The sequence below is a fragment of the Streptomyces sp. NPDC053427 genome (assembly GCF_044544985.1).
Lineage (GTDB): Bacteria > Actinomycetota > Actinomycetes > Streptomycetales > Streptomycetaceae > Streptomyces.
In genome coordinates, this window is sequence record NZ_JBITYA010000001.1 from 861082 (window position 1) to 916221 (window position 55140).

55 protein-coding genes and 2 pseudogenes (1 of these 57 only partly in view) are annotated in these 55140 nt (G+C 69.8%); 27 read left to right on the top strand and 30 right to left on the bottom strand.

Annotation, left to right across the window (positions count from 1 at the left end):
• Positions 1-126: 126 nt before the first annotated feature.
• From ACIGWZ_RS03375 to ACIGWZ_RS03410, 8 genes are all read right to left on the bottom strand, one after another.
• The gene (locus ACIGWZ_RS03375; protein WP_400060290.1) at positions 127-348 is read right to left on the bottom strand and encodes a ferredoxin; all 222 of its coding nucleotides are present in this window, start codon (positions 346-348) and stop codon (positions 127-129) included.
• The gene (locus ACIGWZ_RS03380; protein ID WP_400060292.1) at positions 326-1591 is read right to left on the bottom strand and encodes a cytochrome P450; all 1266 of its coding nucleotides are present in this window, start codon (positions 1589-1591) and stop codon (positions 326-328) included. Before ACIGWZ_RS03380 ends, ACIGWZ_RS03375 begins: the two co-directional genes overlap by 23 nt.
• Positions 1592-1699: 108 nt before the next feature.
• The gene (locus ACIGWZ_RS03385; RefSeq protein ID WP_400060294.1) at positions 1700-2491 is read right to left on the bottom strand and encodes an ABC transporter permease; all 792 of its coding nucleotides are present in this window, start codon (positions 2489-2491) and stop codon (positions 1700-1702) included.
• On the bottom strand, positions 2488-3492 hold the full coding sequence (locus tag ACIGWZ_RS03390) for an ATP-binding cassette domain-containing protein (protein WP_400060296.1): 1005 nt from the start codon (positions 3490-3492) through the stop codon (positions 2488-2490). The genes ACIGWZ_RS03385 and ACIGWZ_RS03390 overlap by 4 nt, the downstream gene beginning before the upstream one ends.
• 57 nt (positions 3493-3549) lie before the next feature.
• Positions 3550-4386 (bottom strand): DUF4097 family beta strand repeat-containing protein, encoded by an 837-nt coding sequence (locus ACIGWZ_RS03395; RefSeq protein ID WP_400060298.1) that lies wholly within the window; start codon positions 4384-4386, stop codon positions 3550-3552.
• A gap of 91 nt (positions 4387-4477) precedes the next feature.
• Positions 4478-5014, bottom strand: coding sequence for a toxin-antitoxin system HicB family antitoxin (locus tag ACIGWZ_RS03400; RefSeq protein WP_400060300.1), 537 nt, complete (start codon positions 5012-5014; stop codon positions 4478-4480).
• Positions 5015-5232: 218 nt separating this feature from the next.
• Complete coding sequence (locus ACIGWZ_RS03405; RefSeq protein WP_400060302.1) at positions 5233-7068, bottom strand: glycoside hydrolase family 15 protein; 1836 nt, start codon at positions 7066-7068, stop codon at positions 5233-5235.
• A 105-nt stretch (positions 7069-7173) separates the two neighbouring features.
• Positions 7174-8571 (bottom strand): tetratricopeptide repeat protein, encoded by a 1398-nt coding sequence (locus tag ACIGWZ_RS03410; RefSeq protein ID WP_400060304.1) that lies wholly within the window; start codon positions 8569-8571, stop codon positions 7174-7176.
• A 327-nt stretch (positions 8572-8898) separates the two neighbouring features.
• Between ACIGWZ_RS03410 and tap the strand changes: the two genes are divergently transcribed.
• The 4 genes from tap to ACIGWZ_RS03430 all read left to right on the top strand — a co-directional run bounded on the left by tap (position 8899) and on the right by ACIGWZ_RS03430 (position 13475).
• Positions 8899-11070 (top strand): telomere-associated protein Tap, encoded by a 2172-nt coding sequence (tap, locus tag ACIGWZ_RS03415; protein ID WP_400060306.1) that lies wholly within the window; start codon positions 8899-8901, stop codon positions 11068-11070.
• Positions 11071-11073: 3 nt separating this feature from the next.
• The gene (gene tpg, locus ACIGWZ_RS03420) at positions 11074-11628 is read left to right on the top strand and encodes a telomere-protecting terminal protein Tpg (protein ID WP_400060308.1); all 555 of its coding nucleotides are present in this window, start codon (positions 11074-11076) and stop codon (positions 11626-11628) included.
• 156 nt (positions 11629-11784) lie between these two features.
• On the top strand, positions 11785-12450 hold the full coding sequence (locus tag ACIGWZ_RS03425) for a hypothetical protein (RefSeq protein ID WP_400060310.1): 666 nt from the start codon (positions 11785-11787) through the stop codon (positions 12448-12450).
• Between the two features lie 116 nt (positions 12451-12566).
• Positions 12567-13475, top strand: coding sequence for an aminoglycoside phosphotransferase family protein (locus ACIGWZ_RS03430; RefSeq protein WP_400060313.1), 909 nt, complete (start codon positions 12567-12569; stop codon positions 13473-13475).
• Positions 13476-13538: 63 nt separating this feature from the next.
• Here the strand turns inward: ACIGWZ_RS03430 and ACIGWZ_RS03435 are convergent, their stop codons facing one another.
• Both ACIGWZ_RS03435 and ACIGWZ_RS03440 read right to left on the bottom strand, forming a co-directional pair.
• A complete protein-coding gene (locus ACIGWZ_RS03435; RefSeq protein ID WP_400060315.1) occupies positions 13539-15857 on the bottom strand; it encodes a tetratricopeptide repeat protein in 2319 nt (772 codons plus the stop codon).
• Between the two features lie 199 nt (positions 15858-16056).
• Positions 16057-17145, bottom strand: coding sequence for a helix-turn-helix domain-containing protein (locus tag ACIGWZ_RS03440; protein WP_400060805.1), 1089 nt, complete (start codon positions 17143-17145; stop codon positions 16057-16059).
• 146 nt (positions 17146-17291) lie between these two features.
• Between ACIGWZ_RS03440 and ACIGWZ_RS03445 the strand changes: the two genes are divergently transcribed.
• The 4 genes from ACIGWZ_RS03445 to ACIGWZ_RS03460 all read left to right on the top strand — a co-directional run bounded on the left by ACIGWZ_RS03445 (position 17292) and on the right by ACIGWZ_RS03460 (position 20360).
• Positions 17292-17648 carry a hypothetical protein gene (locus ACIGWZ_RS03445; RefSeq protein WP_400060317.1) on the top strand — a complete coding sequence of 119 codons (357 nt, stop codon included), beginning with the start codon at positions 17292-17294 and terminating at the stop codon, positions 17646-17648.
• A gap of 513 nt (positions 17649-18161) precedes the next feature.
• Positions 18162-18671 (top strand): hypothetical protein, encoded by a 510-nt coding sequence (locus ACIGWZ_RS03450; RefSeq protein WP_400060318.1) that lies wholly within the window; start codon positions 18162-18164, stop codon positions 18669-18671.
• Between the two features lie 334 nt (positions 18672-19005).
• On the top strand, positions 19006-19902 hold the full coding sequence (locus tag ACIGWZ_RS03455; protein WP_400060320.1) for an RNA polymerase sigma-70 factor: 897 nt from the start codon (positions 19006-19008) through the stop codon (positions 19900-19902).
• Positions 19890-20360, top strand: a complete 471-nt coding sequence (locus tag ACIGWZ_RS03460; protein WP_400060322.1) for an SRPBCC family protein — start codon at positions 19890-19892, stop codon at positions 20358-20360. Before ACIGWZ_RS03455 ends, ACIGWZ_RS03460 begins: the two co-directional genes overlap by 13 nt.
• Before the next feature lie 106 nt (positions 20361-20466).
• Here ACIGWZ_RS03460 and ACIGWZ_RS03465 read toward each other — a convergent pair whose 3' ends face one another.
• The 3 genes from ACIGWZ_RS03465 to ACIGWZ_RS03475 form a co-directional block, all read right to left on the bottom strand.
• On the bottom strand, positions 20467-21267 hold the full coding sequence (locus ACIGWZ_RS03465; protein WP_400060324.1) for an alpha/beta fold hydrolase: 801 nt from the start codon (positions 21265-21267) through the stop codon (positions 20467-20469).
• 475 nt (positions 21268-21742) lie between these two features.
• Complete coding sequence (locus tag ACIGWZ_RS03470; RefSeq protein ID WP_400060326.1) at positions 21743-22201, bottom strand: hypothetical protein; 459 nt, start codon at positions 22199-22201, stop codon at positions 21743-21745.
• 156 nt (positions 22202-22357) lie between these two features.
• The gene (locus ACIGWZ_RS03475; protein WP_400060328.1) at positions 22358-22837 is read right to left on the bottom strand and encodes a MarR family winged helix-turn-helix transcriptional regulator; all 480 of its coding nucleotides are present in this window, start codon (positions 22835-22837) and stop codon (positions 22358-22360) included.
• Positions 22838-22950: 113 nt separating this feature from the next.
• Between ACIGWZ_RS03475 and ACIGWZ_RS03480 the strand changes: the two genes are divergently transcribed.
• The 5 genes from ACIGWZ_RS03480 to ACIGWZ_RS03500 all read left to right on the top strand — a co-directional run bounded on the left by ACIGWZ_RS03480 (position 22951) and on the right by ACIGWZ_RS03500 (position 27518).
• Positions 22951-23850, top strand: a complete 900-nt coding sequence (locus ACIGWZ_RS03480; protein WP_400060330.1) for an NmrA/HSCARG family protein — start codon at positions 22951-22953, stop codon at positions 23848-23850.
• 20 nt (positions 23851-23870) lie between these two features.
• On the top strand, positions 23871-24308 hold the full coding sequence (locus ACIGWZ_RS03485; protein ID WP_400060332.1) for a MarR family winged helix-turn-helix transcriptional regulator: 438 nt from the start codon (positions 23871-23873) through the stop codon (positions 24306-24308).
• Between the two features lie 90 nt (positions 24309-24398).
• The gene (locus ACIGWZ_RS03490) at positions 24399-24878 is read left to right on the top strand and encodes a hypothetical protein (RefSeq protein ID WP_400060334.1); all 480 of its coding nucleotides are present in this window, start codon (positions 24399-24401) and stop codon (positions 24876-24878) included.
• Between the two features lie 238 nt (positions 24879-25116).
• The gene (locus ACIGWZ_RS03495; protein ID WP_400060336.1) at positions 25117-26538 is read left to right on the top strand and encodes an alpha/beta hydrolase family protein; all 1422 of its coding nucleotides are present in this window, start codon (positions 25117-25119) and stop codon (positions 26536-26538) included.
• A gap of 119 nt (positions 26539-26657) precedes the next feature.
• The gene (locus tag ACIGWZ_RS03500) at positions 26658-27518 is read left to right on the top strand and encodes a class I SAM-dependent methyltransferase (protein ID WP_400060338.1); all 861 of its coding nucleotides are present in this window, start codon (positions 26658-26660) and stop codon (positions 27516-27518) included.
• Between the two features lie 127 nt (positions 27519-27645).
• On the opposite strand, the gene ACIGWZ_RS03505 is transcribed toward ACIGWZ_RS03500, so the two are convergent.
• Positions 27646-28212: a helix-turn-helix domain-containing protein gene (locus ACIGWZ_RS03505; protein WP_400060340.1), complete on the bottom strand. Its 567-nt coding sequence runs from the start codon at positions 28210-28212 to the stop codon at positions 27646-27648.
• Between the two features lie 108 nt (positions 28213-28320).
• Between ACIGWZ_RS03505 and def the strand changes: the two genes are divergently transcribed.
• Positions 28321-28992, top strand: a complete 672-nt coding sequence (gene def / locus ACIGWZ_RS03510; RefSeq protein WP_400060342.1) for a peptide deformylase — start codon at positions 28321-28323, stop codon at positions 28990-28992.
• Between the two features lie 138 nt (positions 28993-29130).
• Here the strand turns inward: def and ACIGWZ_RS03515 are convergent, their stop codons facing one another.
• Positions 29131-29754 (bottom strand): TetR/AcrR family transcriptional regulator, encoded by a 624-nt coding sequence (locus tag ACIGWZ_RS03515; protein WP_400060344.1) that lies wholly within the window; start codon positions 29752-29754, stop codon positions 29131-29133.
• Between the two features lie 96 nt (positions 29755-29850).
• On the opposite strand from ACIGWZ_RS03515, the gene ACIGWZ_RS03520 reads away from it, so the two are divergent.
• Positions 29851-30525: a hypothetical protein gene (locus tag ACIGWZ_RS03520; RefSeq protein ID WP_400060346.1), complete on the top strand. Its 675-nt coding sequence runs from the start codon at positions 29851-29853 to the stop codon at positions 30523-30525.
• 275 nt (positions 30526-30800) lie between these two features.
• Positions 30801-31361, top strand: a complete 561-nt coding sequence (locus ACIGWZ_RS03525) for a DinB family protein (RefSeq protein WP_400060348.1) — start codon at positions 30801-30803, stop codon at positions 31359-31361.
• A gap of 106 nt (positions 31362-31467) precedes the next feature.
• Here ACIGWZ_RS03525 and ACIGWZ_RS03530 read toward each other — a convergent pair whose 3' ends face one another.
• The 3 genes from ACIGWZ_RS03530 to ACIGWZ_RS03540 form a co-directional block, all read right to left on the bottom strand.
• Positions 31468-32910 carry an FAD-dependent oxidoreductase gene (locus ACIGWZ_RS03530; protein ID WP_400060350.1) on the bottom strand — a complete coding sequence of 481 codons (1443 nt, stop codon included), beginning with the start codon at positions 32908-32910 and terminating at the stop codon, positions 31468-31470.
• Between the two features lie 276 nt (positions 32911-33186).
• Positions 33187-34287: a PP2C family protein-serine/threonine phosphatase gene (locus ACIGWZ_RS03535; protein ID WP_400060352.1), complete on the bottom strand. Its 1101-nt coding sequence runs from the start codon at positions 34285-34287 to the stop codon at positions 33187-33189.
• Between the two features lie 617 nt (positions 34288-34904).
• On the bottom strand, positions 34905-35843 hold the full coding sequence (locus ACIGWZ_RS03540) for a hypothetical protein (protein WP_400060354.1): 939 nt from the start codon (positions 35841-35843) through the stop codon (positions 34905-34907).
• A 247-nt stretch (positions 35844-36090) separates the two neighbouring features.
• Here ACIGWZ_RS03540 and ACIGWZ_RS03545 point away from each other — a divergent pair, with 247 nt between their 5' ends.
• Positions 36091-36666 carry a hypothetical protein gene (locus tag ACIGWZ_RS03545; protein WP_400060356.1) on the top strand — a complete coding sequence of 192 codons (576 nt, stop codon included), beginning with the start codon at positions 36091-36093 and terminating at the stop codon, positions 36664-36666.
• A 256-nt stretch (positions 36667-36922) separates the two neighbouring features.
• Here ACIGWZ_RS03545 and ACIGWZ_RS03550 read toward each other — a convergent pair whose 3' ends face one another.
• Entirely contained in the window at positions 36923-37363 is a 441-nt protein-coding gene (locus ACIGWZ_RS03550; RefSeq protein ID WP_400060358.1) for a hypothetical protein, read from the bottom strand.
• Between the two features lie 276 nt (positions 37364-37639).
• Here ACIGWZ_RS03550 and ACIGWZ_RS03555 point away from each other — a divergent pair, with 276 nt between their 5' ends.
• The 3 genes from ACIGWZ_RS03555 (at position 37640) to ACIGWZ_RS03565 (ending at position 40536) form a co-directional block, all read left to right on the top strand.
• Complete coding sequence (locus tag ACIGWZ_RS03555; RefSeq protein ID WP_400060360.1) at positions 37640-38017, top strand: hypothetical protein; 378 nt, start codon at positions 37640-37642, stop codon at positions 38015-38017.
• Positions 38014-39462, top strand: coding sequence for a translation initiation factor 2 (locus ACIGWZ_RS03560; RefSeq protein WP_400060362.1), 1449 nt, complete (start codon positions 38014-38016; stop codon positions 39460-39462). The genes ACIGWZ_RS03555 and ACIGWZ_RS03560 overlap by 4 nt, the downstream gene beginning before the upstream one ends.
• Before the next feature lie 633 nt (positions 39463-40095).
• A complete protein-coding gene (locus ACIGWZ_RS03565) occupies positions 40096-40536 on the top strand; it encodes a VOC family protein (RefSeq protein ID WP_400060364.1) in 441 nt (146 codons plus the stop codon).
• A 78-nt stretch (positions 40537-40614) separates the two neighbouring features.
• On the opposite strand, the pseudogene ACIGWZ_RS03570 reads toward ACIGWZ_RS03565, so the two are convergent.
• From ACIGWZ_RS03570 to ACIGWZ_RS03580, 3 genes and pseudogenes are all read right to left on the bottom strand, one after another.
• A pseudogene (locus tag ACIGWZ_RS03570) lies at positions 40615-40769 on the bottom strand (IS5/IS1182 family transposase); the annotation flags it as partial.
• A gap of 169 nt (positions 40770-40938) precedes the next feature.
• Positions 40939-41583: a methyltransferase family protein gene (locus tag ACIGWZ_RS03575; RefSeq protein WP_400060366.1), complete on the bottom strand. Its 645-nt coding sequence runs from the start codon at positions 41581-41583 to the stop codon at positions 40939-40941.
• A 388-nt stretch (positions 41584-41971) separates the two neighbouring features.
• The gene (locus ACIGWZ_RS03580) at positions 41972-42436 is read right to left on the bottom strand and encodes a MarR family winged helix-turn-helix transcriptional regulator (protein WP_400060368.1); all 465 of its coding nucleotides are present in this window, start codon (positions 42434-42436) and stop codon (positions 41972-41974) included.
• Between the two features lie 97 nt (positions 42437-42533).
• Here ACIGWZ_RS03580 and ACIGWZ_RS03585 point away from each other — a divergent pair, with 97 nt between their 5' ends.
• Together ACIGWZ_RS03585 and ACIGWZ_RS03590 are read left to right on the top strand one after the other, a co-directional pair.
• Positions 42534-43424, top strand: a complete 891-nt coding sequence (locus ACIGWZ_RS03585; protein ID WP_400060370.1) for an SDR family NAD(P)-dependent oxidoreductase — start codon at positions 42534-42536, stop codon at positions 43422-43424.
• Positions 43425-43926: 502 nt separating this feature from the next.
• Positions 43927-44337: a RidA family protein gene (locus ACIGWZ_RS03590; RefSeq protein ID WP_400060372.1), complete on the top strand. Its 411-nt coding sequence runs from the start codon at positions 43927-43929 to the stop codon at positions 44335-44337.
• 122 nt (positions 44338-44459) lie between these two features.
• Here the strand turns inward: ACIGWZ_RS03590 and ACIGWZ_RS03595 are convergent, their stop codons facing one another.
• The 3 genes from ACIGWZ_RS03595 to ACIGWZ_RS03605 are packed head-to-tail and all read right to left on the bottom strand — an operon-like array spanning position 44460 to position 45983.
• The gene (locus ACIGWZ_RS03595) at positions 44460-45161 is read right to left on the bottom strand and encodes a hypothetical protein (RefSeq protein WP_400060374.1); all 702 of its coding nucleotides are present in this window, start codon (positions 45159-45161) and stop codon (positions 44460-44462) included.
• Between the two features lie 23 nt (positions 45162-45184).
• Positions 45185-45658 (bottom strand): TetR/AcrR family transcriptional regulator, encoded by a 474-nt coding sequence (locus tag ACIGWZ_RS03600; protein WP_400060376.1) that lies wholly within the window; start codon positions 45656-45658, stop codon positions 45185-45187.
• Complete coding sequence (locus ACIGWZ_RS03605) at positions 45597-45983, bottom strand: MarR family winged helix-turn-helix transcriptional regulator (RefSeq protein WP_400060378.1); 387 nt, start codon at positions 45981-45983, stop codon at positions 45597-45599. The genes ACIGWZ_RS03600 and ACIGWZ_RS03605 overlap by 62 nt, the downstream gene beginning before the upstream one ends.
• Before the next feature lie 86 nt (positions 45984-46069).
• Here ACIGWZ_RS03605 and ACIGWZ_RS03610 point away from each other — a divergent pair, with 86 nt between their 5' ends.
• Positions 46070-47545 carry an MFS transporter gene (locus ACIGWZ_RS03610; RefSeq protein ID WP_400060380.1) on the top strand — a complete coding sequence of 492 codons (1476 nt, stop codon included), beginning with the start codon at positions 46070-46072 and terminating at the stop codon, positions 47543-47545.
• A gap of 368 nt (positions 47546-47913) precedes the next feature.
• On the opposite strand, the gene ACIGWZ_RS03615 is transcribed toward ACIGWZ_RS03610, so the two are convergent.
• A complete protein-coding gene (locus ACIGWZ_RS03615; protein WP_400060807.1) occupies positions 47914-48366 on the bottom strand; it encodes a winged helix-turn-helix transcriptional regulator in 453 nt (150 codons plus the stop codon).
• 113 nt (positions 48367-48479) lie between these two features.
• Between ACIGWZ_RS03615 and ACIGWZ_RS03620 the strand changes: the two genes are divergently transcribed.
• On the top strand, positions 48480-49745 hold the full coding sequence (locus tag ACIGWZ_RS03620) for an MFS transporter (protein WP_400060809.1): 1266 nt from the start codon (positions 48480-48482) through the stop codon (positions 49743-49745).
• Positions 49746-50024: 279 nt separating this feature from the next.
• Here ACIGWZ_RS03620 and ACIGWZ_RS03625 read toward each other — a convergent pair whose 3' ends face one another.
• The 3 genes and pseudogenes from ACIGWZ_RS03625 to ACIGWZ_RS03635 all read right to left on the bottom strand — a co-directional run bounded on the left by ACIGWZ_RS03625 (position 50025) and on the right by ACIGWZ_RS03635 (position 53010).
• Positions 50025-50603, bottom strand: coding sequence for a hypothetical protein (locus ACIGWZ_RS03625; RefSeq protein WP_400060382.1), 579 nt, complete (start codon positions 50601-50603; stop codon positions 50025-50027).
• 946 nt (positions 50604-51549) lie between these two features.
• Positions 51550-51693, bottom strand: a pseudogene (locus ACIGWZ_RS03630) (HAD family hydrolase); the annotation flags it as partial.
• A gap of 105 nt (positions 51694-51798) precedes the next feature.
• Positions 51799-53010 (bottom strand): DUF6236 family protein, encoded by a 1212-nt coding sequence (locus ACIGWZ_RS03635; protein WP_400060384.1) that lies wholly within the window; start codon positions 53008-53010, stop codon positions 51799-51801.
• 360 nt (positions 53011-53370) lie between these two features.
• Between ACIGWZ_RS03635 and ACIGWZ_RS03640 the strand changes: the two genes are divergently transcribed.
• The 3 genes from ACIGWZ_RS03640 (at position 53371) to ACIGWZ_RS03650 (ending at position 54728) form a co-directional block, all read left to right on the top strand.
• Entirely contained in the window at positions 53371-53925 is a 555-nt protein-coding gene (locus ACIGWZ_RS03640) for a hypothetical protein (protein ID WP_400060386.1), read from the top strand.
• A 324-nt stretch (positions 53926-54249) separates the two neighbouring features.
• Positions 54250-54540 carry a hypothetical protein gene (locus ACIGWZ_RS03645; RefSeq protein ID WP_400060388.1) on the top strand — a complete coding sequence of 97 codons (291 nt, stop codon included), beginning with the start codon at positions 54250-54252 and terminating at the stop codon, positions 54538-54540.
• On the top strand, positions 54537-54728 hold the full coding sequence (locus tag ACIGWZ_RS03650; RefSeq protein WP_400060390.1) for a hypothetical protein: 192 nt from the start codon (positions 54537-54539) through the stop codon (positions 54726-54728). The genes ACIGWZ_RS03645 and ACIGWZ_RS03650 overlap by 4 nt, the downstream gene beginning before the upstream one ends.
• Before the next feature lie 186 nt (positions 54729-54914).
• Here ACIGWZ_RS03650 and ACIGWZ_RS03655 read toward each other — a convergent pair whose 3' ends face one another.
• Positions 54915-55140, bottom strand: partial view of a TetR/AcrR family transcriptional regulator gene (locus ACIGWZ_RS03655; protein ID WP_400060392.1) — the 3' portion only. It continues 410 nt past the right edge of the window; only the last 226 of its 636 coding nucleotides appear in the window; its start codon lies beyond the right edge, outside the window; the stop codon is at positions 54915-54917.

The window sequence follows — 55140 nt, forward strand, 5'->3', positions numbered from 1 at the left end:
CCGGTCAGGAAGCCGCTGTCGCCCGGACGCCGGTGTCCGACGCACGGCGGACAGCCGCCCGAGCAGCGGGCGGCTGTCCTGTGATGGCGTTCTGTTCACGTGTCGTGGCCGGGTCGGCCGGACCGGCTACGGTGCCGAGGAGCCGGCGTCTTCCCGCTCCACGAGGGAGATCGCCCCGGCGGGGCAGAGCCCGGCGGCCTCGCGGACGGCCGCACGGTGCTCGTGCGGCGGCCGGGGGAGCAGCAGCAGAACCCGGCCGTCCTCGGCGTCCTGGTCGAAGACCTCGGGAGCGGTCAGCGCGCACATCCCGGCGCCGCAGCAGCGCTCACGGTCGACGCGGAGTTCCATCGCTCGCCTCCTCGTCCCAGGTGACCGGCAGCCCGTGCACGCCGTAGATGCTCGACTGGGTGCGCAGCGGCACCTCCTCGGGCGGCACGGCCAGCCGCAGCGTCGGGAACCGGGTGAGGAGCGCCGGCAGGGCGACGCGCATCTCGACGCGGGCCAGTTGCTGGCCCAGGCACTGGTGCACGCCGTGGCCGAAGCCCAGATGCCCGGTGGCCTTGCGGTGCACGTCGAGGACGTCGGGGTGGGGGAACCGCTCCGGGTCGCGGTTGGCGGCCTGGAACGAGAGGACGACCGACTCGCCGGCCTTGATCAGATGGCCGTCCAGCTCGACGTCTTCCAGTGCCGCCCGGATCCCGGTGTCGGCGATGGTCAGATAGCGCATCAGCTCATCGACGGCCTGGTCGGCGAGGCCGGGATCGTCGCGCAGCGCGGCGAGCTGTTCCGGGTTGCTCAGCAGCGCGAAGGTGCCGAGCGCGAGCATGTTGGCGGTGGTGTCGAGTCCGGCGCCCAGCAGGAAGGTCCCGATGCCGGCGAGCTCCTCGTCGGTGAGATCGCTGCTGGTCAGGTCGCTGAGCAGATCGTCGGTGGGCTCGGCCCGCTTCGCCAGTACGAGCGCGTGGAGGATCTCCTGGATCGCGGTGTAGGCGGCCATCTGGTCCTCCAGACCGACGCTCCGGTCGGTCACCGTGAACGTATGACGCTGGAAGACCTCCCGGTCGTCGGCGGGCACACCCAGCAGCTCGCAGATCATCAGCGCGGGAACGGGCTGTGCGTACGCCTCCACCAGGTCCAGCGGGCCTCCTCGGCGCTCCATAGCGTCGAGGTACTCGGCGCTGATCTGCTCGACGCGTGCGGTCAGTTCGCGCATCCGGCGGACCGTGAACTTGCCCATGAGCAGCCGCCGGTAGCGGGTGTGCTCGGGCGCATCGATCCCGCTCATGTCGCCGACCGGCGCGGGAGGCAGCTGAGCGGGCGCCCCCTCCATCGGGAGGTGCATCAGCTCGTACCGGGAACTGAAGCGGGAGTCGGCCAATATCGCGCGGACCACGGAGTGACCGGTGGCCAGCCAGCCGATGTGCCCGTCGGGGTAGGTCATCCGGCGCAGCGGCTGCTCCTCGCGCAGCCGTGCCAGCTCGGCGGGCGGGTCGAAGGGACAGCCCTCGGGGCGGGTGACCGGCAGCTCGGAGAGCGGTGCCGCCTCCTGGGCCTCGTGTCCGGGGGCGGGTGTCAGCGGTTCGTTGTGCATGGTGTCCTCCGGTGTGAAGTGACGTGCGTGAACGGTGACGTGCGTGGCGGTGCTGCGGGTGAAAGATGCGGCGCGGGACGGGGCGGAGCGGCTTGTGCGGCGGGCGGCTCAGCGCTTGGTGCCGCGGGCGAAGGCCGTACGGGCCCACAGGTAGCCGGCCAGCGTGAGGCCGAGGCACCAGCCGACCGCGATGAGCCCGCTGTTGCCGATCTCCGTGCCCATCAGCAGGCCGCGCAGCGTCTCGATGACGGGCGTGAAGGGCTGGTACTCGGCGAACCAGCGCAGCCCGGTGGGCATCGACTCCGGCGGGACGATCGCGCTGCCGAGGAAGGGCAGAAACGTCAGCGGCATGGGCATGTTGCTGGCCGTCTCGACGTTCTTGGCCACCAGCCCCATCGCGGCCGCCACCCAGGTGAGCGCCAGGACGAGCAGGGCGAGCACGCCGACGACGGCGATCCACTCCACGGGGGTGGCGCTGGGCCGGAAGCCCATCAGGAGCGCGACGCCGGTGACGAGGGCGATGCTGAACAGCGTCTGGATGACGCTGCCGAGGACATGCCCGGTCAGGAACGAGGCGCGGGAGATCGACATGGTGCGGAACCGGTTGACGATGCCTTCGGTCATATCGGAACAGACGCTGACGGCCACGGCCAGCGCCCCGGAGGTCGCGGCCATCAGGATGATGCCGGGCGCGACATAGTCGATGTAGTTGCCGCCGCCCGTGGACGTGCCGCCGATGCCGCTGCCCAGGGCGCCGCCGAAGACGTAGTTGAACAGCAGCAGCATCATGACGGGCATGGCGACGACCGAGACCGTCATGGACGGGTAGCGCAGCGCATGCTTGAGGTTGCGCCGCAGCATCGTCATCGAGTCTCTGGCGGCGTAGGACAGGGTGGTCATCGGGCGTTCTCCTTGGGGAGGCCGGCCGCAGCGCCGGTCCGGGTCTGGCCGGTGAGGGTGAGGAAGACGTCGTCGAGATCGGGGGTGTGCACCGTGAGGCCTTCGGCCTTGACCGACGCGCGGTCGAGACCGTCGAGGACGGCGCGCAGGGCGGGGATGCCTCCGTCGCTGGGGAGGTGCAGGGTGAGGGAGTCGGTGTCGTACGAGGTGGAACCGAAGAGGGCGGCAGCCGATTCGAGTCCGTCCGTGTCGGCGAACCGGAGGCGGATGTGGCCGCCGGGGATCAGGCGCTTGAGCTCTTCCGCGGTGCCCTCGGCGACCAGCTTGCCGTGGTCCAACACGGCGATCCGGTCCGCGAGTTGGTCGGCCTCTTCCAGGTACTGCGTGGTCAGGAAGATGGTCGTGCCGTCCTCGGCGACGAGGCTTCGGATGATCTCCCACATGGTGCGGCGGCTGCGCGGGTCGAGGCCGGTGGTCGGCTCGTCGAGGAAGATGATGCGCGGCTTGCCGACCAGGGTCATCGCGAGGTCGAGCTTGCGCCGCATACCGCCCGAGAAGGTGGCGACCGGCTTCTTGGCCGCCTCGGTCAGTTCGAAGCGGCGCAGCAGCTCGGCGGAGCGCCGCCTGCCTTCGCGGCGGGCCAGATGGAGCAGATCCGCCATCAGGAGCAGGTTCTCCTCGGCGGTGAGCAGGTTGTCCAACGCCGCGAACTGGCCGGTCACGCCGATCGCGGCGCGTACGGCATCGGGCTGCCGGGCCAGATCGTGGCCCGCGACGTACGCCTCGCCGGCGTCGGCGTCCGCGGGGATGAGCGTGGACAGGATCTGCACGGTGGTGGTCTTGCCGGCACCATTGGGCCCGAGCAGCGCGAAGACCGTCCCCGCGGGGATGTGCAGGTCGATGCCGTCGAGCACCAGCTTGTCACCGTAGGACTTCCGCAGCCCGGTGGCGGATATCGCCGACGCGGGGGCGGTGGTGGACGAGGGGTTCAGGGCAGCCATGTCTCGTTGTCTCTTTTCTGTTGTGGAGGGTCACGGCGCCGCTGTGCGCCGCGGCGGTCAGGACCGGCGGATCACGATGTCGCCGAGCCCGGTGCGGGCGCGCACCTCGACCGTCTCGTCGGACTGCGCGGGGCCTTCGGAGGCGCCGAGGGAGTTGCGTACGTTGCCGAGGCGGGTGTTCACGTCGAGCCAGGCGGCGGTGGCCTCGCGGATGCCGACCTCGAGGTTTCCGGCGGCGCTCTGGAGCGTGACCCGGCCGCGCGCCACTTCGCCGATCCGGATGCCGCCGTTGGCGGACTTGGCTTCGACTCCGGCGTGCGCGACGCCGACGGAGATCGGGCCGTTGGACGAACTCGCCCGCAGCTCGCCCGCGACCTCGGCGATCGTGGTCTCGCCGTTGACGTTTCCGACCGACGCCGCGCCCGCGAGCTTCCCGATGTCGACGCGGCCCGCGCCGACGACCTCGGCGTTCCCCTTCGCGTGGTCCAGGAGGATGTCGCCGTGGCTGGTCTTGAGGGAAACGGTGTCCGCCTCGTCGACCTGGATGTCGCCCACCGAGGTCTTGATCCGGCAGTCCCCGAGCGGCCCTTCGCAGACGAAATTGCCCAGCGGCGAGCTGCCCCGGACGTCCGAGCCGGCCGGCAGCTCGATGCTCACCTCGAGCGCCCCCGGCGTGCCGAACAGGGAGCGCTTCCTGGGTCCCTTGACCAGCAACTTGCCGTTGGAGTACGTGACCTGGGTCTGCTGCACGGTCCGTACGTCCGCCTCCTCGGTACTGCTCCTCGGCAGTACCTCGACGACGGTCTGCGTGCGCTTGCCGGCGGTGATCCGGACGGTTCCGATGTCGAACTCCAGGGTGGCGGAGATCGGATCGGGTGTGTCGAATTCAGGCATGGCTGTCTCGTCCTCTTGGCGTAGATGGTGACGTAGGTGTGGATTCCCGCTGGTCGGGCGGGTGGTGAGAAGGGTGTGCGGCGGTCCGTCGCTAGCGGACCCAGCCCGTGAAGCTCTGCCCGCCACGTCGGCTGCTGCGGCCGGTGGGGCGACCGCGGTCGCCCGGTTCCACGGCGGCGGCGAGGGCCCGTACCAGCCAGGCGTTGACCGAGAGGCCTTCCTGGGCCGCGGCCTCCTCGGCCCGGGTCTTGAGGTGGGCGGGCAGCCGGAGGTTGATGCGCGCCGTGCCGCCCTCGTCGCCCTCCGACGCCACCGGCGGCAGGGGCGGCAGGGGGGCCGGGGGTCCGCTCGGGGCGCTCTCGCGCTCCTCGTGCGCCTCGGGCCCCGCCGGCGGCACCACCACGAACTCGGGGTCGAGCCCCCGCAGCCTTACGTCGACCGAGCCCGGCGCCAGCTCACGGGTGATCTCGTCCATGGCGGCCGACAGCGCGTTCAGCAGGGTGAGCCGGGCGGCCGACTCGAGCGGTGCGGTGAGCCGATCGGCCAGGGCGCGGGCTTCGTCTCCGCCCGCGTCCGCGGCGACCGCGAGCTCGTGGCGGAGGTTGTCGACGTAGGGGGTCAGGTCCATGGCTACATAGTGGCACCACTATGGCGCCATGGCAAGCCTAGATGGCGCATGCGTGGTGCCAAGTGAGCTGCTGATTGTCGGCCGCAGGGCTGTGAGCTGCGGTGATGTGGGATTCGCGCCCCGTCGTGCCGACGTGGCACCACTACGGCACCCCGTGGCGCCACCCCGGTGCCGAAGGGTGCCGCCCCAGGGGGCACGGCACCGGCGCGATACGGCTTTCACCCCAGGGCCCGGTCGAGGTTGAATGCGGCGCTGATGAGTCCGAGATGGGTGAACGCCTGGGGGAAGTTGCCTATTTGCTCGCCGGTGCGGCCGATCTCTTCGGCGTAGAGCCCGAGGTGATTGGCGTAGGTGAGCATCTTCTCGAAGGCGAGGCGGGCCTCGTCGATGCGGCCGGCCCGGGAAAGGGCCTCGACGTACCAGAAGGAGCAGATGGAGAACGTGCCGTCTTCTCCGCGCAGTCCGTCGGGGCTGAGTTGCGGGTCGTAGCGGTGGACCAGTGAGTCGGACACCAGCTCCTCGCCCAGCGCTTCCAGAGTGGAGAGCCATTTCGGGTCGGTGGGGGAGATGAATTTGGCCAGCGGCATCATCAGCACCGAGGCGTCCAGGACATCGTCGCCCTCGTGCTGGACGAAAGCCTTCCGTTCGGCGGACCAGCCGCGTTCCATGATCCGGCGGTAGATGGCGTCGCGGGCCTGCGCCCAGCGGACCGTGTCCGCCGGCAGACCGCGGTGGTTCGCGACCCGAATCGCCCGTTCGATCGCCACCCAGCACATCAGCTGCGAGTAGAGGAAGTGCTGGATCTTCCCCCGGGTCTCCCATATCCCTTCGTCGGGCTGGTCCCAATTGACGCACACCCAGTCGACCAGCTCCCCGACGGTGTCCCAATGCTCGCTGGAGAGCGGCTCGCCCAATTTGTCGTAGAGATAGAGGGAGTCGATCAGTGCACCGTAGATATCGAGCTGGAGCTGATTGACGGCGTCGTTGCCGATCCGGACCGGCGCGGAACCGAGATGCCCTTCAAGATGGGTCAGTTCTTCCTCCGGCAGTTCGCTGCGGCCGTCGATGCCGTACATGATCTGCAGCGGGCCTTCCCTGCCGGGGCTCCGGCAGAGGTGCGCGGACAGGAACTGCACAAAGGACTTGGCCTCGTCCGTGAAACCGAGGCGGAGAAGGGCGTAGAGACAAAAGGCGGCGTCTCGCACCCACACATAGCGGTAGTCCCAGTTGCGTTCGCCGCCGATCTGTTCGGGGAGGCTGGTCGTGGGAGCCGCCACGATGGCGCCGGTCGGTGCGTAGGTGAGGAGTTTGAGGGTGAGCGCGGAGCGGTGCACCATCTCCCGCCAACGTCCCCGGTAGCGCGAGCGCGACAGCCAGTTGCGCCAGTACCGCACCGTGGCACCGAACAGTTCTTCCGCCTCCAGCACCGCGCAGGAGCGCGGCCGGATGCCGTCGCCGATCCGGTCCAGCGCGAAGACGGCGGCTTCGCCCTCGGCCAGGGTGAACGAGGCCCGGGCGTCCGTGCCGTCGGTTTCGAGCGGGACGCTGGAGGTCAGCGCGAGGGAGAGGTCGGGGGAGCGGAAGAGGGCCTGCCCGGGCTGGGTGCTGACCGTGTGGGTGTGCCGGCCGTAGTCGAAGCGGGGGGCCACGCGGGCGCTGAACGGCAGCGAACCGCGTACGCACAACACCCGCCGGATCAGCCGGTGCCGGTCCGCCTCACGCGAGTCGTCGACGATCGGCATGAAGTCCTGCACCTCGCCCACGCCGTTGTCGGCGAAGAAACGGGTGATCAGGATATTGGTGTCGGGGAAGTAGAACTGCTTGGTGCGGGCGGGCACGTCCGGGGCCAGCTCGAAGGCGCCGCCGCGGTCGGCGTCGAGGAGGGCCGCGAAGACGCTGGGGGCGTCGAAGCGGGTGCAGCAGTACCAGTCGATGGTGCCGTTCGTGCCGACCAGAGCGGCCGTCCGCATGTCCCCGATCAGCCCGTGCTCGGCGATGGGGGTGTAGCGGGGGGCGTCCGCCTTACGGGGGCGGACGCTTTCGCAGGCGGTCATGTGACCTCCCCGGCGTGGGGGCAGAGCGCTGGATTCAGCGTACCTCCGGGGGCGGGATGGCGACGGGTGACGGATGGGGCGCGGGGGTGCCCGAGGGGTGGCGTGTCAGGGAGATGCCGGTGCGACGACGCGTTCGCGCGCGCATGCGGCGTGCGGAGGGTTGCCGAGGTGCTCTTCGAGGCGGGCCTGCGCCGACCGGTTGTAGGGGCAGAGCGGACGGAGCTGGATGCGTTCGCTCAGCAGTGTCCGCGCGAGGTCGGTGTGGCCGGCGCGGAGGGCCGCCTCGACCAGGGTGCGCTGGACGGCGTCCCGCTGGGCGTGGCTGCCGCCGAAGGTGTGGAGGCGATGGCGCACCGGCAGCAGCAGATCCATGGCCCGGCCCCACTCCTGCCGCCCGTACGCGATCAGCGCGCGGCAGACCGGCAGGCCGATGTCCGTGGTCATGGCGCGATTGGTCACGGTGGGTGCCGCCCCGGCCACCCACTGCTGACGGTCGTGCACCAGTTGCTCGGCCTGGGCGAGGCGGCCCGCCCCCACGTACGCCATGACGGCATGCACATCGTTGAAGGCGTAGTGGGCGCCGTCATCGCGGCTCTCCCAGGCGTCGGCGAGCCGCGCCCACCGTGTGCTCTGGTCGTCCTGCGCCAGGTGGAGCCGCCACAGCAGGGCGGCGGCGTCCAGCAGCTGCATCGCCACACCCGGTGCGGCGTCGTGGTGGATGGCGCGGTCGTAGATTTCCAGGACGCGGGCGGTGTCGCCCCGCTCCAGGGCGTACAGGGCGTAATGCCACCAGGTGTGGACGGTGAGCAGGGTGCCCGCTGCCCAGTTGTCGGTCCGGGCGTCGAGGAAACGGATCCCGTCCGTGAAGCGGTCCCGCATCTCGTAGGTGTGCGCCGCGGCATGGATTCCCCACACATCGTGCGGGTGCCGGGCGAGCGCTGCCAGCGCGGCATCCTCGGCGCGTTCGTAGTGCCCGCTCTCCTCCAGGCCGAACGCGTACATGCTCAGCAGCGGACCGTGGTGGCGGTCGTCCTTGTTCCAGGCGCCCAGTGCGCCGCCGACGCGGTCGCGCAGGCGCGGGGCGTTGCCGGTGAGGAAGTCGATCTGATGTCCGGCGAAGAGCGCCAGCGCATCGCGGGGGTAGGCGACGGTGAGATCCTCCAGGAGGCGGCCGGCGCCGTGGATGTCCCCGTCGAGCCAGGCGGTTACGGCGGCAAGATGCATCCGCTCGCGTCGCGTCAGGTCGTCCTCGTGACGCCCGGAGCGGAAGCGAACGAACACCTCCCGTGCGGCGGCCGCGTCCTTCTCCTCGGTTCCCAGCACGCCCAAGTACGCGCCGAAGGCCTGCCCCATGGCCGAGTTCGGCGACGAGGCGAGCGCCGCCCGCACGCTCTGGACGACCTCCGGCCGGAAGAACAGCAGGTCGTCCAGGGCCTGTTCGTAGTGAGCGGCGGCCTCGGCGCCGGTGTCGCTCATGCGGTGCCCGTGACGGTCCGCTGTCATGGTTGCTCCCGGGAGGGTGAGGGCGGGCGGGGGCGACGAGCGAGGGGCGTGCCATGGCCCCGGGCCGCAGCCGCCGCCCACCGCTCTTCTGCCGTTCCATCGTGGCCGGTGGAGGGCGCCGAGGAAAGGGCGACTCGGGGCGTTCCGGCCGGAATCCCTCCCGCCTTGTGGGGAAAGTGGTTGCGCCGGACAGGACCGGTCCCGCGACAACGAGCCGACCGTGATCGCACCCGGTGGCGTCGGCCACCATTTGGTACGCAAAAAGTACGTTCATGGAACGTCCAAGGTCAGGTTCGCTGATAGGTTGGCGCTCTCAGGAGGTGTGTCATGTCCGACCGGATCGACGCGATCAACGCCCTGATCGCGAGCCAGTCCGTGCTGCCGCCGCCCGGCGAGCGCGAACGTCTGCGCAAGGCTCATGGGCTGACGCTGGAGCAGACCGCCGAGGCGGTGGGCATTCGCAAGGCCACGCTGGTGAGTTGGGAGAAGGGGCGGACGGAGCCGCGTCCGCCGCAGCGTGACGCCTACGCGCACCTCCTGGCCGAACTGGCCAAGTTCTACCCCCCCGACGGCACCCCCGCCGCCGCCCCTGATCCGGTCGTCCCGGCGCCCGCTCCGGCTGCCCCGCAGGCGAAGCCGGCCGCCGCCACGAGGCCGTCGCCTCCGACGCCTCCGACGCCCCCGTCGCCTTCAAGGCCCGCGTCGCCTCCGCCCCCTGCATCGCCCCCGTCGCCTCCGCCGAGCCGTCCGGCCGCGAAGAGGCCCGCGCCGCGGCGCGCCCCGCAGTCCGCCCCCGTCGATCCCCGGTTCATGAACGGCCCCTTGGCCGTCGTCGATGTCGCTGCCGATGACGAGGGGGATGCCGATGCCGTGAACGGGCCGGCGACGGCCTATTGCGTGGGCGGTGTGGTGCTGGAGTGCCCGGCGACGACCCTGCCGGCGCTGGTGGAGTGGACGCTCAAGGAATCCGGGATCGGCGGCCCCCGGCTGCACCGCAACGGCAAGGACTCCGATCCGCTCATCGTGCTCACCGAGGCCGCGGCCGAGCGGTTCGGACTGCCGGCGAAGCTGGAGGGCCCGGAGGCCCGCCGGTCGCTGCGGCTTCCGGAGGACCACCGTGTCGTCAAGCAACTGACCCGCGCCAAATGGAAGTTGACGCGGCGTGGCTTCGGCCCGTGGGCGCGTGTCTACCGGCCGGCCGCGGCAGGGCGACGCCAGTGCGTGCAGCTCGCGATCCTGTCCTGGGACGCGCTCGACTCTCGCGCCTGGGGCAACGCCGCCGAGCTGCCGCCCTGGGAACTCGCCCGCGTCCTGGGCATCTACGCCGACCGCGTCCTGACCCCGCGCGGCTCCACGGCCGTCTGCGGTCTCGAGCTGATGACCGCGCTGCGGCCGCCGACCCGGGCCGTGAAGGAAGCGGCGACCGGCGCGTACGTCTCCGGCCCGAATCCGGGTGCACTGACCCGGCCCGTGGACCCGGCGCCGCCGGAGGCCCCGCCCGAGCACCCCGTGGCCCAAGGCTGGGACGGCGGGTTCCTGGACGAGGAGGCCTACCAGTGGGTGCGTGACCCGCAGCTGCTGACCGATGAGGAGTGTCTGCTGCCGTGGGCGGTCGGCATCGACATCAACACCGCCTTCCTTGCGGCCGTGGCCCGTCTGCCCGTCGGCCTGGGCGAGCCGGTGCACGTACGGGCGCCCGGGTTCGACCAGAAGATCCCCGGCAGCTGGCTGGTGGACCTCTCCCACATCGCGCTGGATCCCCGCCTGCCGTCCCCGTTCACACCGTCCGGCGAGCGCCCCACAGGCCCGGCCTGGTACGCCACTCCCACCGTCGCCTACGCCACCCAACTCGGCCACGACGTCGCGCCGATCGAGGCGTATCTGCGCGATGAGACCGGTCCGTACCTGGACCCGTGGCACGACCGCCTCAAGGACGCCTACGTGGCGACCATGGCCGACCTGGGTGTCCCGGTCGCCAAGGACCTGGACGAGAGGGCCTTCCTCACCGCGATGGAGCACCTCAAGAGCACCGACCCCGGGCTGGCGTGCGTCCTGTCCGCCGTCAAGTCGACGGTCAAGGGCGGCATCGGCAAACTCCGTGAACGCCCGCAGGGCCGCGGCTACCGCGACGGCGAACGCTGGCCGGCCCTGGAGCGCCCGACCTGGCGGCCGGACATCCGGGCGGCGGTCATCGCCAAGGCGCGCGTGAACATGCACCGCAAGATGCTCAAGCTCGCCGAACTCACGGGCCGGTACCCGCTCGGGGTGCTGTCGGACTGCGTCGTCTACGCATCGGCCGGTCCCACTCCGCTGGACGTTCTGCCGCGCACCGAAGGCGGCAGGCCCAACGGAACGTTCCGCCTCGGCGCCACCCCCGGCCTGGCCAAGCACGAGGGCACGCAGGAGATGCCATGGGTGGTGGACCTGATGGAGCGGGGTTTCAACCCCGCCCGCCACATCAAGGGCGACGGTCACGACGCCGTCCAGGAAGGCGAGTGACCGGTGAACGACATCGATGACGCCCTCGAACGCGCCGACCACGAGGTGTTCACCCGCGAGCCGCCCAAATCCACCCAGAAACGCGTCGAGTTCCTGCTGGACAAGCTGAAGACGACCCGGGCCGTGGCGGACCTCCTCTCGGTCAGCCAGCGTTCCGTCGAGCGCTACCTCAAGGGCCAGCGCAAGAAGCCGCCGCAGGCGATCGCCGACCGTATCGATGCCGAGGTCCGCCGCCGATGGCAGCCCCGCGTCCGGCTGCGCCGCCGCCGGCAGGCCGCCACCCGCACCGGGATCACCGTCGAGACCCGCGCCCGCTTCGGCTATACGGCCCCCATCGGCACGACCGACGACCCGCGGCTGCGGCGGCTGACCGTACATCTCCCGCCGCAGTACGCCGACCGCCTCTTCCAGGCCCAGCGGCAGGGCGTCGGCGACCGGCAGCTCCGCGAAATCGTCGCCGAGGGGCTGCAGGAGGTGTATTTCAAGGACGGCGGACGCCGGGCGCAGAACCTGGACGTGGAATTCAGCGACATCGACTATTTCGATGTCTCTTTCTGACGTCTTCCCGAAACCGGGCTTCGCCGCCGGCCGTCCGCCGGTCCGTTGGGCCGAAGCACGAGGGTTGTCACCTGAGCAGGCCCGTCGTCACCGATGCCTGCCCGGGTGGTTGAGCCATGCGCGCGGAGTGTCAGTGGCGTCGGCTTGGATGTCCTCATGACTGTTCATGACGTTGCCCGCTCGCTTCCCGGCATCCCAGTCCTTCGGGACCTCTGCCGGTCGCTGGCCATGGTCGAGGCGGTGCTCGATCCGGAGGGGGAGCGGTACCACTCCTTCAGCGCGACGTGGTCGGAGACGGAGGAGATCGCGTCGATGCGCAACGGCTCCGGCGACGAGTTCGACATCGTCTTCTCCACGGCGGGTGCGTATGTCCGGGGGTTCGACCACGAGTCGCCGATGAGTCCCTATGTCAACGACGGTCCCTGGCCGGGTGTCGTGGACGCGGTTCCCGAGGTGTTCCGGCAGCACGTCCTGGAGCCGGCTCTCACGGACGAGGGCATCCCCAGCGTGACCGTTTGCCTGTGGCGGGAGGCCGGGAGCGATCGGTGGACGGCGGGCGAGATCGAATTCCCCGAGGGACCTCAGGATCCGGACGGTGCCGACTGGCTGTTCGCGTTGCTGACCACCCCCACGCCGGAGGCGTTCAAGGAGTTCGCCGAGGACTACTACGAGATGCCGGTGGACATCGACGCCGTGCGCCGTGTGTACGACCTCCGCCCACTCGACCGGGAGACGGTCCGGGCTCTGAACGGCACCGCGTCCCTGAAGGCCGTCGCAGATGCGGCCGTAGTGATCGGCTATCCCACCGATTTCTCCGCCTGACGCAGCCCTATGGCCTCGAGCCCTGTCCGACCCGTGCTCCGCCGCTCGTGCGCCGAGCGGCGACCGCATCGGGAAAATCAGTGGCGGCGGCGGAGCGCGGGCAGAAGGCTCGCACCGTGAAACTTCATGAGAACGAGATCCGCGTGGATGAGGCGGTCGTCCGGTCGCTGCTGCGGGAGCAGCGACCGGAATGGTCCGCCCTCCCCGTCTCGCCGGCCGGTGCGGGCACGGACAACACGATGTACCGGCTCGGCGAACGGCTGCTGATGCGGCTGCCGCGCACCCCGGACAATGCCCAGGCCCTGCGGAAGGAGCAGACGTGGCTGCCGCGGCTGGCGCCCGCTCTTCCCTGTCGCATCCCGGAGCCGGTACACGCCGGTACCCCGAGTTCCGCCTTTCCGCTCGCCTGGTCGGTGTACCGCTGGATCGACGGCGAAGAAGCCGGCGGGGGATCGGTCACCGATTGGCCCGCCTTCGGGGCTGACTTGGCGGCGATCGTGCAGCGGCTGCACGCGACTCCCCTCATGGGAGCCGCCCGGCAGGGCGAACTCAGCTGGTACCGCGGAGGCGACCTGCACGCTTGTGACCGGTGGGTCAGCGGATGCTTCGACGACTGCCGGACGCTCCAGGGACTCGACCTCGACCTCGCACACCTACGACACCTGTGGCAGAGCGCGCTCGCGCTGCCCGAGCCGTCCGGCCGGCAGGTGTGGCTGCACGGAGACCTCAAGCCCACCAACCTTCTGGTCGAGCGGGGAAAGCTGCACGCGGTCATCGACTTCGGAGCCCTCTCGGTCGGCCTTCCCGACGCCGAGCACGCGCCCCTGTGGGACTTTCCCCCCGAGGCCCGCCAGGCGTACTGGGACGCCATGAGCCTCGGCGACATGACGTGGCTGCGTGCCCGGGCGTGGGCCATCGCCGTCGGAGTCAGCGGGCTGTCGTACTACTGGGCTACCTATCCCGCCTTCGTCGCCGAATGTCTGACGCGCCTCCGCGCGATTCTGGAGGATGCCGGCGAGCGGTGAACGGCGCCGGGCGAGGACCGGAGAGGTTGCGCGGGACGTCGGGCGCCGGATGCGGGGGACGGTTCAGGGCGCGGCGGTCTCCCGCGCCTCGGCACACAGCACCGTGATGCGGTGTTCGGGACCGAGAGTGCGCAGCGCATCGGCGTGGGCGCCCTCCGCGAGGCGGGCTGCCTCCTGGGTGTCGCCGTCGAGCGCCAGCATCCGGGCCAGGTCCGCGATCGCCTCGATGGTGAAGGGGTGCTCGTCGCCCAGCTCCGCCCGACGCGTGTCGAGTGCCCGGCGGATCGAGGCGATCGCCGTCTCCTGGTCACCGCATTCCCAGGACGTCAGCGCGACGTTGTGCCGGGCCGACGCGGTACGCGGATGATCGGGTCCGTAGTAGGCGATATGAGCCTGGAGGGCCTCGTGGGACGCCTGCCGGACCTGGTCCCAGCTGAGCGCGCGGACCTCGTCCTCCACCGTGGCGTCGGGGGCCTGCGCGGCCACCAGAGCCGCCCGCATCGTGGCCGCCGTCATCAGGGCGGAACGCACGGCGACGTCTTCGCTTCCCTTCCCGTGAAGGTGCGGCAGCAGATCCGTCAGCTCCCGGCCGAGGCGGAGCGCGACCCCGAAGTGCCCCAGCAAGGAATGGTGATCCAGCTCCAGCCAGAGCGTGTCGGCGGTCTCGGCATGGGCCGGCCCCAGAACGCGTCGCGTGATCTCACGGGCGTCACGGGCCAGCCGGATGGCCTCCGCGTATCGCCCGAGCCTGCCGTAGACCGCCGACAGGCGCATGGAGGCGTCGGCCAGGAGCAGCGGCGCCTCGTCCGCCGACGCCGTCGCGGCGTCCAACGCTCCTGTGAGCAGGGGCACCGCCCCCGACAGGTCTCCGCTCAGGTCGGTGATCTTCCCCAGAGCGATCGCGTCGGCGACGGCGACGACATCCCTGCGGGCCCCCTGCGCGGCACCGGCCTTCACAATGCCCGCGGCGAAGCCCAGCGCATCGGCCCAGCGGCCCGCCGCGTCGTGTACGTCCCTCAGGCGGCGCGCCGCATCCAGCACTCCGCCGGCGCCGTACTCCAGCAGCGCGAGGAGATGCGGTTCCACCAGCCGCGCCATGCCGGTGTCGCCGTTCTCGGGCACGGCCCTGTCCACGAGCTTGGCGGCCGCCTCGTAGAGCTGCGCGCGCCGCTCGGGCGGCACTCCCGCCGCGACCGTCTCCAACAGCAGACCATGCGCGGTCACGCACCGTACGGGCCGACCGCCCGCGCCGCCGGGCACCTCGATCAGATCCACCAGCGATGCCGACAGCAGCCCGCGCAGCCCCGCTTCGATCCGCTCCGCCGCAACCGCCGGCACGCCCACGGCCAGCACCGCGGAGGGCGCGAGCAGGCCCACGGGCACCGGCGCATGCCCCCAGCACGCCAACAACCGCAGCACGCCCAGGGCTTCGGGAAGACCGCGCTGCGCCAGCGCATCCAGCGACAGCTGCCAGGTGCGGCTGAGCCTCTCCCGCGCGCCGCTCTCCAGCCCCGCACCGCGATCGAGCAGGCCGACGGGGTCCTTGCCCAGCTGCACCAGGTACTCCTCGACGGTCCAGCTTTCGAGCAGCTGCTGCGCCAGAAACCCGCCGGCCAGGGTCAGAGCCAGCGGATGACACCCCAGCCGCTGCGCCAGCCGCAAGGTCGCTTCCGGCTGGTGGTCTCCGGGAGCCAGGTCGTGGAGCAGCTGCGCCGCCTCCATCTCCGGCAGCTCGGCCACCCGGTGCATCCGGGCCCGCACGGCGCTCCAGGCCGGGTCATCGGCCTGACGGGACGTCACCAGCACCGTTCCTTGCGCCGAGGCGCGCAGCCAGCCGTCCCGCAGCGGCCGCGGGTCGTCCGCGTTGTCCAGTACCAGGAGCCACGGCTCCGCAGACGCGTCCAGCCGCTGCCACGCCAGGTCGGCTGCGGCCCGCCGCCCCTCCTGCGCGGCCCGGACCTCCTCCGGTGCCGCTCCCCGGTCCGCCGCCACGGCAAGCATGCCCGCGCGGAGCTGCGACTCGGTGGAGGCGTCCACCCACAGCGCCGCCCCCGAGGGAGCCGCCTGGTCGAACAACCACCGTGCCACCGCGGTCTTTCCGCAGCCTCCGAAGCCGTGCAGCACATGCACCGCGCCACCGACGCCCAGCGAGGCCGCGAGTTCCTCGCGCAGCTCCTCCCTGTCACGCAGCGCCGTACGCAGCGGTGCCGACAGCGGCACCCGCACCGAGGCGGGCCCGGCCGGCACCGCCGTCGACGCGCCGTGGTGGTGGTGTTCGGTGATCTGGATGTCCCGCTCGGACTGGAAGATCCGGCCCTGCCCGTAGGCCGCGGCCAGCGGCGCACCGTCCTCGCTCACGACCCCGCCGTCCCGTCGATCCACGGAGCGATTCCAGCGCTTCCCACCGGGCAGACACCGGCCTGCCCGGGGCGCGTTGTCCCCGTATCGCCCGCCGATGTCGCGATCCGCCCACCCACGACCGTCCCCCTCCAGTCAACATCACCGACAGCGTCACCCTAGGGCAACAGGCCACCCGGGAGCACTGGTTGACCAGCCCACTTGGGGCTCGTCCGGGCTCCGGTCACGGCATCCGGCCGGTCGGCGCGGGCGGTCTCGTCCAGGAGTCGGGCCCTTGAGCGGCGACCGCCGACCGCGTCAGGGCGCGGTATGCGCTGGGGGACATCCCCACCACACCGCGGAAGGCGCGGCTGAAGTCGGCGGGCCGGGGAAATCCCCACCGCGCGGCGATGGCGTGGACGGTGAGGTGCTGGAGGCCGGGGTCGGCCAGATCGCGTCGGCACCGGTCCACGCGCCGGCCTTTGATATAGGCACCGACGGAGGTGTTGTGCTGCTGGAAGAGCCGGTGCAGCGACCGCAGCGACAGCCCGTGGGCCGACGCGACCGCGGCGGGCCCCAGGTCCGGGGCGCGCAGATGCCGGTCGATGAACGAGGTGATGCGCAGGAACAGGACCTGCTGCGGCGACTGCAGCGGCGCGGTTGCCTCCTCGTCGAGGTGGTGGGCCAGCACGGCCGTGGCCAGATCGAGTGCCGTATTCCCCAGACGCGCCAAGTCGCCCGGGGTGTAGGCCACATGCTCCTCGGCCAAGGTGGCCATGAACTGCGCGAAGAGACGGCCGACCCCCTCCGTCCCCGAAAGCGGCACCGCCAGCAGCCGGGCCACCTTCGCCTCCGGCAGCGGCAGCAGCCGCTTGGGGAACTGCAACAGCAACGACTCGGATCCCGACCGGCAACCGGCGTCCACGACAGCGTCGAAAGGGCGTGAGCTGTCGTAGAGGACCAGCTCACCCGGCCCGAGACGGGCGCAGTTCCTGACCTGCTCGATCGCCTGGCTCCCACTGCGGACAAGGGCGATCTGGTACTGCTCGGGATCCGACTGCCGGATCATGGCAGGCGTCCGCCGCGACACCAACGGCCCGTAGGACATCGCCGTGACCTGGGGAAGCCCCAAAGACATGGCCCGCAGCCGCGCGCCGAAGGTGGCCGGATCCACAAGCTTGAGCTTCGTGGTCACCAGTGCCAGCGCGGTCGTCTCCCTCCACGCCGCGGCACGCTCATCGGCAGGTAACCAAGCACTGTCGAACACCGTCTCCACAACAACCCCCGTACGCGGTGAGACTGCCGCCCCGGCCTCCCACCGCGCCACACGCACCCATACGGCGCTGTACGCCAACAACGTGGCGCTCACCGCTAACGACGCGCGGAGGCGGAGACAGCAGCATGTGAGTATCCACGGCGGCCGGACAAGACCACCCGGTCGTCATCGTGGCGCAACACCTGACCAAAGGGGGAAGATTCATGAAATCCGCCAACAGCCGGAAGAGCCCGCTGCTGCGCAGGAGCCTGGCGACCGCGGCCGTGACGACGGCCCTGCTCGGCATCGGCCTGACGGGCCTCGCCGCAACGGCCGAAGCCGCACCGCGGCCATCGGCTCACACCCAGCTCGCGGCAGGCCACGCCACCACCAGCACCGCCACCGTCGCCAGGACGGGGTGGAGCTTCTACCGCGCCTACTGGACCAAGTCCGCCTGCGTGTCGGAGGGCAAGAGGGGCAAGGCCAAGGGCTGGTGGTCCGCCTACAGCTGCAACAGGGAACAGGGCAATGACGGCAAGATGAAGTGGTTCCTCTACGTCTACAACCGGGTGGGTGGGTGACCGGCGGCCCCGAGAACCGTCGGACCTGAACCTCCCATGGCGGCCCGTCACTTCAGGTGGCGGGCCGCCGCAGCACGGCCCCCGAGCCGAACGCACTGCCCCTCACCTGGCCGGCACGCTCGCTCGGCTCCGTCACGTTGCCCGCTCACGTAGTTCGCTGACGTGGTGCGGCCGGACGAGTTCGGCGGCCTCGTTCCGGTCACGCGCTCCGCAGGGAAGGCAGTTCGGGCCGGTGGCTGCCCGGAGTGAGACCTGCCATGGCACGCACGACCCGGCGCAGCGGATGCGCGTCGCGCTCCCGGGCACCCCGCAGCCAGCCGGGACCCGCGGACAGCGCGTCCGGAAGCGCGCAGGCAGCTGTCGGTCTTCGAACGGAATCTTTCTGCGGCAACGCATACTTCCCCCACAGGCGCGGCCGCGACGCCGCTCAGTCGCCACGGCACGTCCCACGGGCGCGCCCGCGAGCCCCGTACGCCATGGGGGCTCGCCCCGTACGACGGAAGGATCCACCCCGTGCCCGCACTGATACACCGGACCAGCAGCACCGTCCACGTGGACGCCACCACCGTCGACCTGTGCGGGGAGGACCTGGTCGTGGAGTTCGAGCCGCATTGGACCGGCAACGGCCTGGCCGAGGCCGACCCCGACGGCGACGGAGCCCGCATCCTGACCGGCCAGGAGATCGGCCACATCCGTGTCAGCGCCCAACTGTGGGACGGACAGCCACCACTGTCCGACGACATCGACGCCTGGCAGGACATCGCCGAAATCTCCGCCGCCTGGCGCTCGGCGTTCATCGACTTCGGCACCACCGCCATCGACGAAGACCCGGCGCAGCGGATCCCCCTCCCCGGCCCGGGGCACTACCGGCTGCGCGTGCACGGCCGCCACCGCGACGACGGCGACCCACGCGACGGCCGCGATCCGTTGGAGGAGTACCTGGTCCAGATCTGGCCCGCACCCCCGGCCGAGGACCGTGTCATCAAGACGAGCAGCGCCACCGCCGCCCGATGGAGCCGTTAGCGCGAGCGCCGAACGCCGAAGCGCCGCCCGCTTCCCAGGCCTGCACCTCTCCGCCGGCCTCCGCCCGGTCCAGCGCCTACGAGCGCTCTCCGCGCGCATCGGCTGCACACCGGCGCACCTGGCACTCGCCCGGCTGTCGGCCCAGTCCGGCACCGTGATCCCCGTCCCGGGCGTGCGCCGCCGTACACGCCTCGACGGCGAACCCGCTTTGTGAAGCGAATCACAGCGAGGGGCTGTCACGGTTTGCCGGTGCGGGGTGTCTCGATGGGCAACCGAGGAGAGGAGCCGGGTGTGATGCCGAGGTGCCGACGGGTGCACGTGGTGGGGGTGGGCCGTGGTTGAGGACGCCTTCACCGAGCACCGTCCGCTGCTGTTCACCATCGCCTACGAAATACTGGGCAGCGCCGCCGACGCCGAGGACGTGCTGCAGGAGAGCTACCTGCGGTGGAGCGCGGTCGATCCGGTCACGGTCGAGCATCCGCGCGCCTACCTGGTCCGTATGGTGACCCGGCAGGCCCTCAACCACCTGCGCGCGGTCAAAGCACGGCGCGAGGATTACGTCGGCTCATGGCTGCCCGAGCCGATCCGCACCGCACCCGAGGTGAGCGAGGACGTGATCCTCGCCGAGTCGGTGTCGATGGCCATGATGCTCGTCCTGGAGACGCTGAACCCGACGGAACGCGCGGTGTTCGTGCTGCACGACGTGTTCGGCTACACCCACGGCGAGATCGCCGCCTCGGTCGGCAGGACCGAGGTCACCGTCCGGCAGATCGCCCACCGCGCCCGCCGGCACGTCCATGCGCGGCGTCGCCGGTTCGAGCCCGACTCCGATGCCGGCCGGGAGATCGTCCAGCGGTTCCTGCACGCGGCGGCGACCGGCGAAGTCCAGGCGCTGATGGACCTGTTGGCGCCGGATGTCGTGCAGATCTCCGACGGTGGCGGCAAAGTGGTCGCCGCCCGCCGCCCGATCATCGGCCGCGCCGACGTGGCCCGGTTCGTCCTCGGCGTGATCCGCACCAGCAGCGCGACGACCCGCGTCGAGCCCGCCACCTACAACGGCATGCCCGCCGCCCGGTTCGTCACCGACGGCGAACTCGACTGGCTGGTCGCGTTCGAGATCCACGACGGACGGATCACCGGCCTCTACGGCATCCGCAACCCGGACAAGCTGCACCGCGCCGATGCGGTGCGTCCACTCGACAGAGGAGATCACCAGCCGTGGAAACCATGACCGTTGAACGCGTCATCGCCGCTCCGATCGCCGACGTGTTCGCCTGGCTCACCACGACCACCAACTACACGCGCTCGCCCCTGGTGGTGCGCTGCCGCCTGGCCCGGCACGGCGAGACCGCGCCCTACGGTGTCGGTGCCGTACGCAACCATCTCTGGCTGATCGGCTGGTTCCGGGAGCGCATCACCCTCTACGACCCGCCGTACGCCACCGAGTACGTCGTCGACCGCAGCCTGCCGCCGTCCCGGCACGAACTCGGCCGTATGACGTTCACCGCGGTCGACGGCGGCACCCAGGTGCGCTGGATCACCCGCGCCGAGATCCCCGTCCCGCTGGTCGGTGCCGTCCTCACCCGGCGCCTCGCGCGGCCGATCATCACCCGCACCTTCCGCAACATCCTCGACGCTGCCGACGCGGCGCTGACCCAACACCCCAAGGCGTGTCCGACGGGTCGGTGACGGCTCGCGGCACGTCCTCGGCCTGCGGGGCGGCGTGACGCATCCGATGCAGCGGAGCCTCGAACGGCCGCTGCCGGAGCCGCAGTCGTCACATCCGCCCCGCGGCTCAGCCCTCGAGGATCGCGCGCAGCGCCACGGCGAAGGCCGCCGCATGCGACAGGAAACCCACGTGTCCGCCCGGGAACTCCACGATTCCGGTGCCGACATGCTCCGCCAGAGCCTCCGTCGTACGGTGCAGGAGCGACTTCGGTCCCTCGCCGCCGATCACCAGACGGAAACGCGCCCTGCGCAACGCGTCGACGTCCGGCCTGAAGCGGACGAACGTGCGCAGCTCGTACGCCAGGCACGTCTCCATATTGGCGCGGATGCGTGCCAGCATCCCCTGGATCGGAGCGGGCAGGCTCTCGGCCGGTTCCGGCGGCCCGTCCACGCCGATCGCTTCGCTGAACTCCCGCAACGCGAGGGCGGCACCCTCGCGCTCGTACAGCTCGTACACCTCCTGGAACAGGGCATGCCAACGATCCGCATCGGGCAGCAGATCGATCACGAACGGCTCGTGCGCCACCAGCGCCCGCACCTGGCCGGGGTGCCGGGCCAGGAGGTCCATGCCGACCATGCCGCCGTAACTGGTGCCGAAGACGTACGCCGGCTCATCGGCGGCGACCGCGTTCAGCAGCAGGTGGGCGTCATGGCCGTGGTTCGCGATCCACTGCTCCTCGGGCGGGCCGGTGAGGCGGCTGCGGGAGTTGCCGCGCGGGTCGTAGGTGATGACGGTGTAGTGCTCGGCCAGCAGACCGGCCAGCGGTCCGAACACGGCCGCGTCACCGTCGCCACCGTTGATGAGCAGAAGCGGCGGGCCCGATCCGCGCACCTCGTAGTAGATCTCGGCACCGGGAACGGTCAACATATCGGTCAACATATCCGTCTTCATAAGACCTTGAGAGTGCACCGGTGACCGGGCGCCGGGCAATGGCGCCAGGCAGCGGTCGGCCGGTTCCCGCGTGCGCTTCGGCCGACGGGGCACGGCGGCGGCGAGTTCCGGTCCGGCTCCCGCATCCCGCCCCCCGGTATGTGCCGCCTGCTCGCCCAGCGGCTCGTACGAGGACACGAACCGGTCCTTCCCCTTGCCCATGCGCACCCGGCCTTCCCCAACGGCGCAACGCCGCTCCGGGCACGATGCCCGAAGCGGCGTCCACGCTGGACCACGTGTGACCGCGCCAAGTCCCGCTCGGTGCCGGGGAGTTGGCCTTCACAGGAGAGATCGTCCCCAAGGCCGTCCCCGCCCCGATCCGAGCCGGCGAGAGGCGGGTGGTGACACCTACGGCTCGACCGCGCAGGGTCGTGCCACCGCGCGCGCGTACGCACACGCCGCGAACGAGCAACTACGGCCGGACTCCCCACGGCGGCATCGTCTGCCCCGAGGTGGGATCGTCCGCCGGCCGGATCTGCGTCGACCCCCTGGCGAATTCATGGCAGAACTCCACCGGCTCCTCGAAGGTGACCGTTGTCAAGGCCTCCGCTCCCGGCATCGGTACGGCGGGGCCGATGCCGTACCGATGCCGTGTGACCTCATCCACCCGCTCAGGCGGTTTGCTCGAGGAGAACAACGAGGGGCCGACGTCCTGGCCGGGCGTGCCCTGCACCATCCACTGCGCATGCAGTTCCACGACCCCCGCTTCCGGGCACCGCCAGGTAAAGCGCGTGACCCACATCGCGCCGACGTCGAGCAATACGCTCCATCCCCGTCCGTCACCGAGAAACCCGAGTTCGGAGAGTTCCATGACGCCGTAGGAGAACGGGAGGCTGCTCCAGTGGCCTACCAGCAGGTCATCGCATTCCATATGTCATCGCATTCCCCACGTAGATCTTCGGGCGCCCGCGGCGTCTTTCTCGACCGCGTTCGATGAGGCGGACCGGATAGCGCGTAACCGGCTCGCGGCGTATCCGGATCCCGGCGTAACAGGTCGACCCCCGGCGGGAGACGGGATGTCCGGTCCTCAGTCCGGCTTCGGCCGGGATCGCAGGTGCCGCATCTGGGCGTGGCTGAGGTCGTGCGCCCGTCGCATGTGGCGGGTGATCACTTCGAGCTCGTCCTCGGTGTGCCCTTCGAGCAGCGTCTGCCAGGCTTCGCCGAGCTCGTCCCATACCGCGGTGACGCGGGCGATGCGCTCCGGTACCGGGGTGACCAGCACCCGGCGACGGTCCTGCTGGTCGGGTGCACGCCTGACGTAGCCCCCTCGTTCGAGACGGTCCACCAGCCGGGTGGCCGAGCCTGTGGTCAGGCCCGTCATGTCGGCGATCTGCTTGACCGTCAGCGGCCCGGGCTCGGCGGTCAGCAGACTCAGGCACTGCACGTCGGTCGGGTGCAGCCCGAGGTGATCGGCCACGGCCTGGTTGAACAGGACATACGCCGCCAGGTAGCGGCGGGACTCCGTCGACAACTCCTCGTACAGCCGGGCCCGACGCGAATCTGTCATCTGGGTCCCACCTCAGAATCCTCAAAATGCTGCGCGGCGCAGCAATATTCCTTGTACTCTTCTGCGTGACGCAGTCAATGCGTCACGCAGCTATCTTACTCCTTGGGGGAATCATGCTCACCATCGCCGTCACCGGGGCCACCGGCGCCCAGGGCGGAGCCACCGCCCGCGCCCTGCTGTCTGCCGGCCACCAGGTGCGCGCGCTCACGCGCCACCCGGACTCGCCCGCGGCCCACACCCTGCGCAGCCTCGGAGCCGAACTGCGCCACGCCGACTTCGACGACCGCGCCTCCCTCGACGCCGCCCTCGCCGGAGCGGACTCCCTGTTCGCGGTCACCACCCCGTTCGGCGCCGACACCGCCACGGAAACCCGGCAGGGCAAGGCCCTCGTCGACGCCGCGGCTGCCGCCCGCCTCGGGCACCTCGTGCTCACCTCCGCCGCTCACGCCGACCGCGGCACCGGCGTTCCGCACTACGAGAGCAAGCACCTGGTCGAACAGCACCTGCGCGCGGCCGGGGTGCCCTGGACCGTGATCGCCCCCGCGGCATTCATGGACAACTACGCCAGCGGCTGGACCCTCGACGGGCTGCGCGACGGGACCTTCGCTTGGCCCATGCCTGCCGACCGGCCGCTCACTCTCATCCCCGCCGCCGACATCGGCGCCTTCGCCGCGCTGGTCTTCCAGCGCCGCGACGAGTTCACCGGCCGCCGCATCGACATCGCCTCCGACGAGCGCACCCCCGGTCAGATGGCGGAGATCCTCGCGGCGGCCATCGGTCGCCCGATCGCTCATCAGGAGGTGTCCCTGGCCCACGTCCGGACCCGTTCGGCCGACCTGGCAGCCATGTTCGCGTACTTCACCGCTGACGGCCTCGACGTCGACGTCGCCCAGCTGCGTCGTGACTACCCCGAAGTCGGCTGGCACAGCTTCACGGACTGGGCGGCCGACCAGAACTGGCCCGCACTCCTGTCCCCTCTGTCCATCGAGTCCCCTGTGTCCGTCGAGCAGTGACAACCCCAAGGAGCATCGTCGTGAAGCCCATCGGCTACTGGCTCAACCGCACCGACAAAGCCCTCACCGGCCACATGGACGACATGCTGGAGGGGTTCGGCCTCACCCGGATCGCCTGGCAGGTTCTCAACGTCCTCCACGACACCCCCGAGACCACCGACGCCGAAGTCCTCTCGACCCTCTCCGCCAACGCCGACGCACCCACGCTGACCGCTGCCCTCGACACGGTGCTCGCCGATGGCTGGGCAACCCGTCCCGCACCGGACAGGCTCGCCGTCACTCGCGACGGCCGTGAGCGCCTGGCCGACGTCGCCGAGCGCGTCGACGCCTTCCGCGCGCTGGCCACGACCGGTATCTCCCCGGACGAGTACCACACCGCCGTCCGCGTCCTGGAACGCATGACCCACAACATCGAAACCTCGACGCGTGCCTACCGCGACGCTGCGCCCTCGCGGTAAGCGACCTTCAGAACGGCGGCGGCCGCCGTACAACCTTCCGTTCCGGCGGGTGGTCTCCCGTCCAGCCCTGAGATCGCCCCCGGAGGAACCATGCGCCGTACTGCCGCTGCTGTCGTCATCACCGCCGTCTGCCTCGCGCTCGCGGCCTGCACCGCGGAGTCCTCCGGCCCCGAAGCCTCCGCACGGCGCACCTTCTCCCCGACGCCCGCCCCCTCCGCACCCGGCACGGCAGCCCCGCTCGGCCCCGACGCGCGATTCACCCTCGGCAGCGGCAGCGGCAGCGGCCATGGCAACGCGCCCGTTCCCCCTCTCGCGGGCCAAGGGCTGCGGGCTGCCCGGGACGAAGCGCGAGCCGCCGGCTTCCGGTCGATCCGCACGTACGACATGCGAGACCGTGGCCGCACACCGTCTTCCGACCGGAACTGGAAGGTCTGCACGCAGATGCCCGGGGCGTTCGGGCGGACCAGCACCGACACCACGATCCTTCTCGGTGTCGCGAAGCGCGAAGAAGGCTGCTTCGGCGACGACCAGCAGAAGGGCGACGACCAGCAGAAGGGCGCCAACCACTAGACGGGCGCCGACCAGTAGAAGGGCCCCCGTCGTCCATGGCACGCCACCCGGCCCCTGCCCCGATGACTCTGCCGACCACCCCACGCAGTGATCTACAGCCGGGCCGTCACCGTCCCGCTCTCCCTGCCGGTTGACCGGATCGCGCGACGCGGCCGGCGACCGGGCCCCGGGCCGTTCGGGGGAACCGCCTGTGTGGTGCGGGAAAGCCTGGGTGGCACGGCTCCTACGGTCGGCTGATATGACGCACGTAGCGCAGGACGCATCCCACCCGACCCGCCGCACCGCGCTCACCGGGCTCGTCGGTGGAGCCGGGCTCATGCTGGCGGCCGGCTGCACGGCCTCGGGCACCACCACCGCACAAGGCCCCGCCCCTCGTCCTTCGGACTCGGCCACCGGCTCCACGGGCGCCGCCACACCCGGCGCGACACCCGGCGTGATGACGCTCTTCAAGGACCCGTCGTTCAACTTCAGCGGCCTGTGGGCCCTCGGCGCCGCCGGATTCAGCGGCAGCGAGGTGGGCGAGGTGCTCACCGCCGTGAACACGATCAACAAGGCCGGCCTGTCCGCGCAGACGTACGTCGAGACGTTCAGGAAGCTCGGCGACCAGCTGCTGGAAGCGCCCGAGGACAGCAGGCCCGACCGGCAGACCAGGCGCTTTCGCGCGCTGCGGGCCGCCCAGTACTACGCCCAGGCGCTGTTCTTCGTCCTCGGCTCCGACAGCCCCGACAGTGAGGAGCAGCTCTACCGGGCGGGGCGCGGCGCCTGGGACACGTTCTGCAAGCTCTGCGACCCGGCACCGGTGACGACGAGCGTCCCGTACGGGACGACCCCGCTGCCGGTGTGGCTCTTCCGCCCGGACGACTCCGGTGAGCGGCGCCCCACCGTGATCCTCACGAACGGCAGCGACGGACAGAACGTCGACATGTGGGCCTACGGCGTCTCGGCCGCATTGGAGCGCGGCTGGAACGCCCTCGTGTACGACGGGCCGGGCCAGGGGCAGTTGCTCTTCGTGAACCGCGTGGTCTTCACACCGCGCTGGGAAACGGTGGTCACGCCGCTCGTCGACTGGCTGGTCGCCCGTCCCGACGTGGACGCCGACCGCATCGCCCTGACCGGCCTGAGCATGGCGGGCGACCTGGCCCCCCGGGCCGCAGCCTTCGAGAAGCGGATCGCCGCGCTGGTGGCGATGCCGGGATGCCTGGAGCCCTGGCTGGGCTTCCCGTCGGAGATCCGAAAGGTCCTCACCCCGGACAAGGCGGAAACCAACACCATCTGGAACAAGAAGGTCGTCCCGGAGCTCCCCGCGGCCGCCGCCGCGACCATGAAGAAGCGCTTCGAGCCCTTCTCCGTCCCCGCGATGCTCGCCGCCCGCGAGGGCAAGGTCTTCACCGACTTCTACACCCCCGCCAAGCGCATCGAGGCACTGACCATCACGGACATCGTGGACCGCATCACCATGCCCACCCTGGTCCTCGACTACGAGTACGAGCAGTTCTATCCCGGACAGCCGCGCCGGATGTTCGACAAGCTGACCTCACCCAAGGACTACGTGAAGCTCACCGCGGCCACCGGCGCGCAGCTGCACTGCTCCCCGATGGCGCCCCAACAACACTCCGACGTCGTCTTCGACTGGCTGCAGGAAACACTGCCGAGGCACTGACCGCCGCCCGCCCGGCGTGCCGGCCTCCGACCGGTCTCCAACCAGCCGCCGACCGGACAGGCGCCGCGCCTTTCGCGCTGGGGACGGTGTTGCGAAAGGCACCGCCGTAGATTTGGTGAATGACGACGACTGCAGCGCAGGAAGCATTCCTGCAGGACTTCCACGCCGAGCATCCGGCGGTGACCTCAGAGGCGTTCGGTGGTGGCCGCGCTCCGGACGGCCGGTCCAGTTATGAGATCTTGTGCGGCCGGGTGCAGGGAAGCAGGCGCGTGCTGGACCTCGGTTGTGGTGACGGCCTGCTGCTGGAATATCTGGCCCGGAGCGACGGGAGACAGCTCGCGGGGGTGGACCTGTCTCCGCAGTCACTGGCGCTGGCGCGACGTCGACCGGCGCTGGCGGGGGTGCGACTCGAGGAGGGCCGCGCTCAGGAACTTCCCTTCCCCGACGACAGCTTCGACGCCTGCGTTTCCCACCTGGCGCTGATGCTGATGGGCGAGATCGAACACGTCGTGGCGGAGGTTGCCCGAGTGCTGTCTCCCGGAGGGGTGCTGGCATACGTGGTGGGAGGCGGGGCGGTCGGCGGCGAGGCGTACGAGCGTTTCCTCGGACTACTGCGCCGCACCGTTGAGGAGATGCCCGCCTCGCGGCGCATTCCGCCACTGGGGGACAGCAGGACACGTAGCCGCGACGGGCTCGACGAAATCCTTGTACCGGCAGGCTTCGGCGCGGCGGACTGGGAGACGATTCCCATCGATCTGAGTGGTCCGGTGGAGCAGGTATGGGCCGCCCTTTCGGGACTGTACGACCTCGGCCCGCTCGATCGGACCACCGTGGAGCGCTTGCGTAAGGCCTTCTTTGCCGAGGTGAGGGAGATGACGACGCCGGACGGGCGGGTTCCGTGCGCCTACAAGATCCGCGTCGCGACGGCACGCATGCGTGAGAGGGCCGCACAGGCCTCACCACCGGTTGGTGCGGCCTGAGCATGAGCGCCTTCTCGCCTCCCGTCCTTATCTGCTGACGCCGACTCATGAAGGGAGACGACCTCCTCGGCTGGATACGGTGCCGACCAACTCATCGGGGGGCGGAACCGTACGAGTGCCGACAGGCTCACCGGCCGAGGAGGGGGAACAGCCGCGTGACCGCAGCCACGGGGACGGTGCCCGCGGGACGGAGGGCGGGGCGTTGGTCCCGTTCGCGGTAATCGGTCAGTAGGCGGCGGATGGACTCGGCGAGTTCGGCCATTTCCGATGGAGTGAGGTGGACGACGGCGCTGAACGACTCGTCGTGCTGCCATGCGCTCGGCGCCTGTTCCCGTTGGGCCAGCCACTGTTGATAGCTCTCGTCCTCCAGCCCACGTGCAAGCGTGGCGAACTCGTCCGGCGTTTCCCGTTCCGACCGGTGGTCGGCCGGCGTCCAGCGGAGCCGCCACGGCCGTGCCCGGCCGCCGTTGTGTGGCGCCTCTTCGATGAGGCCGTGCCGGGCGAGTTGGCGCAGATGGAAGGAGCAGAGGCCGGAGCTGTGGCCGAGGCGGGCGGCGGCCTGGGTGGAGGTGACGGTGCCGACCTCGGCGAGCAGGTCCAGCAAGGCGATGCGCACGGGATGGTCGGGGAGGGGCTGCCGGGCGCGAGGCGGCAGTGGGTCCGTGGACGAGGCTGGACGGTTTTCATCGCTCATTTTGCAAAGGGTGCTACTTTGCAAAGCATTCGGTCAAGCCCGGCTGCGGACCGGCCGGGGTCTTCTGCCCCGGCCGTCCGAGGCATGCGCGAAAGGCGTTGATATTCCATGACGGTTCGGTTCGATGACACCTCGCAGGACCGGCGGGTGCGCGTGCTGGGCGAACCCGTCGATTCCTACCCGCGGCTCGCGCCGGAGGTCGAACGGGGTTCGGTGCGCCGCATCACCGTCGTCGGGGAGGAGATTCTTCGGCGCCGGTGCCAGGAGGTCACGCAGTTCGGTACGCCGGAGCTGTCGCAGTTGGTCGACGACATGTTTGCGACGAACCAGGTGGCCGAGGGCGCGGGGCTTGCCGCCAACCAGGTCGACGTGGACCTGCAGTTGTTCGTGTGGGACCTCACGGACGAGTGGGGGGTGCGTCACGTCGGGCACATCGCCAACCCCGTCCTGGAGGAGGTGTCGACCGAGCGGCGCAGGCTGGTCGAAGAGCCCGAAGGGTGTCTGTCGGTTCCGGGCCCTTACCGGGTGGTGCCCCGCCTCGACCGTGCCGTCGTACGGGGCCGCGACAAGAACGGCGAGCCGCTGGTGATCGAGGGCAGGGGGTACTTCGCCCGGTGCCTGCAGCACGAGACGGACCATCTTCACGGACACCTGTACCTGGACCGGCTCGCCCAGCGGGAACGGAAGACGGCCCTCCGCGAGATGGCGGCGTCCAAGGACGAGATTTTCGTCCGGCGCGCGGCCCGGGCCGAGCAGCTGGCCAAGAAGCTGGCCAAGTAACGCCGTTCCCTGCTGGTCGACACCCGCGTCGACCTCATCGCTCGCACGCGTGCCGATCCGCCGGGGCCGGTGCTCATCACGTCGTCATGCCGGGCATGCCCGGTCACCCCTGCCACGGCGGTACCGCGGGGTGGTTCGCTACTCGGTGAGGGTGGTGAAGGCTGCGCACAGCAGTCGGATGCTTCGCTGGAACTTCTCGTCCTGGCTCAGCCGGGGCATCCGCTCGATGACCAGCGGGAAGCGCGCGCGAAGGTCGGCATGGACCTCGGCGGTGACAGCCGGGGCCGGGGAGCTGCTGCGTTCCTGGAGTACGAAGCCTGTGATGTGGCTGAGCAGGGTGTCGGCCGCGATTCCGCAGTGGGCATCGGGCACACCGGCGTTGAGGAGGGTCTGAAGAAGGCGCTCCATCAGGGACAGTGCGCCGGGACTCAGCATTCCGGGGCTGTCGGCCAGCAGCATCGCGCCACCTGAGTGCTGCTGGATACTGCGGCGCAGCGCCTCGGCCTGGGCTTCCACCTCGTCCTGCCAGGTCGCTTCGGGCGGTAGCGCGGCCAGGGCGGCGGTGCCGGCATCGTAGGCCTGACGGCAGACGCGGTCGGCCATCAGCCCGAGCAACTCATCCTTGCCGCGCACGTGGTAGTAGAGGCTGCCCGCGTGCACGCCGAGCCGTTCGGCCACCTGACGCATGGACAGGCCGTGGAATCCGACCTCGGCGAAGGCGGCCATGCCTGCATCGACGATGCGCTCCTTGGTGAGCTTCATGCTGTCCACCGTACACGGGATTCAAACACCGTTTGAAATCTGTGCTAGCCTCACCTTCATCAGTTTTGAACACCGTTGGAAAAAAGGGGGGCGGGCATGGGGGGACTACTGTTCTTCGCGACCACGGCCGCGCTGATGGTCATGATGATCAACTGTGGGTTCGGCGTGGTCGGGCGCGACTCGCTGCGCGAGCGCCGGGTGCCGTGGGCGGCGGTCGGCCTCACCGCCCTGGCGGTGGCCGGCGTGGTGCTCCAGCTCTGCTGGTCGGGCGCGATGGACGCGCTCGACGGCGATCCCGCGAAGGCGGGCTGGTGGCGGGAGTTCACCTCGGTATTCATGCAGAACGGCGGGATCTCCGGCGCCGCCTGGAACCTGGGCACCCTCGCCGTCGTGGCCGCACTTGCGCAGTGGTTCTGGGGCGGCCCGCTGACGGTCGGCTTCTTCCTCGCCGGCATCGTCCTGCCGGGGCGGATCGACGCCCTGCTCGGGTTCGGCGACGGCCCCAGCACCGACCCCCGCAACTTCGCGGGCAGCTCCGGTGCCACCTACTTCCTCGGCGCGACCCTCGCCCTCGCCCTGCTGACCCGCGCCCTCGTCCCGAAGCAGCGGCTCCTCGCGGTCGCCGTTCCGGTGCTCGGGCTACTGATGTGGGTCCTCCAGGACAACGGCCATGGGCTGGTTGCCGTGTACGGATTCGCTCTCGGCGCTCTGGCTTGGGCCGTACGCCGCTGCCTGACGCGTCCGGGCCCGGAGACCAGCCCGGCGCCGTAGCCGCACCGCGGCCACGGCGGAGGTGGACGAGGGCGGGCACGGTTTCACGCCGGTCATCGTAGGTGGCACCCGAGTACTCCGACGCGACCTGAACGCCAAGCTCCGCACGTTCATCGACAGCTGGAACGCCCGCGCCCACCCGTACGTCTGGTCGGTGCTCGGTGGTCGTACTGGTCCAAGACTGCCGATCGGATCCTCAAGAACGCCAACTTTCATGACCACTTCGGACGCGGGGCACTAGCGAGCGCGGGCCCTCACCGAGGAAAATGGAACGCATGAGTGAGCAACCCGCACGATGGACCCGGGCAACCATCTACCCCGACATGTGGGCTGACCCGGACGACGACCCTCGCGACAACGAAGGAGTCAGTCCGGAAGGCGAGCTGGCGACGCTGCAGGACTTCCTGGCGAACTACCGCAAGACCCTGCGGATGAAGTGCGAGGGCCTGGATGCGGAGCAAATGGCCCGTCGGTCGGTTCCGCCGTCGTCGATGTCGCTGCTCGGCCTGCTTCGGCACCTCGTCGAGGTGGAACGGGACTGGCACAACTGGATCAGCGATGGCGATCCGCTGCCGAAGCTGTACGGCAAGCGTGACGCCGACTTCGACGGAGCCGTCGCTGAGCAGGCCGAGGTCGACGCCGCGTACTCCGCTCTGGCGCGCGAGCAGGCCGCGACCGACGCCGCGCTGGCCGAGCACCCGGATCTGGGCGAGCGTCTGGGCAAGGACGGGATCGCCGTTCGGGAACTGATGGTGCACAGGATCGAGGAGTATGCCCGTCACTGCGGGCACGCCGATCTGTTGCGCGAGTGCATCGACGGAAGGGTCGGCCAGTGAGGAGGGCCGGGGGCTGGCCCCGCCTCCGGAGGCGCACGCAGGATTGCGGCGAACAGCCCCGCCGGAGGCGATAGCCGGCACTCGCGTGCCCCCGGATCGCAAGGATTCACCGTTGCAGGTCGCGGTCCTGGGGTGGATGTGGATCCTCAACTCGCCGGTCCCCGGTGCCGTTCGAGGGGGCGCTGCGATTGCGCCGGGACAGGGCTTGGCTCATGACTTTTGCGACCACGGTGGGGTGGAACAGCACGGTGGGCGGGGCCACCATGTTGGCCACCCGTACGAATCGGGACCACACCCGTGCGTCGCGAACAGATACCGCGAAGAGGTGCTTGTTGTACCAGTGGGCGAACCTGGCCGTGACAGGTTGGTGGTCCGGGTTCCACATGAGATCCGAATTGCTCGACAGGGTCCACGGTGTCAGGACAATGCGCGCCACCGCCCGCTGAAATCCCCTGCTCATACCGTCCAGGCCGGCCCCGAGCGTCCGGTGTTCGGTCAACTTGCGGTGGAGAAGATCGGCTTCCATCGCGGCAACGGTCAGGCCCTGCCCGTAAACGGGGTTGAACACGCATACCGCGTCGCCGAGGGCGATGAGACGGTCCGGCCACTCCTTCATTTTGTGGTACAGGCGCCACTGATTATTGACATTGGTGTAGCGATGGGTTGGCTCCTGGCCGGTGCGGCCTTCGATCTGCTCGGCCAGACGAGGGTTCTTCAGACTCTTCGCGAAATCCAGGTAGGCGCCGTTCTCGGTGGGCGGCACATGCTCTTCGAACCCGAACAACGAGCACATCCAGCGGTTCCGCTCCACCGCCAGCACAACACCGCCCCGGGGCACGTGAGGCGCGAATGTCATTTGGTAGGCGATATTGAATTCCGGGCGGCTCTTCTCCGATCGGGCGATGTTCACCGACGTATACGTGATCTTCGCCTTGACGAGGCGTTTCTCGGGAACGGAAAGCCCCATCTCCGAGAGCCAGTTGTCCAAAGCGCTGGCGCGCCCCGAGGTGTTGACCACCAGATCCGCTTCGAGTTCCGTGAGTTGCTCGGCACCCTCCGTCCGGTACAGCACCCGATTCACCTTGCCGGGCCCGGACATTTTCAGGCCGTCGCATCGCGTGGACGGAAGGAATGTCACCTCGGGCAGGGCGAGTACCTTGTCGCGCAGACGCCGCTCCAGCTCATCGCGGGTGAACGTCTGGATCTTTACGCCCGTCCGGTGACGCGGTGCGAACCCGGCGGGCAGGAGGAAGCTGATGTGTTCTCCGTAGTCGAAAACCGGTGCTCCGATCTCCTGCATTTCCGTCCGGAGCCCCGGAAAGAACTTCTCCAGGACCTCTGCGCCCTTCGCCAACATGGCGTGGGCGTGGTACCCCTGGGGCACATGCGGGTGGGTACCCCGGTGTTCGTCCAGCGGGTCCTGTTCCAGGACGACCACCTCGGAGAAATGGTCGGCCAGTACGCGAGCCGTCACGAGACCGGCGTACCCTCCTCCGATGACAACGGCCTTCCCCCACTTGCGACCGTGCCGGACAGCTCGGGTCCTCATGGCTGCGTCCTTCCTCGTCGGGCAATTCTGGTGAGGTACCCCTGTGAATGCTGTGTCGTCCGCCGACGACGGGGCGCACTGTGGCACGACGGGGGTGCACGACAGCCGCTACGCGGCCAATGCGCGGCCTATCCGAGCTTGCGGGGCATGATGCGTCCGTTGACCCGGACCATCGGCTCGGCGGCCTGATCCCGCCTCGGCGACGTAAGGGCTGACCCGCCGACCCGTCAGACGTCCAAGATCCTTGCGTGGCCGGCTTCTGGCGTATCCGGGTCCTCAGTCGGCGCTGCCGGCACGGTGGCGGAACCCGTCGGCGTGGATGATCTTTGTACGGGGATGTCCCGGGCGGGTCGGGGGTGTGCGGCGAATGGCGACGAGGGCCGCGTCGTCGGCGAGGGCTCCGCCGGCGTGGGCGAGCAGGTCGCGCCGGATGTGCTGGAGAAGGTTGTCGGGAGAGGCTCCGGTCCACTGGGCGGCGCGTTCCGCGAAGGGATAGAACTCGCCCTTGTGATTGCGGGCCTCGATGATCCCGTCGGTGAAGAGCAGCAGGGTGTCGCCGACTTCGAAGGTGAACACGTCGAGGGTGTAGCCGTCGGGGCTCATGCCGATACCCAGTGGCGGTGCGGGGTGCAGGCTCGGGACGGTGACGGAGTGCCCGGGGCTCAGGAGCAGCGGCGCCAGGTGGCCGCAGCTGGTCATCCGGGTGACCGGGTCGTGGTCGGGGACCTCCATGAGCAGGGCCGTGACGAAGCGTTCTCCGGCCTCCTCCTCCGGTTCGAAGTCGTCCAGGTAGCGGCCGACGCTCCGCTCCAGCGCGCCGGCCAGAGAGGGCAGGCTGGTGTGCTGGTGGGCGGCCTCGCGGAAGGCGCCGAGCAGGAGGGCCGCTTCTCCGATGGCCGCCAGGCCCTTGCCTCTGACGTCGCCGATCATCAGGCGCACTCCGCCCTCGGTGCGGGTCGCGGCGTACAGGTCACCGCCGATCTGGGCTTCGTCCTCCGCCGCCAGATACATGCAGGCGATCCGCAGGGGGCCGATCTGCTCCGGGAGCGGCCACAGCAGGACGTGCTGCGCGGCCTCGGCGACCGATCGCACCTGCGCCAGCTGCTGACGGTGACGTTCGCGCACCACGCAGAAGAAGACGATCAGACACGAGAGCACCGCGATGGAGAGGAGCTGGACCATCACGTTCCGCGAGAACAGCACGCCGAAGTGCCAGCCGATGAACGCCTGGGCCGCCATCGCCATGAGCGCGATGGCCCCGGTCATGCGCGGGCCGGCGAAGGAGGCGGTGAGCGCGGGCGCGATCACCAGCAGCGGACCGAGGTGTACGTCCTCCGGGACGAAAAGGTCCACGATCGTGATCACGACGATGAGCATGATGGGGATCGCGACCAGCGCATGGCTCGACTGCCACGGCTGCCGCGGACCCGCAATGCGTGGCCACGGCCCCACCCCTCCACCATGCGCCGTCTCCGGGCGGCTGACGAACGCGGGCCGGCGCTGCCGTCGATGCCTGCCGACGGGAACGGAATCGCCACAGGTCAAGGTCGCCGTGTGTGTCGGCGCGAGCGCGAGCGGTGGTGCGGAGGATGAGCGAGCGGAGGATGAGCGAGCGGAGGATGAGCGAGCGGAGGATGAGCGAGCGGTGGTGCGGCGGCTGGGACGGGTCGGCGGAGGCCGAGGGGCCCGAGGCGGGCGCCGCCGAAGCGCCGGTCCGTGCGCGGTGCGCCTGCGCCTCCGCCTCAGCCTGCGCGCCCGCGCCCACCTCGCCGCCCGTGCCGTCGAGGCGGCCGCGGGCCAGGTCGAGGCCCGCCTCGGCGACGGAGTAGGCCGCCTGCGCGGTCGCGAAGGGCAGCTGCCCGCCGCCGAGGGCCTTGGGCAGCGGTCCGGCCTTCGCCGCACTGCGGACGGTGCCGCTCAGGCCACTCAGGGTTTTGGACTGCAGGGCGCCGGCCCGGCTGCCGTTCCTACGGGGGCACTGGGGTCGCGGTCGCTCACGCAGCGACCGCCAGATCCCGCAGCAGCGCCTCGGCTCGTTCCACGGCGCGCCTGCCCGCCTCGTCCGGGCGGCCCTTCCCGTCCTCGATCGGGTGCCGCATGACCTCGATCGCGGCGACGACCAGGCCCACGGCCCCGGTCACCGCTGCCTGCTGTGCGGGCGGGTACGTGGCGAAGTCGCCGTACTCGCCGTACTCGTCGACCAGCTGTCGCAAGGAGGGCAGGCGGTCCGCTATGGCGGAGCGCAGATCCCGCAGGGCCCTCCGTATCCGAAGGCTGCGCTCGCACAGGGCACTCGTCCGCCGCTCCACGATCGTCAGTTCCGCCTCGGCACGGTCCAGATACTCGGCCTCCTCCCGCTGGCTTCGCTTGACCCTGCGGGCCTCCCACACCAGGAAGCCGGTTAGGGAGAGCACGACCGGTGCGGCGACGATGCCGGTCAGGACGGCCGTACCGGCAGCCACCCCGCCTCCTCCCGCCGCCAGTGATCCGCCGCCGAGCCAGGCCAGCGTCCCACTGGTGGCGGCGGCGCCGGACAGGCCCGAGAGTGCCGTGCCGGTGGAGGCGGTCGCGAAGACACCCACGGCCGTGTACACCGCCGCACCGGTGCCTGCGCCGGCGAGTGCCCCACCGGTCAGCGCGGCGGCCGCACGCGCCGCCCGGGCCGCACCCGACCCGGGCGTACGGTGCTCAAGATCCGCCGAGGCGACGGCCGCTACCGCATCGACCGCCGCCAGGTCGGCCAGGCGGACAGGCACGATCCGCGCAAAGAGCTCCCCGAACGGCACCAACGCCTCGTCGTACAACGAGCGCCGTGCCTTCTCCTGCGCCACGGCCTCGGCATCCGCCCACTGCCTGAGTTCCTCGTGCCGCGCCACGAGCTCCGCCCGACGCTCTCGGTTCGCCTTCCTCGCCTCGAACAGCGCGATTCCCATGCCGCCCCCTGAGGTGACCCGCCCCAACTGCCCTGGGATGCAGGGCGCCAAGAGCCTATGGGCATACGTGACACCTGCTCAACGGATTGTTCAAGAGCCGCGAAGGCGGCGGCGACGCCGTACACCACGCTCACGCAAGAAACGGGCGGGCGGCTTACCGGGACCGGCTGCCGTCAAAAACCGACCGCCCCATCCCTTTCCCGGAAACATCGAGCGCGCGGACGCGGCCGACTGAAAGGATGCCCGTATGTCGAACGTTCAGCCGATTTCCTATGTGCGGGTGGCCGAAGTCCTCACCGACCTCGGAATGATCACCGAGGAGAAAGCCCGGAGCGTCCTGGAAGAGGCCGCCGCGTACGCGACCGAGCCGATCAAGCGGCGCTGCGAAATCCCGGGCGCCCTCGAAGCATTCGGCGTGGCCGTGTCCATCCACTGCGACGACGTCGACTTCGCCGATGAGTACTACGCATGGCTCCTGGACGAGGCCGCGGCCCTCACCGGCGGCAAGGTCACCGTCTCCAACTACCGCTTCGAGAAGGCCAACCCGGACGACGAGGAGTGCGGCCTGGGGACGATGCACTTCGACCGCAACGGCAAGCCGCTCTCCATCTCCGTCGAGCAGGAGTCGAACGACTACCTCGACGTGGGAGCGGCGCAGGAAGCCATCGAAGCGCTCAACCCCGACGACGACCCCCGGGACTTCCGCCGCGTCGAGCGCGAAGGCCCGGAGTTCAGCGACGACAGAATGCTCCTGGCCACGGCCGAGCAGCGGGAAGGGCTCCATCGGCATCTGGGCATCACGTTCGCGCGTCCTTGGCGCTGAGGCCGACGCCGCCGCCCGCCGCGGCGCGGGCCCGCCGCGGTGAACCCGGTGCCCGAGCACCCCGGCGCCGAACGGACCGTCATCGCCTTGACCGCCATCATCCGGACCACTCGCCAGGGCCGGCGCAGCGGGCGTCGTGTGGATCTCACGGCCGCACCTCAAAGGCGATGCGCAGCGTGTTCCGTACCGTACCCATCCGCCACCGGAGACCGGCCCGCTGCATACTGCGCCCGGACCGGTCCCTGCGGCGCGACCGTCAGAGCGTGGCGGCCTTCTCCGCGTCGGCGTAGTGGGCGCCGGCCGGGGTCACGATGGCGGCCGCGGCCTTGACGTCATCGCCCTTGCGGAACGAGGAGTGCGGCTTGGGCCGCAGGGTCAGCCGCGCGACGTGCTTGTCCGCGTCACAGACGAGCTTGCTGTTGGGAAGGGTGCCGGTGGCTATGGACGGGTGCTTGCCGTCCGCCTTGTCCAGCTTCGTCACGGTGGCCGCCACATGCACGTCCGAACCGGGGTCGCAGGAGTAGGTGACATCGGCCTTGATGACGGACGCCTGCCGCGTGTCGAGGGCGACCTTGCCCAGGGCGATGGAGTTGGCCTTGGCGGCGGCCGGGGAGGCCATGGCGACCGCGCCCGCGGTGAGCATGAGGGCGGTGACGGCGGTACCGGCAACACGCCGGCCGACGCGAGATGACTTCACGGATGACTTCCTCTGCTGTGCAATGTCGAGTTCTGTTGCTGCACCTTCTTTGATTGCAACCGTCGATGCCGGGTTGCCCCGTCAGCGCATTCACTTCAGATTTCCGCCTGCGCCGGTTGTGCTGCCGCCGCGTTGTGCGGCAGCACCGGCGCCGAACGAGGCCGTGCAAGGATCACGCCCATGCCGCCGACGCCCACTCTGACGGAACGCCGCTCCCCCTGGGGCGTGTTCACCTCTTCCACGGACCCTTGGCCGGCTTCGGAAACAGCCACCCTTGTGCGGCAGAACGGTCCGGTCCTGCGAATCGACGGCCGCGCACTACGCGACGCTGCCTCCCTCTTCCGCGCCTTCGCCCAAGCTGCCGTTCACCGGCTACTCCGGCCACAACTGCCCCCGCCGCCGCGACACACGGTCCGCCGCATCGAAGCGGTCTTCGACCGCCCCTTCGGCTTCCTGGCCGTCCACCGCGTTGCGCGCCTGGTCCTGACGGCGGGTTCGGTGGCCGAACCCGCCCTCCCCAAGGGCCGCGAGTACGACGTCACGTACGCCGACGAGGGCGACATGCACGGCCGGCGCGAACGGCATGGCCCGGACGGCGTGCAGACCGCGGCCTGCCGCAGCGGGGGCACAGCGCACACGGGGGACATGGCATGACAGCGCTGCTCGACGGCCTCGCCGTCAACCCGGCCGCCCTGGCCGACCTCCTGCTGCGGCTCCTGGAACCGCAGTACGCGAGCGCCTGGCGCGCGCTGGCCTCCCGGCGCGCCTCCTTCCCGGCGGAGGTGACCACCGCGATCGTCACCCACCCGCACCCCCGTGTCCGCAGGGCCCTGGCCTGCAACCCGTTCGTGGACCCCGAGGTGCGCGGGCTGCTCGTGGACGATCCCGACTGGTTCGTCCGGACCCGCCTCGCCGCCCGCCCGGACAGGACGCGGCCCGTCCGCCCGCTCCCCGACTGGGTGATCGACCGGATGCTCACGACGTACGACAACGAGTGCCTGCAAGAGCTGTTCTTCTCCCAGCAGATCCCCTTCCGCGTCCAGCGCTCGTACGGCAACCACCCCATGGCCTCGATCCGGCGGATGGCCACCAACGTATGGACCCTGATGTCCGAGGACGAACGGGCGGCGCTGCTGACGGACCCGCACCCGCAGGTACGGGCGAGCGCGGAGAACATGCGGGAGACCGACGACGCGGAGGCGATGGAGCGCAGGCTGGGGCCGCTGCCGCCCCCGCGCAATCACGGCACCGGGCTCATCCTGGTGAACTACCGCCTCTCCCGGACCGTCGTCGACTGGCTGCTGCGCGACCTCCACCCCGACAGCCCCTGGGTCCTCGCCCACAACTACAGCACTCCGCCGGACGTCGTCGCCGGGCTCGTCGAGCACCCCGATCCGAAGGTCAGGCTGGAACTGGCCCGCCGCCGCGACCTCGACCCCGCGCTCGTGGCGGCCCTCGCGCGCGACGCCGACCCGGAGGTGCGTACCGCGATCTCCGTGCGGCCCGAGCTGAGCGAGGACGAGCGGACGGCGATCGACTACACGGTGGACACCGGCGAGGACTTCGGGCCGGTCGAACACCATGCCCATCCGGCCCCCGACCCGGCCGCGACCGCCGCGTACGCCCGCTCACGCCACCCGCTGCTGCGCCGCCGGGCCGCCCGGGACCCCGCGCTGCCCGCCGGCCTCGTCGCAGCGCTCGCGCGCGACGACGACCTGGGCGTACGGGTGCTGCTCGCCCACAACCACCCGGCGCCGCCGCCGGAGCTGCTGCTGCGCGCCTACCTCGAGCACCGGGCCCCGGCCCGCGACCTGCTCACCGAGCATCCCCGCTTCCCCGTGGCGGGACTGGGCACACGCTTCGCGGACGCCGACGCACCCGACGAACGGCGCCTCGCCGTCCTCGACCCCGGACTCCAGCCCGGCACCGCCGACCGGCTCACCCGCGACCCGGACCTGACCGTCCGCTCGGGGGCGGCACGCCACCCCCGCCTGCCGCGCCGACGACTGCTGTCCCTCCTCAGCGACGAGGAACTGGCCGAGCACGCCGCCGCCAACCCAGCGCTGCCCCTGACCGTGATGCGCGAACTGCTCACCTGAGCGAGCGGGCTCCCGGGCTGTTGTCCTTGAAGCGCTGGCCCGCGGCGATCTCCTCGCCGAAGATGTCGGCGAGTTCGCTGCGGGTGACGTCGAAAAGCACTGCCGGAACTCCGAACTCGGCGGCACGGGCGCCGTAAGACCCTTAGTGGACGGACGCGGTCACCACAACAGCGTTGCGGACCGAGGCGCTTCCGGCCACTCCGATGCGCGACGCCCCGCTCACCCGCCCTCTTACGGAACGAACTTGTTGTCCGAGGGCGAGAGGTGCCGCCATCAGAGACGGCGTCTTGGTGCTCCGGCTGTAGATCGGATCTTCATGTCTGTGGTGCGGATTGTCGGCGAATGAGGCGCGATGCTCAAGCGCACGCTGTGAATCGTCGAGGAAGCATGGACAAGCACATGGAAAAGCGGGGACGGCACGATGCGGCTGATCGTCTTCACGCGAGCGGCCACCTGCGCCGCACTCACCCTCGGTGGTGGCGCCTGGCTCGCGGGTCTGCTGTAGCGGTGCTGAGGCGCGCTCCAGATTTTTTGGAGTTCGGCGGTCCGAGGATGTCGAGAACGTGCCACCGGCTCCGTCCCAGGGACATCAGCGGCCACCACCGGCCGCACGAGGAAGAAGGAGAAACCAGCATGGCGATTCAGCGGATGGACAACGTCGGCATCGTCGTCGAGGACCTGGATGCCGCCATCGCGTTCTTCGTGGAACTCGGTATGGAGCTGGAGGGCAGGGCGGAGGTCGAGGGCCTCGTCGCCGACCGGTGCACCGGACTCGACGGCGTCCGCTGTGACATCGCGATGGTCCGGACCCCGGACGGCCACAGCCGACTCGAGCTGGCGAAGTACCGCAGCCCCGCGGTGATCAGCGCCGGGCCGCGCAACCGGCCGCACAACATTCTGGGCACGCACCGCGTCATGTTCGCCGTCGACGACATCGAGGACACCGTTGCCCGCCTGCGCCCGCACGGCGCCGAACTCGTCGGCGAGATCGCCCGGTTCGAGGACAGCTATCTGCTCTGCTACCTCCGCGGCCCGGAGGGCATCATCGTCGGACTGGCCGAGCAACTGCGCTGAGAAGGAGGAACCGAACCATGCACCGAACGAGATCATCGAGGTTCTGAACAGAGACGTTGGACGTGGCGGTGGGTGATTCAGGCCGGAGCCGTGCGCCGTGCCGCGGCGGGCGATCAGCGGTTTGATGCCCTGGCCCAGAGCAGGCGCCGGTACTTGTCGTGGTCGTAGCCGCGGTCGGCCAGCAGGGCGTCGGGGCGTCTGCGGGGCCGGCCGACCGGTCCGGCCACGTCGGGCACCTGGTTCCGGGCGGAGAGGGGAGTTGTTCCAGCGACTCGGCTGCACCGCCTGGTCCTGGACGAGCCGAAGGGGCCGGCGGCAACCCGATCGAGAAGCCACATTGAGGCGCAAATCGAGACGCAGATCGAAGCGTCAGTTGATACGCCGATCGAGACAGACCATGCCTTATTCCGGCTTCTTGCCGGTGTGGTGAGCGCGGGTCCGGAGGGAACGGGTCCATGGGATCAGTGCCGGGACGCGAGCGCGGTAGGTGTCGTAGGCGGCGCCGAACTTGCGGGCCATCAGGTCGTCCTCGATCCGGACCCGGCGGAGCAGCCAGGGGGCGGCGGCTGCCAGGAAGACGATCCAGACGCCGAAGCCGCAGGCCAGCATGCCGCCGGTGATCAGGCCGAGGAGGCCGGTGTAGATGGGATGGCGGACCAGCCTGTAGGGGCCGTCGGTGCGTAGTTCGTGGTGTTCCTGGACTGTTGGGACGCTGGCCCACATCGTGCCCAGAATCCAGCGGGCCCACAGCAGCAATGCGGTGGAGGCGACGGTGAGCAGGGCGCCCAGGAGCGCCAGCTCTGGCTGCCAGTACTGGAGAGGGTGCCAGAGGGAATGCGGCGCGTATCTGATCGGCAGGGAGAGCACACAGACGCCCGCGATCATCAGCACCCGGCGGGGCAAGGCGCTACGCCATCCACACAGCCAACTGGCCAGACCTGCCTGGCTCTTCAGGCCGAAGTAGACGGCACCCACGATCCAGGCCAGGACAAAGATCAGGACACAGATGCCGGTGAGGGTGGTAAGTGCTGAGTGGAGAGAGCCCATGGCCCAAGACTGCTCCGCGTGTTGAGTGGGGCACCACCACCCACGGGCTGAGTCCGAGGTCTGCACCCACGGGTGGAGAACCGTGAGCGGGTGGTGCCGAGCGGTGCAGCCGGCGAGGGGAGCGGGGTGCGGAGGGGGAGGATGCGTGCGCGCCTTCCTCGCCTGTCGTGCCCCGTCCGCGGAACGACGCTGAGCGGGCCGTGCTGGAACACATTCTCTCGGGGTGGGGTGGGATGTGAGGCGGTCACGGGTCGGCCGCGGCCGGTGTGCGGTGGTGGCGCATCCGGTGCCCGGTTCCCGGTATGACGGGACGCCGAGCGCTGCGGGAGGCGCGGTGTCACGGTATGTGTGGCGTCATGAGATGTGTGGCGTCATGAGATGTGTGGCGTCACATCGCTTCCTTGTGGGCTTTGAGCTTTTGCCACACGGTGCTGAGCGCGGTGAGGTCCGCCTCGTCGAGGAGATCGGTGAAGACCGGAGCCAGGCAGGCGCGGCGGGTGGCGTCGGCTTCCTCGAAGAGCCGGCGGCCTTGTGGGGTGAGGGCCGCCTCGACGGAACGTGCGTCGCGGGCGGACGGGGTGCGGGTGACCAGTCCGCGGTTCTGCAGGGCGTCGACGACCCGGGAGACCTGGCTGCGACTGAGCATCGTGCTGTTGCCCAGGACGGAGGCGGGAACCGGGTCCGGGCTGGAGGCGAGCCAGAGCATCACCTCGAACCAGGAGACCGGCAGGTCGTGCGCCTTGGTGAGGGCGCGGTCGACGCGTTCGGTGAGCACGGTTCCGGCCCAGACCAGCCCGTAGAAGGCGTAGTCGGCCGCCGGCATCTCGGCCTCGGTGAGCTTTCTCTTCGCCATGCCGCCAGCCTACCCGGTTGCGTGTGCACGCACATAATGCTTATGGTGTGTGTACACGCACTTAATTTGCTCCGTCTGCGGGGCCGAAAGGATCACCATGTCTTCTCAGGTCGCTCATCAGCCTTCCGGGCCCTCCAAGGTCGTTCTGATCACCGGTACGTCCTCCGGCATCGGCCTCGCGGCCGCCGTCGCGGCAGGTCAGGCCGGCTGGCAGGTCGTCGCGACGCTGCGCGACCCGGCGCGGGCTCACGCGCTGCGCACCGCGGCTGCCGAGGCGGGGGTGGAGCTGGACATCCGCCGGCTCGACGTCGTCGACGAGGCGTCCGTCTCGGCGGCGATCGAGGCCGTGATCGCCGATCACGGTCGGCTCGACGCCGTGATCAACAACGCCGGTGCCGGCCACCTCGGCACGCTGGAGAACGAGAGCGTCGCCGAGGTGCGCAAGGTGATGGAGGTCAACTTCTTCGGCGTGCTCAACGTCTCGAAGGCGGCGCTGCCCCACCTGCGCGCGACCGGAGGCCGTCTGATCACCGTCACCAGCGTCGGCGGCGTCGTCGGGCAGCCCTTCAACGAGGCCTACTGCGCGGCCAAGTTCGCCGTGGAAGGCTTCATGGAGAGTCTGGCCCCGGTGGCGGCCCGGCTCGGGGTGAGCGTGTCCGTCGTCGAGCCCGGCGCCGTGGCGACCGAATTCGTCAACAACCTCGGCGTCGACCTGGAGGCCGAGATCGCCGCGGCGGGTCCGTACGCGGACACCCTGCGGGCCTATCTGGACCGCACCGTCGCGCAATTCCTCGGCAGCAGTGCGCAGACTCCGCACGAGGCGGCCATGGCCGTACTAGAGGCCCTCACGGCCGACCGGCCCGCGTTCCGGATCCAGACCTCCGACTGGGCACGCGGTTTCACCGGAACCAAGCTCACCGACCTGGACGGCTCCGCTGTGCTCGGCCTCACCGGCGGCTGGGTGGCTGACCCGGCGCCCGCGGGCTGACCCGGCGCCCGCGCCCGCGACCGGGCCCGGCGACCCGGCGGCCCGGATGGCGCTCGACCGGCAGCGATCCGGGAGCCGGACCCGGCAGAGGCACGGGCGGTTGACCGCACCTGCTTCCTGCGCTGCCGGTCTTCGCGGATGTGCTGCCGCCGGCCCGCGTGAAGTCCGTGCCGGCTGTGCACGCGAAGACGTCGCTCTCCCAGACCAGGGCGGGCGGGAGAGAGGGGAGCCATCTGGTTGCCTTCGCGCTTCCGATTCGGGGGCACGAACGCCCCCCCCGCTGGTCCCCACCCACCATCGGAATCCCCGTCTGTGCGGGGAGCGGCCGAATCCCGGCCCGGGGCACCACTGCCAGGCGGGGACGCCGCTGCCAGGTGGTCCCGACGCCCAAGAAACCTAGGAGCTCGCTCGGACCGTAGGGACGCGAAAACAGGAGGCGGGAGCCAATGCGTCCCTGACACGATGGCCGGGCTCCATGACGATGAGAAGGGACCGTACGTCCATGCCCCGTGCCATCACCTTGATTCGCTCCGATTCCCTGTCCGATGTCGCCGAGTACGCCTACGCGGCCACGGCGCCCGCCGAGGCCCGACTCATCTTCCTCGCCGGTGCGTGCCCGCTCAACGAAGACGGTTCCACAGCAGCGATCGGGGACCACGCGGGACAGGCGGCGAAAGCCGTCGAGAACCTGCAAGCCGCACTCGACGCCGCCGGTGCGACGCTGCAGGACGTCATCAGCACGCGGGTTCTCGTCGCCTCCACTCGGCAGGAAGACCTGGTGACCGCCTGGAACGTGGTTCGAGACGCCTTTGGCGACCACGATGTCCCCAGTACTTTGATGGGCGTCACCGTGCTCGGCTACACCGACCAGCTCGTCGAGATCGAGGCCGTCGCCGCGGTCCTCGATTCCTAGCCACTCGGCCGCCGCACCGGTCAGGGCCGCCGTCACCACGATGTCCCCGCCGTGCCCGGTCAGGCGCAGGGCAGCCCGCGCACCGGGGACGAGTACGAGGTGGCCGTCGCGAACCGAGCTGATCAGCCTGGTGTGAGGCACCGCTCCAGCGCGGCCCGTTGCTGTGCGGGCAGGTGGTCACCCAGCGGCGTCCGCCTGGGGCTGTGGTCGCCGTTGCAGATCCAGCTCCGCTCGTCGGCATCGAACCGCCATGCCTCGGCACCCCACATCGGATGGCCTTCCAGGAGGCATCGGGCCAGCGGCTCGCAGTCCTCCGGGGCACCGGCGGCAACCAAAGCCGCGACAACCGCGGCAAGGGCCTCCGGAGGCGCCGCCGCGTCGCCCAGAACCGGCAGCAGAAGCAACAGGCGAGCGTGGGGATCGGTGACTCCGGCAGCGTCTTCAGGGGCTTCGAGCAGCGCGGCGAGTTCGGGCCAGCACAGCCCTGGTCCCATGCGGTCCTGATCGTCGCTGGCGAGGGCGAGGGCACCGAACCAGTCCGGGTGCGTGAGGAAGTAGTCCGTCGTCGTGAACTCTTCGCCGCTGTTGTAGTGCACGACGATGGCGAAACCGCCGGTCAGCGGCACGGAGAACACCGGCCAGGCCGACTTGTCGTGGAGCCGCTCCAGCATGTCGCCGGCCTCCCACGGCTCCACTCCGAAGGCCTCTGCCGAGAAGCCCTCACAAAGGTCGGCCAGGTGTGCAGCCCAGAATCCGGGCTCGCCCAAGAGCGGATGACCGTCCACGACGGGGGACAGGGAATACCAGTGCCGTGCCATCACCATGCAGCAATTGTCACCCGCGACGATCAACCTGCTCGAACCGCCCCGGCCGGCTCCCCGGGATCGCTCGACGGCTCGGCCATATGAAGATGAGGCGTCTGTTTCCGAGCCGGTGAGGTCATCGGTCCCGGCGGGCCGTCCGTGACCAATTCGTGCAGGGTGTGGGCGCGTTCTCGCATCAGCTCACGCATCAGGCCCGCGCGGCTACCGAAATGGTGGAAGACCGCGCCCTTCCTGACGCCGGGCGCCGCGGCAGCGATGCGCTCCATTGAGACGTGCTCGGGAGGGTGCCCGTGAGACGTGCTCGGGAGGATGCCCGCGTCGGTGACAGTCGGGCAGCAGAGCACGGGCACACCACGAGGTCCGTACCTCCCCGATCCGACCTGCGCTCTCCCAGCCGTAGGGGGTTGCCGGAATCGACTTGCTGCGGGGAGCCGGTCAGTCGTCTCCGCGCAGGGTCCGCGCGAGTACGGAGCGATGGGTCGGTTTCGCGTGGTCATAACGCTTGTGGCCTTCGTCGGTAAGGACGACGAAGATGCCGCGGCGGTCGAGATCACACATGACACGCTCGACGAGGCCGCCTCGTTCCAGCCTGGCGACCAGCCGGGACCCGGCGCTCTGGCTCAGGTGCACCACGTTGGTGAGGTCCTGGCCCCGGCACTTGCCGTGGTCGGAGGAGGCGAGGAGTTCGAGCGCCTCGAACTCGCTGACGCTGAGGCCGTGCTGCGCCTGCAACTCGTGCTCAAGAGCGTTGTGCACGGTGGCGTGTCGGGCGAGAAGCCCATGCCACTCGTCGACCAATTCCTGCTCCGAGCCATCGATCATGGAGCCCACCATAACATGCGCCAGCATTTGATGCACGGAGATTAAATGCACTTGCATTCAATGCTCGTGCATGTGAGAGTCACGACATGACTTCCTCCGCACCCCCGTCCGCCTCCACACCCACCTGGAACGCCAAACTCTGGGGAGTTCTGCTCACGGTCTCCCTCGTCATCGGCCTCGACGCACTCGACGTCTCGATGGTGGGCGTCGCGCTCCCCTCCATCCAGGCGGACCTGGGCCTGTCCACCAGCGCGCTGCAGTGGATCGTCAGCGGCTATGTCCTCAGCTACGGCGGGCTGCTGCTGCTCGGCGGACGCGCCGCCGACCTGCTCGGACGCCGCCGGGTGTTCCTGGCCGCGGTAGCCGTGTTCGCCGCCGCCTCCGTGCTCGGCGGCCTGGTAGACGACGGAGCCCTGCTCATCGCCACCCGCATACTCAAGGGCATGGCGGCGGCGTTCACCGCGCCCGCCGCGCTGTCCATCGTCACCACCACGTTCGCCGAAGGGCCGGCGCGCAACAAGGCGCTGGGCGTCTTCTCCGTCTTCGGGGCCAGCGGCTACTCGGCCGGCTTGGTGCTCTCCGGTCTGCTGACCCAGGTCGGCTGGCGATGGACGTTCTTCCTGCCGGTGCCGGTCGCGGTGATCGCATGGATCGCGGCCAACCGCCTGCTCCCCAAGGACGGCCCCCGCGCCTCCGGCGGCTACGACATCCCCGGCGCGATCACCTCGGTCGGCGCGATGCTGCTGCTCGTCTACACCGTCGTTCAGGCGCCGGAGGCCGGCTGGGCCGCGCCGAACACGCTGATCCAGTTCGCCATCGCCGCGGTGCTGCTGCTCGCCTTCATCGTGATCGAACGCCGCAGTGCACATCCGTTGGTCCGTCTCGGCATCCTCCGCTCGGGTTCGTTGGCACGGGCCAACCTGGGCATATCGGTGTTCTTCGGTGGCTACATCGGCTTCCAGTTCGTGGTCATGCTCTACTTCCAGTCGGTGCTCCAGTGGTCGGCGCTCCAGACCGCGCTCGGCTTCCTTCCGGCCGCGCTGATCGTCGCCTTCGGTTCGCCGAAGATGGAGCCCCTCATCGCACGCGTCGGCACCTCGCGCACCATCGCGGGCGGCGTCACCGCTCACCTCATCGGCTACGTGCTCTTCCTCGTCATCGACCGGGACGCCCCGTATGTCGTCGGCGTGCTGCCCAGCATGATCCTGCTCGGTATCGGCTTCACCCTGGCCTTCGCGTCCTTCAACATCCAGGCCACCGCAGGCATCCCGGACCACGAGCAGGGCCTGGCCGGCGGCCTGCTGAACACCTCGACGCAGGTAGGCGGCGCGATCGGACTCGCCATCGTCACCGCGGTCCTCACCGCCGGAGGCGAAGGCAAGACCGGCCCCGACGCCCTGCTCGCAGGCTTCACCCCGGCGCTGCTCACGATCACCGTCCTCTCGGCCATCGGCCTGCTCATCGGACTGTCAGGAGTGCTCGGACGGCGCAAGCTCGACAACCCGGCGGACGAATCGGCGGAGAAGTCATCGGACGAGCGGGAGTTCGCCCTCGTCGACTGACCGGTCCCGTCCTGTCACGGCACATCCCTGTGTGAGGCACCAGCCAACACGGGATGTGCCGTCCGGGCACGCATCCGCGCGACTTGCCGATGGCTCCGTCGCGTCCGCGGATGCGTATGTCTATGCGTATGTGTATGTGTATGTGTATGTGTCTGCGCCATGTGAGGGCGCGGCCAGGTCAATACGGCCAGGCCGGGTGAGCCCGGCTGCGCACCGCAGGCGATCAGGCACCGGCTGAGGGCATGTCAGCCGTCAGCCCTCCCGAGTGGTCGGCACCTGCCCAAACCTCTGCCGGCACAGGGCAAGTGAACGAAGCGACTGGCCGGTGACCTGGGACGTGGCGTGTCGGAACGGGTCTCCGGCTCGGATCACTGGGCCGAGATCTTGTGGACGGTGGTGTCGTCGGGGTCCAGCCGTCGCCCATCCGCGGACAGCACTTCCAGTGTGCGGAGGCGATGTCCCTGTCGGCGGTCGACCAGCTGTGAGTGCGGTTCGTCAGGGGCGAAGAAGTTCTGTTCGCCCCACTGCCGCAGTGCCACGATGACGGGGAAGAGCGTCTTGCCCTTCGGAGTCAGTACGTACTCGCGGTAGGCGCTGCCGTCCGAGGCGGGGACGGATTCGAGGACACCGCCGGCGACCAGGGTGCGCAGACGCGCGGCGAGGATGTTCTTCGCCACGCCGAGGCTGCGCTGGAACTCCCCGAAGCGCCGGCTTCCGTCGAAGGCGTCCCGCACGATCAGCAGGGACCACCAGTCGCCGATCGCGTCCACCGACCGGGCGACGGGGCATTCACTGTCGTCGAAGCGCGTCCTGGTCACCATGGCGTCCCTCGCTTTCACCATCTCCCACAGCGGTTGCAACATGCTACCAAAAGAGGTTACCGTCGCCGACATTATTGGTAGCAAGATGAAACCAGATGCATAGGGGAGTGCTGATGCTCGGCAATGGTGAGGCTGTGACACGACGGACCGAGACCCGAAGAGGGGAGGGTTCCGCGTTCGTCCTGTCCCGTGGCGTCGTCATACTGTTCGCCGTCGCCTGCGGGGCCGCGGTGGCCAACGTCTACTTCTCCCAGCCGCTCCTGGTGACCATGGGCCACGACCTCGCCATGAGCCCGGCACTTGTCGGCAGCGTGGTCACCCTCACGCATGTCGGATACGGGCTCGGGCTCTTCTTCCTCGTACCGCTGGGGGACGTGGTCGACCGCAGACGGCTCATCGTGGCCCAACTGCTGCTCCTGGTGGTGGCGCTGGCCGTGGTAGCCGTCGCCCACACCGCGGCGATCCTGCTCGCGGGCATGGCCGCGACGGGTCTTCTCGCAGTTGTCACGCAGACGCTGGTGGCCTTCGCGGCATCGCTGGCCCCTCCCGCCGTACGCGGACGGGTCGTCGGCCTGGTCACCAGCGGCGTGGTCATCGGAATCCTGCTCGCCCGCACCGCATCCGGCTTCATGGCCGATCTCGCGGGCTGGCGCTCCGTCTACCTCGCCTCGGCATCGCTCACCGCCCTGCTCGCCCTGGTCCTGTGCCGAGTGCTGCCGCGCCACAGTGACGCTCCGCCGACGACCCTGCGCTACGGACAGTTCCTGCGCTCCACGATCACCCTGTTCGCACGGGAACGACTGCTCCGGGTCCGGGCCCTGTTCGGCCTGCTGATCTTCGCCGCCTTCAGCACCCTGTGGAGCAGCGTCGCGCTGCCGCTCAGCGAGGCCCCGTACTACCTGTCCCACAGTGCGATCGGGGCGCTGGGACTGATCGGAGTCGCCGGCGCCCTGGCCGCGACCGTGGCGGGCCGCCTGAACGACCGCGGACTCTCCCGGCGGACCACCGGCATCGCCCTGGCACTGCTCGCTGCCTCGTGGCTGCCCTTGGCCTTCACCCGTAGCTCGCTCTGGGCTTTGGTCGTCGGGGTGATCGTTCTCGACCTCGCCGTGCAGGCGGTCCATGTCACCAACCAGACCCTGATCTACGCGCTGCACCCGGACGCGGGCAGCCGGCTGATCGGCGGATACATGGTCTTCTACTCGATCGGCAGCGCCACCGGCGCTATCGCCGCGACCTCCCTCTACACGGCGGTCGGCTGGGGCGCCGTATGCGCACTCGGTGCCGCGTTCAGCTGCCTCGGACTCGTGCTGTGGGCGTTCACACGACACGGCGCCCCGGACCCCGCCGCCAAGGTGACCTCCCGCGGCGAAGGTTGAGCGTTCTCGCCGGACGTTGAGCGACGGGCGCGCCGCAGGTCAGCGGACGCAGGCTACCCCTGCCCGCCGGCGACCGTGAGGCGCCCCCGCGGCGTGAGCCCGTTGAGATGACAGCGGACCCTGTGCCGTGGCCGGGGTGGCTTGCGTCAGAAGGCGTCCGGTCAGGCAGCAGCGGCTCAATCCGTGGCCACTACACATCAGTTGACGACGCAGCGGGACCAGCGATCAGATGACCCGAAGGAAACGGCCTGAGTCTCACCGTTTTTGTGACCGAGTGCTTCACTCGGCGGATGTGCGCTTGAGTTGGCTGGGCTGTGCAAGTGAGTTGGCGGTGGCACGATCGTCTTCCGGCACTCGGGCAGCCGCAGGCGCGTTCCCGGCCGCGCGTCGGCGCTTCCAGTAGGCGACGGTCAGCACGGCCAGCAAAGGTCCCCACAAGCTCAGCGGCGCATAGCAGAAGTAGTACCAGCCGGCTTCCCAGCCAGTGGCCAGGCTCGGGGAGCCGGCCGGCAGGGCGTCGCCCTGGATCGTGGTGCCCCTGATCTCGGAGGCCACGAACAGGAGGGTGAAGACGAGTGTGAGGATCGTGGCCCCGATCGCGGCCGGTATGACCGCGGCCATCGTCGGGACCCGGCGGCCGCGCAGGAACGGGATCCAGCGCGGGAACACCTCGCCCCAGCGGGCGATCAGACCGAGCGCGGTGAATGCAAGGGCTTCGGACAGGACCGACAGGAAGATGACGTACGCGCGCTCGCCGAGCCCGATCTCCTCGTCGAATGCGGCCTGGAGCCGCCAGATACCGGCGGGCAGTACGGTGAACGGCACGGCACAGGCGGCGAGTTGCACCCGTCGGGACACTCCGGCGACGGAATCGTGGGCCGCCCGCCATGCGGCGCGGAATCGTCGGGACGGGGCGGCAGTGGGTTCTTCGGCGTGCCGGTGCGGCTGCATGTTCGGTCCTCGGTTTCGTGGGCCGGGCTGACCCGTTCGATACTGAAGATCCCAGTCAGGGGAGCGTCAGAAATCGCTCTGCGGGCGAACTCGGCTCCGCCGTACGGCCGATGGAGCGGTACGACCGAAGGGTGACGGAGAGCCCGGCGCGCAGCCGCCGAAGAACCTCGAGGCGATGCGATGCGATGCGATGCGATGCGATGCGATGTGATGCGGGCAGGTAGTGCCTGCAGAACGGCGCTACCTGCCCGCCGGGGTGGCTCAGTGACTGCTCTGCCACCACACGAGCAGCACTGTGAAGCCTGCGCTTCCCGCGGCGTATGCGGCACCTCGTGCGGCGTGCGCCGCGAGAACGCGAGCATGCCTTGCCAACAAGAGGTGGATTTGCCGGGCCGGACCGGGTGGGTGTTGCGGACGGCCCGTAGACTCGTTCATGGAAGTTCCCTCGTCTCGGATGGCGGGTGATCTTCAGCAAAGAGCCCCATCGATCCGCAGGTTGCGAGCCAGGAGCGATGCGGGCTCTTTCGCGTGCAACGAGGCTAGCGCGTCCAACGGGGTGCTGGTCATGAGCCGTGTGTGTACAAAAGCGGCGCGTGGGCTTCTACTCTTTGGACAATGCCTCACCATGCAACAGCGAGGAAATGTCGCGTAGTTGGGAGGCCGGAGGTGCCGGGTACCTCCCAACCACGCACCGCGGAAGAGCCGCTGACCAGGGCGCTGCTCCTCAAGGCGATCTACCCAGCACCGGGCGAGCCGTGTGTCCACCTGAGCCGGTTTTCACCATGCGCGAGTGGTACGCCTCGGACACTGATCAGACTCGCGCAGCCCAGGTGCCCGTCGGCAGCGGCACGATCAGCCGCCCGATCAGCCGCTCGTGGAACCGCGGGAGGGGCACGCAGGACAGCTCGCGGTAGCGATCCAGCGTGATCGGCTCCAGTCCGACCTCCGCGAAGGCGGAGTTGGTTGCTCCGATCACCGCGTCGGTGTCGTGGAACAGCGTGCCGTTCCAGTCTCAGACGATGTGCGCTGCGGGCCCGTTCCCCGCTTACAGCACCAGACGAGCTGTGGGTCATCAGCCTCGGCGCATGCGCCGGCCCGGAACTCAGGTGCCGATTCCGCTCACCCGGCCGAGGGCTCCCGTCGCGCGGTGCACGAAGGAGGTCGGCTGCAGGCCCTCTGCCCTCATCAGGTAGGAGACCGGCGAGTCGGCCAGGATCTGATCGCGCTTTTGCGCCGTCACCTGGCGCAGGGTTACCAAACCGAGCGCAAGCGAACCGGCGGTGACGTAGGGCATGTTGGCGGCCACACCGCCGATGGCCGCCCAGGCCGGCAGCTGCGCCTGGACGTTCATGACACCGAGGCCGGCGCCGAACTTCAGTCCCCTGATGGCGGCCTTGAGGTCGCGCAGGGGCTGGTCGAACCGCTTCCTTCTGATGTCCTTTACGTGGGCGGCGAGGATGTCCGGGTCGCTCACCTGCAGCAGTTCCTCGCGTAGGTCCGTGGCTGCCTCCGTCAGCAGGTCGGTGAATCTGTCGAACTCGGATGCATATCGCGTCCGCAGCTCGATGATTTTCTCCACCGGGGCATCCGCGATTGCTTCAGGGACGGGCAGTTCGGCCGCGAGTATCCCGAGGGTGGAGGTCGGCGACACCCCGAAAGGATGCCAATCGAAGAGCTCCGCGGCGATGCGTTGGGGATCCCAGTCGTGGAGCGTCCGCTGTACGCCGCTCTGGTCGGTCAAGGGAGTCAGATTGTTGCGCTTCGCCAGTTCTTCGGTGAGCGCCAGCTTGTAGACCCACGCCAGTTTGGGGTCCATGGACATCCAGGGGGCTTCGACACTGCCGGATCCAAGGGTGGGCCGCCATGTGTTCAGACCGAGTCCGGCATCGAGCATCGCTTGGCGCAGGTCGGGGGCGATCTCGTCCCAGTGGACTTCGACCAGGCTCGTTCCTTCCGGCCTTCGTCGCCAGGGCTCCGGAGGCACGACGTATCGATTGACCAGGCGCCACTCGGGGTTGCTGGCGGCCTCGTCGTTGATCTCCTCCGGCGTTACGCCGAAGTTGTGCTGCAGTTGATCCAGTTGGTTGTGGATCACGGTGATGAAGCGAGGGGAGATTTCCTGGGCGGCTTCCCGGGGGTCGAGAGGGACCAGGAAGTCGAGGCCGTCTGCCAGGGCCCGCACTGTCGCGCCGTCGTGAACCGGATACTGGGGTGAGACCACCCGGGCGATCTGGGGCCAGTACAGGGCGGTGGTCTTCAGCCAGGCGTCGTCACGGAAGTGAACGTAAGGAAAGTAGAGCCCAATCCGCCCCATTTTGCCCCCTCTGGTAGCTGCGTCGCCCTGAGATCAGAGCGGGTCACTGTCGACCATTGTGTCTCCACAGTTCCCGCTTGGCTTTATCGAGCAGTAGTGGCTCTGGCTCAACAACCGTGGACCGCACACCCTGAGTGAGTTGAGAGGGCCTCCGGGGCCTTGTCATTCGCCGGATGCGGCGCGCTGCATGGGCGAGAACAAACTCGCGAGGTACGAGGTGTGGATCTTGGAGGTGCTGGGAGTGTGAGGCGGCCGGGCGGAGTAGGATTCGCGGCGGGCCGCCCGGTACCCGGGGTGGTGCGCACCTCCGGTGGGGGTGCCCCAGCGCACCGCATTCGATCACGCATCGAGGAACGACAGTTGACCCCGTACTCCCTGGCGTTCTACATGGACGTCGTCGCCACCGGCACCGTGCTCGGCGTGCGGCCCACGGACTCTCCCGACCGCGTCACCGAGGTCCTGGGGTCGAACTTCGGTGAGAACAACTTCGACGACCGCAGCATGTGCCGTGACTACGGTCTGACCGAGTTCCACTGGGACCGCGCGTGCGCCGACCACCCCTGGTCGGGCCACCACTTCACCTTGCAGGTTCATAGGCTCGCCTGCCGGGGCGGCGCGCTCGCCAACGAGGCGCTTCGCGCCCGGTACGGCCGGTTCACCCCCAGGCTTCGGTTCGAGAAGCTGCAGCGCCTGCTGCAACGGCGCGGCGTCCCCCTACTGGAGGTCCCGGAAGTGCCAGCGAACGCACCGTACTACCGGACGTTTTGGCAGCCCGATTCCCACGTGGCTGTATCCGTCATCGGTATGTACGGCGAATACAGCACGCCGGACGACCTACGAGTCGGCGATGTGTATCGCATCCATGCCCCGATGACGGCCGAGGAAGTGGAGTGGCGGAGGGCCCGGGTCGGGTAGCGCCCGGGGCGACTGGCACCTTCAGACAACTTCCCGACGGCCCAGCAGAGCTGCAGCCACATGCCCCGCGCAGACCCGCTCGTGGAGGAACCTTCCTATCAGTCACAGTAAGTGACAGATCAGCAGTACGGACACAGTCTCAGGCACCTGCCGCTACCTGCCACTGACGGCCCGTCCCGCTCCCCGGCTTCGCGCCGCCTCTTACGGTGCGATACCGAGCCGCGGCGAGGCCGACGGCGATGCCAGCAGGCTCCGTCGTTGGTCTCCTCGATGAGAAAGCGGCGATTCGGCGACAGCCCGCTGCGGTGCTCGTAGGATGCCTGGATGCCCAAGCCGATACGGATGAGCCGCACGTGGGTTGCCGCGTGGGCGGTGCTGTGCGCGGCCGCCCTCGCCGCCACCGCCAAACTGAACGCCTCCTCGGCACCGGACCCGCAGCCCGAGAAGCCCGTCAGCGCCGAGTGCGCCGCGTTCATCGCGAACATCGAGAGGCAGCTGGCCAAGGCCGAGCAGGATGGCAAGGGAGACGGAGCGCTGGCCTTCTCGCGAGTCAAGGCCGGCGCCGAGGACGACTGCCGCGACGATCTCCGCAACCACTTCCGTGGCGATCGGTGAGCCGGGGTACCTGGCTCGCCGCGATGGCCGGGCTGACTGTCGTCAGTGCCGGGGCGATCATCACGGTGTGCGCCACGTCGGAACCGGAACCGGAGCCGCGGCCCACGCCGCCGCGGGTGTACTCCTCCTGTCTGGCGGCTGACACCAAGCCGGTGCCTGCGGACGGCGACCCGTGCGGCGGCCACTGAAGAACGGGGGCCTTCCGCCATGAGGAGGCTCATGCTCGTCACTGACAGCGAGTCGAGCCACGGCCACTTGACTTCCGTCAGGCGGCCGTGGGCGGGGAGAGCCAACTGGCACCGACACTCGTGGAAGCACGACCGGCGCCGGTCGCCATACGCAAGCGCCTGACTCCGGGCCTCCGGGCATCTCGCCTACGGCCTTGGCCGCTGCGGCACCGGGTCGGCGTTGGGCTGTAGGAAGCGCTGCAGGATCAGTCGCAGGGTGGGGAGTTGATCGGCCGGGCTGAACGACGGGTCGGTGGCGGCGCTGGTGTAGAGAGCGGCGATGAGTGCCATGACCCAGGCCGCGGCGTCGTCCGGGTCCAGGGCGGAGTCGATCCGGCCGCTCGCGGCCGCGCGCTTCAGCAGAGCGGTGAGG

Coding starts and splice junctions, on each gene's coding strand:
- ACIGWZ_RS03470 (WP_400060326.1), bottom strand. CDS start 22,201: ATGGAATGCGATGACCTGCTGGTAGGCCACTGGAGCAGCCTCCCGTTC.
- ACIGWZ_RS03590 (WP_400060372.1), top strand. CDS start 43,927: ATGCCCCGTGCCATCACCTTGATTCGCTCCGATTCCCTGTCCGATGTC.
- ACIGWZ_RS03535 (WP_400060352.1), bottom strand. CDS start 34,287: ATGCTCATCGTCGTGATCACGATCGTGGACCTTTTCGTCCCGGAGGAC.
- tap (WP_400060306.1), top strand. CDS start 8,899: ATGTCCGACCGGATCGACGCGATCAACGCCCTGATCGCGAGCCAGTCC.
- ACIGWZ_RS03560 (WP_400060362.1), top strand. CDS start 38,014: ATGACAGCGCTGCTCGACGGCCTCGCCGTCAACCCGGCCGCCCTGGCC.
- ACIGWZ_RS03380 (WP_400060292.1), bottom strand. CDS start 1,591: ATGCACAACGAACCGCTGACACCCGCCCCCGGACACGAGGCCCAGGAG.
- ACIGWZ_RS03395 (WP_400060298.1), bottom strand. CDS start 4,386: ATGCCTGAATTCGACACACCCGATCCGATCTCCGCCACCCTGGAGTTC.
- ACIGWZ_RS03445 (WP_400060317.1), top strand. CDS start 17,292: ATGAAATCCGCCAACAGCCGGAAGAGCCCGCTGCTGCGCAGGAGCCTG.
- ACIGWZ_RS03610 (WP_400060380.1), top strand. CDS start 46,070: ATGACTTCCTCCGCACCCCCGTCCGCCTCCACACCCACCTGGAACGCC.
- ACIGWZ_RS03425 (WP_400060310.1), top strand. CDS start 11,785: ATGACTGTTCATGACGTTGCCCGCTCGCTTCCCGGCATCCCAGTCCTT.
- ACIGWZ_RS03525 (WP_400060348.1), top strand. CDS start 30,801: ATGAGTGAGCAACCCGCACGATGGACCCGGGCAACCATCTACCCCGAC.
- ACIGWZ_RS03580 (WP_400060368.1), bottom strand. CDS start 42,436: ATGGCGAAGAGAAAGCTCACCGAGGCCGAGATGCCGGCGGCCGACTAC.
- ACIGWZ_RS03645 (WP_400060388.1), top strand. CDS start 54,250: ATGCCCAAGCCGATACGGATGAGCCGCACGTGGGTTGCCGCGTGGGCG.
- ACIGWZ_RS03635 (WP_400060384.1), bottom strand. CDS start 53,010: ATGGGGCGGATTGGGCTCTACTTTCCTTACGTTCACTTCCGTGACGAC.
- ACIGWZ_RS03530 (WP_400060350.1), bottom strand. CDS start 32,910: ATGAGGACCCGAGCTGTCCGGCACGGTCGCAAGTGGGGGAAGGCCGTT.
- ACIGWZ_RS03515 (WP_400060344.1), bottom strand. CDS start 29,754: ATGAAGCTCACCAAGGAGCGCATCGTCGATGCAGGCATGGCCGCCTTC.
- ACIGWZ_RS03390 (WP_400060296.1), bottom strand. CDS start 3,492: ATGGCTGCCCTGAACCCCTCGTCCACCACCGCCCCCGCGTCGGCGATA.
- ACIGWZ_RS03400 (WP_400060300.1), bottom strand. CDS start 5,014: ATGGACCTGACCCCCTACGTCGACAACCTCCGCCACGAGCTCGCGGTC.
- ACIGWZ_RS03375 (WP_400060290.1), bottom strand. CDS start 348: ATGGAACTCCGCGTCGACCGTGAGCGCTGCTGCGGCGCCGGGATGTGC.
- ACIGWZ_RS03495 (WP_400060336.1), top strand. CDS start 25,117: ATGACGCACGTAGCGCAGGACGCATCCCACCCGACCCGCCGCACCGCG.
- ACIGWZ_RS03565 (WP_400060364.1), top strand. CDS start 40,096: ATGGCGATTCAGCGGATGGACAACGTCGGCATCGTCGTCGAGGACCTG.
- ACIGWZ_RS03500 (WP_400060338.1), top strand. CDS start 26,658: ATGACGACGACTGCAGCGCAGGAAGCATTCCTGCAGGACTTCCACGCC.
- ACIGWZ_RS03405 (WP_400060302.1), bottom strand. CDS start 7,068: ATGACCGCCTGCGAAAGCGTCCGCCCCCGTAAGGCGGACGCCCCCCGC.
- ACIGWZ_RS03520 (WP_400060346.1), top strand. CDS start 29,851: ATGGGGGGACTACTGTTCTTCGCGACCACGGCCGCGCTGATGGTCATG.
- ACIGWZ_RS03490 (WP_400060334.1), top strand. CDS start 24,399: ATGCGCCGTACTGCCGCTGCTGTCGTCATCACCGCCGTCTGCCTCGCG.
- ACIGWZ_RS03605 (WP_400060378.1), bottom strand. CDS start 45,983: ATGATCGATGGCTCGGAGCAGGAATTGGTCGACGAGTGGCATGGGCTT.
- def (WP_400060342.1), top strand. CDS start 28,321: ATGACGGTTCGGTTCGATGACACCTCGCAGGACCGGCGGGTGCGCGTG.
- ACIGWZ_RS03480 (WP_400060330.1), top strand. CDS start 22,951: ATGCTCACCATCGCCGTCACCGGGGCCACCGGCGCCCAGGGCGGAGCC.
- ACIGWZ_RS03540 (WP_400060354.1), bottom strand. CDS start 35,843: ATGGGAATCGCGCTGTTCGAGGCGAGGAAGGCGAACCGAGAGCGTCGG.
- ACIGWZ_RS03505 (WP_400060340.1), bottom strand. CDS start 28,212: ATGAGCGATGAAAACCGTCCAGCCTCGTCCACGGACCCACTGCCGCCT.
- ACIGWZ_RS03600 (WP_400060376.1), bottom strand. CDS start 45,658: ATGACCACGCGAAACCGACCCATCGCTCCGTACTCGCGCGGACCCTGC.
- ACIGWZ_RS03615 (WP_400060807.1), bottom strand. CDS start 48,366: ATGGTGACCAGGACGCGCTTCGACGACAGTGAATGCCCCGTCGCCCGG.
- ACIGWZ_RS03410 (WP_400060304.1), bottom strand. CDS start 8,571: ATGACAGCGGACCGTCACGGGCACCGCATGAGCGACACCGGCGCCGAG.
- ACIGWZ_RS03575 (WP_400060366.1), bottom strand. CDS start 41,583: ATGGGCTCTCTCCACTCAGCACTTACCACCCTCACCGGCATCTGTGTC.
- ACIGWZ_RS03545 (WP_400060356.1), top strand. CDS start 36,091: ATGTCGAACGTTCAGCCGATTTCCTATGTGCGGGTGGCCGAAGTCCTC.
- ACIGWZ_RS03385 (WP_400060294.1), bottom strand. CDS start 2,491: ATGACCACCCTGTCCTACGCCGCCAGAGACTCGATGACGATGCTGCGG.
- ACIGWZ_RS03585 (WP_400060370.1), top strand. CDS start 42,534: ATGTCTTCTCAGGTCGCTCATCAGCCTTCCGGGCCCTCCAAGGTCGTT.
- ACIGWZ_RS03595 (WP_400060374.1), bottom strand. CDS start 45,161: ATGGTGATGGCACGGCACTGGTATTCCCTGTCCCCCGTCGTGGACGGT.
- ACIGWZ_RS03475 (WP_400060328.1), bottom strand. CDS start 22,837: ATGACAGATTCGCGTCGGGCCCGGCTGTACGAGGAGTTGTCGACGGAG.
- ACIGWZ_RS03620 (WP_400060809.1), top strand. CDS start 48,480: ATGCTCGGCAATGGTGAGGCTGTGACACGACGGACCGAGACCCGAAGA.
- ACIGWZ_RS03465 (WP_400060324.1), bottom strand. CDS start 21,267: ATGTTGACCGTTCCCGGTGCCGAGATCTACTACGAGGTGCGCGGATCG.